At 60.9% G+C, this 57513-nt stretch carries 57 protein-coding genes, 1 tRNA gene and 1 pseudogene (1 of these 59 only partly in view); 35 read left to right on the forward strand and 24 right to left on the reverse strand.

Going from position 1 to position 57513, the window contains the following annotated elements:
• Positions 1 to 543 precede the first annotated feature (543 nt).
• On the forward strand, positions 544 to 1254 hold the full coding sequence (locus tag WD767_11235) for a haloacid dehalogenase type II (protein ID MEX2616661.1): 711 nt from the start codon (positions 544 to 546) through the stop codon (positions 1252 to 1254).
• Between the two features lie 79 nt (positions 1255 to 1333).
• Entirely contained in the window at positions 1334 to 2182 is an 849-nt protein-coding gene (locus WD767_11240) for a hypothetical protein (GenBank protein ID MEX2616662.1), read from the forward strand.
• Here WD767_11240 and WD767_11245 read toward each other — a convergent pair.
• Both WD767_11245 and WD767_11250 read right to left on the reverse strand, forming a co-directional pair.
• Entirely contained in the window at positions 2179 to 3402 is a 1224-nt protein-coding gene (locus WD767_11245) for a CoA transferase (GenBank protein MEX2616663.1), read from the reverse strand. The two genes, WD767_11240 and WD767_11245, sit on opposite strands and share 4 nt — an antisense overlap.
• Positions 3403 to 3450: 48 nt before the next feature.
• Positions 3451 to 3861, reverse strand: coding sequence for a hypothetical protein (locus WD767_11250; protein ID MEX2616664.1), 411 nt, complete (start codon positions 3859 to 3861; stop codon positions 3451 to 3453).
• A 282-nt stretch (positions 3862 to 4143) separates the two neighbouring features.
• Here WD767_11250 and WD767_11255 point away from each other — a divergent pair, with 282 nt between their 5' ends.
• From WD767_11255 to WD767_11275, 5 genes and pseudogenes are all read left to right on the forward strand, one after another.
• Positions 4144 to 4623, forward strand: a complete 480-nt coding sequence (locus WD767_11255; protein ID MEX2616665.1) for an RT0821/Lpp0805 family surface protein — start codon at positions 4144 to 4146, stop codon at positions 4621 to 4623.
• A 172-nt stretch (positions 4624 to 4795) separates the two neighbouring features.
• A pseudogene (locus WD767_11260) lies at positions 4796 to 4927 on the forward strand (hypothetical protein).
• A gap of 30 nt (positions 4928 to 4957) precedes the next feature.
• Positions 4958 to 6550 carry an amidohydrolase family protein gene (locus WD767_11265; GenBank protein ID MEX2616666.1) on the forward strand — a complete coding sequence of 531 codons (1593 nt, stop codon included), beginning with the start codon at positions 4958 to 4960 and terminating at the stop codon, positions 6548 to 6550.
• 210 nt (positions 6551 to 6760) lie between these two features.
• A complete protein-coding gene (locus WD767_11270) occupies positions 6761 to 8176 on the forward strand; it encodes a CoA transferase (protein MEX2616667.1) in 1416 nt (471 codons plus the stop codon).
• A gap of 426 nt (positions 8177 to 8602) precedes the next feature.
• Positions 8603 to 9919, forward strand: a complete 1317-nt coding sequence (locus tag WD767_11275; protein MEX2616668.1) for a hypothetical protein — start codon at positions 8603 to 8605, stop codon at positions 9917 to 9919.
• A gap of 10 nt (positions 9920 to 9929) precedes the next feature.
• Here WD767_11275 and WD767_11280 read toward each other — a convergent pair whose 3' ends face one another.
• Genes WD767_11280 through WD767_11290 form a run of 3 tightly spaced genes read right to left on the reverse strand, consistent with a single transcriptional unit; the run spans position 9930 to position 12671 of the window.
• Positions 9930 to 10247, reverse strand: coding sequence for a hypothetical protein (locus WD767_11280; protein MEX2616669.1), 318 nt, complete (start codon positions 10245 to 10247; stop codon positions 9930 to 9932).
• Between the two features lie 5 nt (positions 10248 to 10252).
• Positions 10253 to 11860, reverse strand: a complete 1608-nt coding sequence (locus WD767_11285) for a sulfatase-like hydrolase/transferase (GenBank protein MEX2616670.1) — start codon at positions 11858 to 11860, stop codon at positions 10253 to 10255.
• Entirely contained in the window at positions 11835 to 12671 is an 837-nt protein-coding gene (locus WD767_11290) for a VanZ family protein (protein MEX2616671.1), read from the reverse strand. Before WD767_11290 ends, WD767_11285 begins: the two co-directional genes overlap by 26 nt.
• A 174-nt stretch (positions 12672 to 12845) precedes the next feature.
• On the opposite strand from WD767_11290, the gene WD767_11295 reads away from it, so the two are divergent.
• Positions 12846 to 13823, forward strand: coding sequence for a hypothetical protein (locus tag WD767_11295; protein MEX2616672.1), 978 nt, complete (start codon positions 12846 to 12848; stop codon positions 13821 to 13823).
• On the opposite strand, the gene WD767_11300 is transcribed toward WD767_11295, so the two are convergent.
• The 3 genes from WD767_11300 to WD767_11310 all read right to left on the reverse strand — a co-directional run bounded on the left by WD767_11300 (position 13814) and on the right by WD767_11310 (position 18117).
• Positions 13814 to 14560, reverse strand: a complete 747-nt coding sequence (locus WD767_11300) for an alpha/beta hydrolase (protein ID MEX2616673.1) — start codon at positions 14558 to 14560, stop codon at positions 13814 to 13816. The genes WD767_11295 and WD767_11300 overlap by 10 nt on opposite strands.
• A 133-nt stretch (positions 14561 to 14693) precedes the next feature.
• A complete protein-coding gene (locus WD767_11305) occupies positions 14694 to 15758 on the reverse strand; it encodes an autotransporter outer membrane beta-barrel domain-containing protein (protein ID MEX2616674.1) in 1065 nt (354 codons plus the stop codon).
• Positions 15759 to 16074: 316 nt separating this feature from the next.
• Entirely contained in the window at positions 16075 to 18117 is a 2043-nt protein-coding gene (locus tag WD767_11310; protein ID MEX2616675.1) for a hypothetical protein, read from the reverse strand.
• Between the two features lie 181 nt (positions 18118 to 18298).
• Here WD767_11310 and WD767_11315 point away from each other — a divergent pair, with 181 nt between their 5' ends.
• Genes WD767_11315 through WD767_11330 form a run of 4 tightly spaced genes read left to right on the forward strand, consistent with a single transcriptional unit; the run spans position 18299 to position 23290 of the window.
• Positions 18299 to 19321 (forward strand): glycosyltransferase family 2 protein, encoded by a 1023-nt coding sequence (locus tag WD767_11315; protein ID MEX2616676.1) that lies wholly within the window; start codon positions 18299 to 18301, stop codon positions 19319 to 19321.
• 14 nt (positions 19322 to 19335) lie between these two features.
• Complete coding sequence (locus WD767_11320; protein MEX2616677.1) at positions 19336 to 21618, forward strand: NAD-dependent epimerase/dehydratase family protein; 2283 nt, start codon at positions 19336 to 19338, stop codon at positions 21616 to 21618.
• A gap of 23 nt (positions 21619 to 21641) precedes the next feature.
• Positions 21642 to 22709: a GDP-mannose 4,6-dehydratase gene (gmd, locus tag WD767_11325; protein MEX2616678.1), complete on the forward strand. Its 1068-nt coding sequence runs from the start codon at positions 21642 to 21644 to the stop codon at positions 22707 to 22709.
• Entirely contained in the window at positions 22709 to 23290 is a 582-nt protein-coding gene (locus tag WD767_11330) for an SIS domain-containing protein (protein ID MEX2616679.1), read from the forward strand. The genes gmd and WD767_11330 overlap by 1 nt, the downstream gene beginning before the upstream one ends.
• 22 nt (positions 23291 to 23312) lie before the next feature.
• Here the strand turns inward: WD767_11330 and map are convergent, their stop codons facing one another.
• Both map and sfsA read right to left on the reverse strand, forming a co-directional pair.
• Positions 23313 to 24140, reverse strand: coding sequence for a type I methionyl aminopeptidase (map, locus tag WD767_11335; GenBank protein ID MEX2616680.1), 828 nt, complete (start codon positions 24138 to 24140; stop codon positions 23313 to 23315).
• Between the two features lie 7 nt (positions 24141 to 24147).
• Positions 24148 to 24894 (reverse strand): DNA/RNA nuclease SfsA, encoded by a 747-nt coding sequence (gene sfsA, locus WD767_11340; GenBank protein MEX2616681.1) that lies wholly within the window; start codon positions 24892 to 24894, stop codon positions 24148 to 24150.
• Positions 24895 to 25033: 139 nt separating this feature from the next.
• Here sfsA and WD767_11345 point away from each other — a divergent pair, with 139 nt between their 5' ends.
• The 11 genes from WD767_11345 to WD767_11395 all read left to right on the forward strand — a co-directional run bounded on the left by WD767_11345 (position 25034) and on the right by WD767_11395 (position 34371).
• The gene (locus WD767_11345; GenBank protein MEX2616682.1) at positions 25034 to 25309 is read left to right on the forward strand and encodes a FliM/FliN family flagellar motor switch protein; all 276 of its coding nucleotides are present in this window, start codon (positions 25034 to 25036) and stop codon (positions 25307 to 25309) included.
• 76 nt (positions 25310 to 25385) lie between these two features.
• Positions 25386 to 26153 carry a molybdopterin-binding protein gene (locus WD767_11350; GenBank protein ID MEX2616683.1) on the forward strand — a complete coding sequence of 256 codons (768 nt, stop codon included), beginning with the start codon at positions 25386 to 25388 and terminating at the stop codon, positions 26151 to 26153.
• Between the two features lie 75 nt (positions 26154 to 26228).
• A tRNA-Leu gene (locus WD767_11355) sits at positions 26229 to 26315 on the forward strand.
• Positions 26316 to 26485: 170 nt separating this feature from the next.
• Positions 26486 to 27484: an ABC transporter ATP-binding protein gene (locus tag WD767_11360; GenBank protein MEX2616684.1), complete on the forward strand. Its 999-nt coding sequence runs from the start codon at positions 26486 to 26488 to the stop codon at positions 27482 to 27484.
• Positions 27478 to 28500 carry an ABC transporter ATP-binding protein gene (locus WD767_11365; protein MEX2616685.1) on the forward strand — a complete coding sequence of 341 codons (1023 nt, stop codon included), beginning with the start codon at positions 27478 to 27480 and terminating at the stop codon, positions 28498 to 28500. Before WD767_11360 ends, WD767_11365 begins: the two co-directional genes overlap by 7 nt.
• 86 nt (positions 28501 to 28586) lie before the next feature.
• Positions 28587 to 30194, forward strand: coding sequence for an ABC transporter substrate-binding protein (locus WD767_11370; GenBank protein MEX2616686.1), 1608 nt, complete (start codon positions 28587 to 28589; stop codon positions 30192 to 30194).
• 112 nt (positions 30195 to 30306) lie between these two features.
• On the forward strand, positions 30307 to 31278 hold the full coding sequence (locus WD767_11375) for an ABC transporter permease (GenBank protein ID MEX2616687.1): 972 nt from the start codon (positions 30307 to 30309) through the stop codon (positions 31276 to 31278).
• A gap of 9 nt (positions 31279 to 31287) precedes the next feature.
• Complete coding sequence (locus WD767_11380) at positions 31288 to 32181, forward strand: ABC transporter permease (GenBank protein MEX2616688.1); 894 nt, start codon at positions 31288 to 31290, stop codon at positions 32179 to 32181.
• 324 nt (positions 32182 to 32505) lie between these two features.
• Complete coding sequence (locus WD767_11385) at positions 32506 to 33237, forward strand: ParA family protein (protein ID MEX2616689.1); 732 nt, start codon at positions 32506 to 32508, stop codon at positions 33235 to 33237.
• Positions 33234 to 33722 carry a hypothetical protein gene (locus WD767_11390; GenBank protein MEX2616690.1) on the forward strand — a complete coding sequence of 163 codons (489 nt, stop codon included), beginning with the start codon at positions 33234 to 33236 and terminating at the stop codon, positions 33720 to 33722. Before WD767_11385 ends, WD767_11390 begins: the two co-directional genes overlap by 4 nt.
• Before the next feature lie 7 nt (positions 33723 to 33729).
• The gene (locus tag WD767_11395) at positions 33730 to 34371 is read left to right on the forward strand and encodes a hypothetical protein (GenBank protein ID MEX2616691.1); all 642 of its coding nucleotides are present in this window, start codon (positions 33730 to 33732) and stop codon (positions 34369 to 34371) included.
• A 1-nt stretch (position 34372) separates the two neighbouring features.
• Here the strand turns inward: WD767_11395 and msrP are convergent, their stop codons facing one another.
• From msrP to WD767_11430, 7 genes are all read right to left on the reverse strand, one after another.
• Positions 34373 to 35365, reverse strand: a complete 993-nt coding sequence (gene msrP / locus WD767_11400; protein MEX2616692.1) for a protein-methionine-sulfoxide reductase catalytic subunit MsrP — start codon at positions 35363 to 35365, stop codon at positions 34373 to 34375.
• Positions 35366 to 35402: 37 nt separating this feature from the next.
• Positions 35403 to 36035 carry an SCO family protein gene (locus WD767_11405; GenBank protein ID MEX2616693.1) on the reverse strand — a complete coding sequence of 211 codons (633 nt, stop codon included), beginning with the start codon at positions 36033 to 36035 and terminating at the stop codon, positions 35403 to 35405.
• A 3-nt stretch (positions 36036 to 36038) separates the two neighbouring features.
• Positions 36039 to 36584 carry a hypothetical protein gene (locus WD767_11410; protein MEX2616694.1) on the reverse strand — a complete coding sequence of 182 codons (546 nt, stop codon included), beginning with the start codon at positions 36582 to 36584 and terminating at the stop codon, positions 36039 to 36041.
• 4 nt (positions 36585 to 36588) lie between these two features.
• Complete coding sequence (locus tag WD767_11415) at positions 36589 to 37020, reverse strand: hypothetical protein (protein ID MEX2616695.1); 432 nt, start codon at positions 37018 to 37020, stop codon at positions 36589 to 36591.
• A gap of 77 nt (positions 37021 to 37097) precedes the next feature.
• Entirely contained in the window at positions 37098 to 37379 is a 282-nt protein-coding gene (locus WD767_11420; protein ID MEX2616696.1) for a hypothetical protein, read from the reverse strand.
• A gap of 124 nt (positions 37380 to 37503) precedes the next feature.
• Positions 37504 to 38607 carry an ATP-binding protein gene (locus tag WD767_11425; GenBank protein MEX2616697.1) on the reverse strand — a complete coding sequence of 368 codons (1104 nt, stop codon included), beginning with the start codon at positions 38605 to 38607 and terminating at the stop codon, positions 37504 to 37506.
• Positions 38604 to 39311 (reverse strand): response regulator transcription factor, encoded by a 708-nt coding sequence (locus WD767_11430; GenBank protein ID MEX2616698.1) that lies wholly within the window; start codon positions 39309 to 39311, stop codon positions 38604 to 38606. Before WD767_11430 ends, WD767_11425 begins: the two co-directional genes overlap by 4 nt.
• A 139-nt stretch (positions 39312 to 39450) precedes the next feature.
• On the opposite strand from WD767_11430, the gene WD767_11435 reads away from it, so the two are divergent.
• From WD767_11435 to WD767_11465, 7 genes are all read left to right on the forward strand, one after another.
• The gene (locus WD767_11435) at positions 39451 to 40287 is read left to right on the forward strand and encodes a hypothetical protein (protein ID MEX2616699.1); all 837 of its coding nucleotides are present in this window, start codon (positions 39451 to 39453) and stop codon (positions 40285 to 40287) included.
• A 718-nt stretch (positions 40288 to 41005) separates the two neighbouring features.
• The gene (locus WD767_11440; protein ID MEX2616700.1) at positions 41006 to 43084 is read left to right on the forward strand and encodes an EAL domain-containing protein; all 2079 of its coding nucleotides are present in this window, start codon (positions 41006 to 41008) and stop codon (positions 43082 to 43084) included.
• 97 nt (positions 43085 to 43181) lie between these two features.
• Positions 43182 to 43865: a class I SAM-dependent methyltransferase gene (locus WD767_11445; protein ID MEX2616701.1), complete on the forward strand. Its 684-nt coding sequence runs from the start codon at positions 43182 to 43184 to the stop codon at positions 43863 to 43865.
• Positions 43866 to 43869: 4 nt separating this feature from the next.
• On the forward strand, positions 43870 to 45411 hold the full coding sequence (locus tag WD767_11450; protein ID MEX2616702.1) for a tetratricopeptide repeat protein: 1542 nt from the start codon (positions 43870 to 43872) through the stop codon (positions 45409 to 45411).
• A gap of 3 nt (positions 45412 to 45414) precedes the next feature.
• Positions 45415 to 46530 carry an alanine dehydrogenase gene (gene ald / locus WD767_11455; GenBank protein MEX2616703.1) on the forward strand — a complete coding sequence of 372 codons (1116 nt, stop codon included), beginning with the start codon at positions 45415 to 45417 and terminating at the stop codon, positions 46528 to 46530.
• Between the two features lie 82 nt (positions 46531 to 46612).
• The gene (locus WD767_11460; protein ID MEX2616704.1) at positions 46613 to 46909 is read left to right on the forward strand and encodes a putative quinol monooxygenase; all 297 of its coding nucleotides are present in this window, start codon (positions 46613 to 46615) and stop codon (positions 46907 to 46909) included.
• Entirely contained in the window at positions 46896 to 47156 is a 261-nt protein-coding gene (locus WD767_11465; protein MEX2616705.1) for a hypothetical protein, read from the forward strand. The genes WD767_11460 and WD767_11465 overlap by 14 nt, the downstream gene beginning before the upstream one ends.
• A gap of 7 nt (positions 47157 to 47163) precedes the next feature.
• Here WD767_11465 and WD767_11470 read toward each other — a convergent pair whose 3' ends face one another.
• Both WD767_11470 and WD767_11475 read right to left on the reverse strand, forming a co-directional pair.
• Positions 47164 to 47751, reverse strand: a complete 588-nt coding sequence (locus WD767_11470; GenBank protein MEX2616706.1) for a nitroreductase — start codon at positions 47749 to 47751, stop codon at positions 47164 to 47166.
• 56 nt (positions 47752 to 47807) lie between these two features.
• Positions 47808 to 48551, reverse strand: a complete 744-nt coding sequence (locus tag WD767_11475) for a rhomboid family intramembrane serine protease (protein ID MEX2616707.1) — start codon at positions 48549 to 48551, stop codon at positions 47808 to 47810.
• 51 nt (positions 48552 to 48602) lie between these two features.
• Between WD767_11475 and WD767_11480 the strand changes: the two genes are divergently transcribed.
• Complete coding sequence (locus WD767_11480) at positions 48603 to 50120, forward strand: AMP-binding protein (GenBank protein ID MEX2616708.1); 1518 nt, start codon at positions 48603 to 48605, stop codon at positions 50118 to 50120.
• On the opposite strand, the gene WD767_11485 is transcribed toward WD767_11480, so the two are convergent.
• A complete protein-coding gene (locus WD767_11485; GenBank protein MEX2616709.1) occupies positions 50117 to 51070 on the reverse strand; it encodes a M14 family metallopeptidase in 954 nt (317 codons plus the stop codon). The genes WD767_11480 and WD767_11485 overlap by 4 nt on opposite strands.
• Before the next feature lie 6 nt (positions 51071 to 51076).
• Positions 51077 to 52261 (reverse strand): acetylornithine deacetylase, encoded by a 1185-nt coding sequence (gene argE / locus WD767_11490; GenBank protein ID MEX2616710.1) that lies wholly within the window; start codon positions 52259 to 52261, stop codon positions 51077 to 51079.
• Between the two features lie 159 nt (positions 52262 to 52420).
• On the opposite strand from argE, the gene WD767_11495 reads away from it, so the two are divergent.
• A complete protein-coding gene (locus WD767_11495; GenBank protein MEX2616711.1) occupies positions 52421 to 53308 on the forward strand; it encodes an N-formylglutamate amidohydrolase in 888 nt (295 codons plus the stop codon).
• On the opposite strand, the gene WD767_11500 is transcribed toward WD767_11495, so the two are convergent.
• Complete coding sequence (locus WD767_11500; GenBank protein ID MEX2616712.1) at positions 53298 to 54065, reverse strand: NAD kinase; 768 nt, start codon at positions 54063 to 54065, stop codon at positions 53298 to 53300. The genes WD767_11495 and WD767_11500 overlap by 11 nt on opposite strands.
• A gap of 221 nt (positions 54066 to 54286) precedes the next feature.
• Here WD767_11500 and WD767_11505 point away from each other — a divergent pair, with 221 nt between their 5' ends.
• On the forward strand, positions 54287 to 54691 hold the full coding sequence (locus WD767_11505; protein MEX2616713.1) for a nuclear transport factor 2 family protein: 405 nt from the start codon (positions 54287 to 54289) through the stop codon (positions 54689 to 54691).
• Positions 54692 to 54709: 18 nt separating this feature from the next.
• Here the strand turns inward: WD767_11505 and WD767_11510 are convergent, their stop codons facing one another.
• On the reverse strand, positions 54710 to 55135 hold the full coding sequence (locus WD767_11510) for an ATP-binding protein (protein MEX2616714.1): 426 nt from the start codon (positions 55133 to 55135) through the stop codon (positions 54710 to 54712).
• 143 nt (positions 55136 to 55278) lie between these two features.
• Here WD767_11510 and WD767_11515 point away from each other — a divergent pair, with 143 nt between their 5' ends.
• Both WD767_11515 and WD767_11520 read left to right on the forward strand, forming a co-directional pair.
• Positions 55279 to 55734, forward strand: coding sequence for a FecR domain-containing protein (locus WD767_11515; protein MEX2616715.1), 456 nt, complete (start codon positions 55279 to 55281; stop codon positions 55732 to 55734).
• Between the two features lie 17 nt (positions 55735 to 55751).
• On the forward strand, positions 55752 to 56363 hold the full coding sequence (locus WD767_11520; GenBank protein MEX2616716.1) for an OmpA family protein: 612 nt from the start codon (positions 55752 to 55754) through the stop codon (positions 56361 to 56363).
• 30 nt (positions 56364 to 56393) lie between these two features.
• Here the strand turns inward: WD767_11520 and WD767_11525 are convergent, their stop codons facing one another.
• Positions 56394 to 57513, reverse strand: partial view of a CHASE2 domain-containing protein gene (locus WD767_11525; protein MEX2616717.1) — the 3' portion only. It continues 1001 nt past the right edge of the window; only the last 1120 of its 2121 coding nucleotides appear in the window; the start codon falls outside the window, past its right edge; its stop codon occupies positions 56394 to 56396.

Consider the following 57513-nt stretch of genomic DNA (forward strand, 5'->3'; position numbering starts at 1 on the left):
ACCCGGCATTCCGCGCCGAAATCCTCGCACGTTAACGATTCATGATTGTACCCTGACGGTCCGGCGCCTGCGGGATAAGCCGGGTAGTCATGACGCTTGCATATTTCCGGTAAAAAGTTTATATTCCTATACGGGTTTGAAATTGGCGTGCTCAACCGTCCACAGGGACAGGGGGGCGGCGCAGCCGGATCGTTGTTCCGGGCCGAAGCCTGCAGAAGCCGCCGATGCCAGCGACTCGATATTTTCCGGAGAGGCCGGTCCGTGGAAAAGCGGATTCTGCCAGGGTGGAAAGGTTTGCATCGCCATGGAGAACAGGCTGTCGACAGGAGAAAATGTTAACCGATGTTAAGCGATGTTAAGCGCAGGAAATTTTTTTGGCGTCCGGCATGGCGCTGGCCTACGCTCCCTCCCGGTGAGTGGCCGGAGGCCTGAAACGCCAAATACAAATAAATGCCAATAGAAAGCCGATCGAGACGATAGTTTTTGCCGGCGTGCCGTAATGCGCATCGCAGCGAAGACACGTTAACGGAGAAAGGGACAGTCATGGCCGCACCGGTAATCAGGGCGCTGATATTCGATGTATTCGGTTCAGTAGTAGACTGGCGCGCCAGCATCATTCGTGAAGGGCAGGCGGTCGGCAAACGCCATGGGGTCGATACGGACTGGGCGGCCTTTGCCGATGGCTGGCGCGGACTGTACCAGCCGGCGATGGCGCGCGTCCGCAATGGCGAGCGGGATTTCGTGAAACTGGACGTGCTGCATCGGGAAAATCTGGTCGACATGCTGGCGAAGACCGGCATTACCCAACTGGACGACGCCGCGATTGACGATTTCAATCACGCCTGGCACCGGCTCGACCCCTGGCCGGATTCGGTCGAGGGGCTGACGCGGTTGAAATCGAAGTACATCATCGCGACCCAGTCCAACGGGAATGTCGCGCTGATGGTCAATATGGCGAAACATGCGGGTCTGCCCTGGGACACGATCCTGGGCGCGGAGGTTGTCGGCTATTACAAACCGCAGCCCGAGGCCTATATCCGCGCCTGCGAAATGCTGGACCTGCCGCGCGACCAGGTGATGATGTCCGCGGCGCATAACGACGACCTGGCGGCGGCGAAGGCCTGCGGCTTGCGGACGGCGTTCTTCCCGCGCAAGGACCGGGGTCCGGACCAGACGGCGGGACTGACGCCGGAGCACGATTTCGACTATGTGGCCACCGACCTGATCGACCTGGCGCGGCAACTGGGCTGCTGAATACACGCTAATCGTGTTCGATGAACCGCATAATTGTGATATGCTGCCGGGGTAATACAGCCATTCTGGGAGAAAGCTCATGCGTCTCGGAGTATTTACTGCCGCGGCCGTTATCGGTATCGCGGGGCTGACCGGAACGCCACAGGCCGCGCCGCAGGTCCTGATGGTCGTGACACCCACCGAAGAACTGCCGCTGACCTGCGAGTCCGGACAATGTACGGCAGAGGTCGCGGCCATCTGCCTGCAGCCGGACCGGGCCAATCCGGAGCGCGGCAAGGGATACAGCGTCGCCGCCGGGCCCGATGGCCTGACGGGCGCCAAAAGCACCCGCAAGGACGACACAATGACCCTGATCGGCGAAACGGCCGGCGGGCGCCAAATCGTCCTGCCGGCCGACCGGTATCTGCGGGTGCTGGCGGAACGCGATCATTACGCGGTCACGCTGAGCGTCGATGAATCGGTCATGCGTCGCAACGGGCTGGCATCCCTGTCGGTTCGGATCACGGGCAATGTCCTGCTGTTTCCCGATGCGGAACCGCAGGACGACAACCCGCAGACCGAGGCGGACCGGAAGATCGCGCAGACGACCCAGCGCGGCGTCGCGGAAAAGATCCTCGGCCAGCGCGGCGATACGCTGGATGGCGCGAAAGTGGTGCGCACGGCGATCAACGCCCTGCCGCGCAACCGCCATACCACGGAAGGCGAACGCCGCGAGGCCCAGCGCCGCGCCCTGGAGGCCAGGGTATCGGCGGAGGCGAAAGCGCATGCGGAAAAAGCCTTCGACGCATGCGGCGGCGTAGCCGACAGCGCCGGCGGCGCCGGTTCAGATGCGCATTACGGCTACCGGCACTGTCTCGGCGTCATGCATGACGGGCTGATCGACGGGGTGAACCGCGAATACTGGGATGCGCTGAAGGCGGGCAGCTAACCCTTTTCCGGCCCGGCGACGATGCCGGCGTCGTGCAGCCGGCCGATCTGGCCGCTGTCGAGGCCGAGTTCGCCGGACAGGATCGCATCCGTATCCGCGCCCAGCCGCGGCGCGGGCTTCACCGGCGTCCGGGGCGCCGCGCCGAAATCCACCATCGGCCCGGCGGCGATATGCCGGCCGATGCCGGGCTGGTCGATTTCCTGGAACATCGGGTTTTCCGTCGACAGGCGCGGATCCTCGCCGACGGCCTGCGCGAAGCTTTGATAGGGCCCCCAGCAGGCGCCGACCGCGTTCATGGCCGTGCGGATCTGGTCCAGCGTCCGGGCGGCGAACCAGGGTTTGAGCAGGGCGGTGATGGTGTCGCGGGCCTCCCAGCGGGCTTCCTCGCGGTCCAGGTCCAGATCGAACAGTTCCGCGACCTTGGCCATGCGGGCCGCCAGCCCGGTGGCCTCCAGCAGGGCATGCCAGTGGCGGGTGGTGAAGGCGGTGATCATGACGCGGCGCCCGTCGGCCGTGGCGAAGTCGCAGCCATAGGTGCCGTAGACCTGGTTGCCGGTCGCGGGGCGGTCGTCGCCATTGATCTGCACCTCGGCGATATAGCCCAGATGGCTCAGCGTCGAGAAGGCGGCGTCGGACAGCGCATGGGCGATGTACTGGCCCTGTCCTGTATCCCGGCGCATCCGTTCGGCGGCGAGGATCGCGGTCACCGCGCTCAGCCCGGCGACGACGTCCCAGACCGGCATGACGTGGTTGACCGGGCCGGCATGGCCGGCGGGGCCGGTCACCAGCGGGAAGCCGGCGGCGGCGTTGACGGTATAGTCGAGCGCGACCGAGCCGTCCCGGTTGCCGGTGATGCCGAGCATGATGAGGTCCTCGCGCCGGGCTTTCAGCCCGTCAAAGGCGAGCCAGCCGCGCGCCGGCAGGTTGGTGAGGACGATGCCGGCGCCGGGGCCGGGACGGGTCATCAGCGCATGCGCCAGCTCCCGGCCTTCCGGATCGCGGGCGTTGAGCATGATCGAGCGTTTGCCCTTGTTCAGCCCGGCCCAGTACAGGCTGTTGCCGTCCCGTGTGATCGGCCAGCGCTTGTGGTCGAGCCCGCCGCCGACGGGGTCGATACGGATCACATCCGCGCCCAGCTGCGCAAGGGTCAGCCCCGCATAGGGGGCGGCGATGAAGGCGGATGCCTCGACAACCCGAAGGCCTTTGATGATGTCGGTCATGGCGTCACTTTTGATATGGAGGGAAGATTGCGGCGGGGTGAGCGTGAGTCACCGGTCTTCGGGCGGGGGACCGATTTCATCGATTGTCCGGGTTGTCCGGTGGATGCCGTCGACGGCCTGGTCAAAGAAACAGTCGAGCCGCTGGCGCATGGCGGCCGAAAGCGACAGCAGTTTGGAACGCGCGTCTTCCGGGTTGTCGGATTCGATGAGGAAGCCCCGTTTCAGGGAGGATTCGACGTATTTGCTGGCCGTGTGGGCGCTCTTGATCGCCTTCATATAGCGCAGCGCATCCGTTTTTCGGACCGGTTTGTCGGATCGCCAGATTTCTGTCAGCAGATCCCAGTACGCGGCGGAGTAGAAGTCGGTGTCGCCCTGGAATATCTCGACCCAGCATCGACCGATGCTGTCCGTCATTTCCAGATACTGCTTGTGTTGCGCGCGCGTGTATTTTGCCGTCATGCCGCCCCTGTCCCGCTACCCGTGTCGTAATAACACCGATTCCTGCCTGTTTTGCACCCTTTTCGAAGTACCTTGCATCAAAACCCTCTATCGGAATCCGCCAGTGCCACAAACCGACCGAATTGCGACAGGAATCAGGAAAAATAACCATCTGTTATCGTTTGAATAAATGATCAGGTCCACAAAAAACAACTCTTTATGCAAAAAAAATTGACGGTAATAATGCATTCAAATACAATTATCGGATTGCGGCGGACCCGTAACGGCCTTCAGGAGAAGGACATGTCAATCAATCGAATTTCGAAAGTGGCGCTGGCCTGTGCAATAGTCCTGTCTCTCGGGGCCTGCCAGACTGCCGGCGGACAGAAGCAGGCTGGCGGAACGCTTCTTGGCGCCGGCCTGGGCGCGCTTGCCGGATCGCAGATCGGTTCCGGGCGCGGGCAACTTGTTTCGGTTGCCCTCGGCACACTGGGTGGCGCATTCCTGGGAAATTCGGTCGGAAAGTCACTGGACCGGGCGGATCGGGCCTATGCCGGTCAGGCAGTGCAGTCGGCGCAGTCGGCGCCGATCGGCCAGCCCGTCGTCTGGCACAATCCGGACACCGGCAACCAGGGCAGCGTCGTGGCCGTGCGCGAAGGCACCCATACCGCAACCGGCGCCTATTGCCGCGAATACCAGCAGACCGTATCCGTCGGCGGACGGATGGAAGAGGCTTATGGCACGGCGTGCCGCCAACCCGATGGCAGCTGGAAAATCCTATAGATCAAACACGTGAATCCGGTTTATCTTATTGATAGATATGGCATATTTACAGGTTTGAATGGAACCGCAACCGGTTCCATTCAAACCTGATGTGCTATAAGCGCCAATCTGGCTGACAAGGCTGGTGACCTGTCCTCCGGAATGGGGTTAAGATCGATTCCGCCAAGGTGTCTTCGTGGCAGCCCGTCGGGAGGAAGCGATTATGAGTCTGGATTTGATTATCAGGAATGGCACGGTTATCGATGGCTCCGGCCAGTCGCGGTATCGGGCGGATATCGGTATCAGGGATGGAAAGATTGTCGAGATCGGTCGTATTCGCGCAGCCGCGGATCGTGTGATCGATGCGGACGGATTGATCGTCGCGCCGGGCTTCATCGACGGCCACACCCACATGGATGCGCAGGTCGCCTGGGATCCGCTGGGCAGTTGCTCGTGCTGGCACGGGGTGACCAGTGTGGTGATGGGCAATTGCGGCTTCGCGCTCGCGCCCTGCCGGGAAAAAGACCGCGAATGGTATGCGAAATGCCTTGAAGCGGTGGAGGATATCCCGGCGGAAGCGGTCATGGCCGGCATCAACTGGACCTGGGAGACCTATCCCGAATATCTGCAGATGGTGGACACGGTGCCGAAAGCGCTCAATTACGGCGCCTATATCGGTCATTCGGCGTTGCGCATGTATGTCATGGGCGAGCGCGCGATGCATGAAAAAGCGACCGAGGACGACCTGAAGCAGATGACGGCGCGGGTTTCCGAGGCAATCCGCGCCGGCGCGTTCGGGTTTTCGACATCGCGGGCATCGACCCATTTCGCGCCGGACGGTTCGCCGGTTGCCAGCCGCATCGGCGACTGGAACGAAATCCACCAGCTGACGACGGCGATGACGGATCTGAACGCCGGCATCTTCCAGATCGGCCCGGACGTTGCCTCCGGGGAGGCGCAGCGCGCCTGCCTCGACGAATTGCGGCGGGTCGCGTTGGCAAGCGGCCGGCCGGTCATGTTCGGAACGATATCGACCCGACAGGGCGTCGACCCGAACCCGTGGCAGTATCAGACCCGGTATATCGACGATACGGTTGCCGCTGGCGGCCGCATGTACGGGCAATCGACGACGCGGTCGATCAACGCGCTGTTCTCGCTGAAATCCTACCTGCCGTTCGATGTCCTGCCGAACTGGGCCGACGTCCGCTCGCGGCCGATCGACGAACAGAAACAGATGATGCGGGACCCGGAAATCAGGGCACGGCTGGTCGCCGACGAAGCCGGGATGAAGCCGCGCGACAGCGAGTTCCAGGGCGGCGGCATGGCGACGACGGATCCGAAGAAGCCGGATTACACCAATCTGTTCGCGATGAAGGATACACGGTGGGAGGATCCCACCATCGCCGAACTGTCGCAGGAAAGCGGGAAACATCCGGTCGAGGTTGTCCTGGACCTGATGCTGGCGAACGAGGACCAGATTTTCGTCCAGCCCATCGTGAACGAACGGCCCGAAGACGTGCTGGGTATGCTGAAACACCCGCGCACCTTGGCGACGTTCTCCGATTCCGGGGCCCATGTATGCCAGGAAATGGGATCGTCGCTGCAAACGCATATGCTGGCCTACTGGGTTCGGGACAAGCAGGCGTTTACGCTGGAGGAAGCCATCCGCATGATGACCTTCGAGAACGCCTCGGCCTGGGAAATGCCCAACCGGGGGCTGTTGCGCACGGGATATGCCGCCGATATCGTCATATTCGACGCAGACAACGTCCGGCCGCTCATGCCGACGGTGCAGCGGGACCTTCCCGGCGGTGCGCGCCGTTTCGTGCAGAAGGCGGACGGTATCGTGGCAACGATCGTTAACGGCGTGGTTGCATTCGAAAACGGCGTCTCCACGGGACAATTCGCCGGTCAGCTGATGCGCGGACCGCTTGCCGCGGCATCGTGACGTGAAATTATAGCAACATCAGGGTTAGATGGAACCGCAACAGGTTCCATCCAACCTTGTGAAGCTGGTCTAACAGGGCCGGTCCAGGCGGCATTTACCTCATGCAGGGGCGCGGAGACCGGAAGGCCGGCGGATCGCCGGCGCGGCGTGCTCTTGGCGGAAGGTCGCCGTTGGATTAGCCTTGCCTTTTCGGTGGACGGAGACTGGGCGATGAACGATATGAGCGGGTCCGAAGCCGGCATGGCCCGGCAGGCGCTTGGTCAGATACTTGATATTGTCGGCTGGAACCGCATACCGTCCGGACATCTGAAAATTTCCGGTAGCGATCCGATCCTGCCGTCCAATTTCCGGATTGGAGCGGCAGGGGCGGCGACGATCGGCGCGACGGGGCTGGCCGCGGCGGATCTGTGGGAAATGCGCACCGGGCGCCGGCAGGATGTTTCCATCGATGTCCGGACCGCCGCCATGGCGATGCGAAGCCAGTTATACGTGCACATCGTCAACACGCCGAAACCGCCCTCCTGGGATGCGCTCTCCGGCTATTACCGGACCCGCGACAGCCGCTGGGTTCAACTGCACTGCAATTTCCCGCACCACCGTGCCGGGGCGATCCGGGTTCTCGGTTGCGCCGACGAACGGGATTCCGCCGCCGCCGCTGTCGCGAAATGGGACGCGCAGGAACTCGAGGATACATTTGTCGCCGAAGGACTCTGCGCGGTCATGGCCCGCGATAATGCGGAATGGGCGCAGCATCCCCAGGGGGAGGTTGTGGCCGGGCTGCCGCTGCTTGAGGTAATCAGGATCGGCGACAGTGACCCGGAGCCATTGGGGCCGGGCGACCGCCCGCTTTCAGGTATCCGCGCGCTGGACCTGACCCGCGTTCTGGCGGGGCCAACCTGCGGACGCACGCTGGCGGAACATGGCGCCGATGTGATGCGGATCAGCGGCCCCCATTTGCCGTACCATGCCGGTTCCGTGCTCGATACCGGTCACGGAAAGCTGACGACGTTTCTGGACCTGCGCGATGCCGGCGACATGGCGACCCTGAAAAAACTTGTTGGCGAAAGTGATATCTTTACCCAGGCCTACCGTCCGGGTTCGCTGAACGCGCGCGGCCTGTCACCCGAGGAGCTTGCCGAATTGCGGCCGGGAATCATTTACGTGTCCCTGTGCGCCTATGGCCATGAGGGCCCCTGGCACGCGCGGCGCGGCTACGACACGCTGGTGCAAACCGCAACCGGCATCGCACTGGAAGAAGGCGACGGCGGGCCGCCGCGGCACACGCCGGTCTCGCTACTGGACTACGCGACCGGATATCTGGCTGCCTTCGGTGCCATGACGGCATTGTCGCGGCGCGCGCGCGAAGGAGGCAGTTATCTGGTGCGGTTGTCGCTGTGCCAGACGGCGCACTGGTTCAAGGAACTGGGCCGGATCCCGGCATCGGTAAACGCCCGGAATCTGCCGGACCCGGAACTGGCGGATGTTGCGGACCTTACGACCGAATCCGTCGGGCCGTTCGGCCGGGTCGTCCACCTCGCGCCGGCGATCAGGATGGCGGAAACGCCGGCGCGCTGGGCGCGTCCCGTGTCGCCCATAGGCTGCCACAGCCCGATCTGGCCCGAATGAGAATCGTCGCCCAGTGTGACACATGGTACTGCACCCGTATTTCGGATTGGCATATCGGGCTTGATTGCCGCATTGATAATGCCATCCACAGGGGAGTTACAGGTACTTGATTTGCAATCGCGCCGGTCACATTTCAACACGCAGATACGCCTGAATATTTGAAAGGATTGGTTAATGCGCATTATTTTCGCGATGTTCGCCGTTCTGATGCTTGCCGGCGCCTGTGCTTCGGACAATTCATCGAGTATGGCCAGGAACGATCCCGCGGGTCAAATCCATGGCCATGGGATGATAACGGGCGCCAATATTCTCGTCCCGGGGACCACGACGACGATTCATTAGTCCTGCGTCGATGCAATGGGCGCCAAGGCTGTTGACCGGGGGCCGGGCGCCGCTTAACCCGTTGTCATGGGAATAGTCTGGATCGTGGCGATAGCCGTTGCCGCCCTGCTTGCAGGGAACCCGGCCACATGGCATGAAGACCCGGACATCGGCGCGGTTCAGTCCATGTATCGGGACGGCGTACCGCATACCGACCGCCGCGGACGCCCGCTGAACGCTTTTGACCCGGACCGGTCGTTTTTTCCAATCGGTATTTACCACGGCGTCGCGGGGGATTTTCGCGGCCGACAATACGACCTGTCCGTGGCGCGCGAAGCCGGTTTCAACGCCGTGCATATGTGGGAGGGCCAGTCGCTGGAAACCGCCCTCGCTGCCGCGGCGGAGCACGGATTGCAGCTTGTCTATCACTACCCGAAGGATGCTGAAGTCCGGCGCTGGCGCGATCATCCGGGTCTGCTGGCCTGGTATCTGGACGAAGACCCGTCGATCCGCGTGTGGGATCCGGAATGGGACCGGCGGCTGGGGGCGTTTCAGACCCGCAAGGCAATGCTTCACGAGATGGACCCCGGCAGGCCTGTCCTGGCGCTGGATGGCCCGTTCATCGATCCGCCACACCGCGAGCGATGGTTGGCCTGGAACGCGGCGGGTGACATTTCCGCGCACTGGAATTATCCGATCCGGACCGGCGGCGTCACATCCCTGACCGGCCGGCGCGGGATTCCGGAAAGCGTAACCACGGCGGTCCGCCTGAACGGTGAGAAAAAGCCGGTCTGGCTGGTGATCCAGGCTTTTGGAAGCGAGCACCTGGGATGGCGGATGCCGTCCTCCAAGGAATTGCGTGCGATGGTGTTTGCCGGCCTCGTGCATGGGGCGACGGGCATCTTTTATTTTGCCCTCGACAGTTTCGTGACCCGGGATGGGCAGGTGGCCGGCGTCGCGCCCTGGGCCGAGGAAACCTATGGCCCCTCACCGGATTATGACGGGGACGGGCGATATCCGCTCGTGGTGTCTTCGGGCGACGCCGATGCCAGCCGCGCGTTATGGCGGACGATCGCCGCGCTGAATCGGGAAATCGCCGAACTGGCGCCAGCCCTGCTGTCGCCGACCGCGCGTCTGGATCATTCGGTTCGCGTGAATCGTGAAGGCGCGCCGGTGCGAACGCTGCTGAAACGGCGCGGCGATGAATTGACGCTGATCGCCGTGAATGTCGAACCGGCGCCCGTCGAGCTGGAAGTCGGCTTTGAAGCCGGCACCCTGCCGTCGGCGCTGTCTGCCGGCACCCTGCCGTCGGCGCTGTCTGCCGGCAGTCCGGGGCGGATGTCGGCAGACAGCGGGGTGCTGCGCGACCGTCTGGAAGGCTTTGACGCCAGGGTCTATCGGCTGCGGCTGCGCCGGCCTTAGTGCCCGCCACTCATTGTCCCCAGCGGCGCCCCTCTTTTCGTCCATGCCGGTCATAATGTTCCCGGGCGCCGAGAATGCCCATCTTCCCGTTCCGGCCAAAATAACTGTCCGCGGCGACATCGGGATTACGCAGCCAGTATGCCTCGGCGAGCATCCGGATCTCTTCTGAACTGTGCTGCGATGTCGCGTAATGGGCCAGCAGGTCCTGTTGCGCACGGAAATCCGGATTCATGACCGGCGAATGGTAAATTCCGTAGCCGTAAACCGCGAAGGCGACCGTCAGGCCGAGGATCGCCAGTGCATAGCGGCGGCTTTTGGAAAAGGTCACGATCGTTACTCCCGAACCCGGATTGTCAGCCACGGGGTCCAGACGTCGCCCTGGCCCGCGGGGCCGAGTCGCAGGCGGAATACGCCATACGGCACGATGTAGCGGTTCCAGTATTCCCGGCTGATCGGGCCGAAATCATGGGTCAGGCCGGTGACAGCGATTTCACCTTCGAGAGCCAGGGCGCCTTCACCTGCACGGTACTGCATACGGTAATCGGCATTTTCCGGTCCGCGCCAGCGAAGCTGCAGCGGCGAGGGCAGGTCGGTATAGGATACGGACGCGCTGGATGGCGGGAATATCCATTGGGGTGGTTCAATTGCCGTACCATCGGTCGTGTTCGACTTGTTTGTCCGGGCAATCCGCAGCGCGACGATATCCGGCATAAGCGATTGCATCATGTCCCGGACGCGGCCGGGTTCCGCCGCCGCCAGATCGTTGCGTTCGCCGGGGTCATTGGAGAGATCGTACAGCGACGTTCGGATAATCGTGGCGGGCGTTTCGAAGTCGACATGCAGTTTCCAGTCGCCCTCGACGCGCGCGGCGACAAAACGGGTGACACGATCCGGGTCCGGTTCAGCGAATCCGGCGCGGCTGGTAACTGCGTTCCATGCCCGTTTCTCCGGCAGGGAAAACATATCGCCTCCGTCGAGCGGCATCGGAGAGTCCCGCTGTAGCCGCGCCAGTATCGTCGGCATGATATCGAGATGGCTGGTTGGCGCGTCAATCACCCGGGGCGGGTCCGGCGAAACCGACGGCGGAAGCCAGACGAAAAGCGGTACATGGGTAATTTCGTCATGCAGATGCCCGGTCCGCGTGGTCGATGCGTGGCCGACCGATCCGCGTTCGAGGAGTTCCTCGCCGTGGTCGGTTGTGACAATCAGGATCGTCCGGTCGCGTAATCCGCTGGCGTTGAAGAAGGTCCAGAATTCGCCAAACCAGGTATCGAAGGTTTTGAACTGCGCGCGGTAAAGCGGCTCGATCCAGCGAATGTCTTCGGGGGAAAACGCCACGGAATCATGCGGTATGGCGGGACTTTCCTGCACGATGGTCATACGGGCGGCGGTCGCTGCATCACCGGGAGTCGCGACATCGGCGAAGGGCTCATAGGGCAGGTGGGTTTCCAGGTAATGATACCAGAGGAATAAGGGCCTGGACGTGCGGGCTTCCGCGGCGAGCCAGGGGATCATCGCCGTTCCGGGCTCGACCTCCAGGCCCAGGTTCCGGAAACCGTCGATCAGCATGAAGGGCTGGATGCCTGCCACGCGCCACCCGGCCTCGGCCAGCTGGTCGAGCGGGGTGTCCCAGGCAGCGGGAATCGACGAATCCCGGCTGTGTATGCCATGCCGAAACGCGGACAGGCCGGTCAGGATCGATACGATATTCGCGCCGGTCCATGCCGAAGCGGCGCGATGCCGGGTGAACCGGGTTCCCTGCTCCGCCGCCCGCCACAGGTTCGGGGTCGTTTCGGTGGAGAAAGCCGCGTAACGCGCACTTTCGACGGTCAGCACGACAACATGATAGCGCGCCGCCCTGTGCATTTCCCAAAGGGCCACGGCAAGCCCGGCCGAAAGCGCAATCAGTGCGAGGCTAATGAAAACGGAGCGTCGGTACATGGCTTGCGAGCGGATACAGCAATAGGGAGAAAGCGGCAAAGGCGAAGACGCGGAAGGAAAGCGATCCGGCGAAACTGGCCGGCGCCAGCAGGGCGGTGCACAGACCGGCGGCGAGCAGGGGAAGTGCTGTCCAGGCGGGAATGAACTGGTCGCGATACCCTTCGAGGGGCAGCACAAGGAGCCCGGCGCCAGCGACAATCGTCAGGATCGCGATGGTTCCCGACCGGTCCGGGTGCGCTGCCGAGGCGCCGGAAGGGTCCTTTCCCGGCGGCACAAAGGCGCCGGCAATCAGGGCGCCGGAAACGGCGCCAAGGATGTTGATGCCGATATCGCGAACGCCGAATGTCCGGTCCGGATGGAAGCCCTGCAGGAGTTCATCATGAATGCCGTAAAGCGTCCCCATGACAGCCGCGGCAAGGCACAGATAACGTCCGCGCGGAAGGTCGCGCGAAAGGGCACTATATAGGAGGAGAGCCAGAACCAGGTATTGCGCGACATGTATTCGCTTCGCCGGGAATTCGGGGTCGGTTGACAGCAGCGCCACAATTGCGACGGCCGCACCCAGGACAAAAAAGCGCCAATCGAAGACGGGTTTCCTGAATTTGGCGGCAAGGATGGATAGCAGGACAGCGGCGAGCGCCAGATAGGGCAGGTAGGCGGCCGTTTCGCGCCCGACCCACTGTCCAAGCCACGACCAGACGGCGAACGAACTCGCGTAGGCGGTAACCAGCGCCACGCATAATAAATGCCATGCCAGCGCGGCGCGGCGGTGCGAAAAAAGCCCTTCTTCGCCGAATGTGAATCGGTCCATGATGACGATATTCCTGAGCCGCCAACCGGCGCGACATGTCTTGCCGATGCGCGTCAGAATACAGGAAGGCGCCTGCATGGCGAAATGAAGTCGCGAGTGACCAGGATTACCGGAACCTTCTCCATATACAATGGCGGTTGGCCGGCGATTAACGGCAGGTGTGACTAAGGCGCAATGACAGCATCCAACAATCCGCCACGCTCCCGGCGCAATACGAAACTTCGGACCGGACTTACGATTGTTTCGATCATCGTTGTTGGCGCCGGCATTGGCTGGGCTGCGGCAAAGTACCTGACCTCCCCGGGACTTGAACCGGAATCCGCCGCGCTTGTGCTGCCCCGGCGTGAAGCCGTTGTTCCCGCGGTTCCGGCGGACATGGCGGCGAAAGAAGATGCGGGCGCCTCAAAGCAGCCGGAACAGGCCCCCGCTGTAATGCTCGTCGGCTCCTACGGACAGGAGCAATCCTACCCGATTGATGAATGGACGCTGGGGACGGCGCCGTCAGGATTTATTGACAGCGCCAGTGTGAACGGGCGAGCGCTTGGGCCGGAGGCGGGCATGCCGCCGCTGCGGGGCCGTGATGTTCTGGAACTCTCCGGATGGGCGGGCGATGTTTCGATCGGATTGCGGTATCCGTATGTTCTGATCAGCGCCTGTGGCCGGATCCTGGCGCATGCCGCCGTGAACCTGCAACGCCCGGACGTCGCGAACGCCGTGCATGAAAACCTCCGCCTCTCGGGCTGGCGGGTGACGATTGCCGCCGCGCATCTGCCGCAATGCAAGGGCGGGGCGCTGCGCGCCTGGGGTGTTGCTCCGGGAGATCGAAAGCTGCTTCTCCCGCTGAACCGGCATGTCGCCCTGAGTGACACGGCGATTGAGCTGGACAGGGACGCGCGATTCGCTGCGGCCGAACCGCCGCTGCACGCTGCCGATATGCCGCCGATTGCACCCGTTATCCTGAATGTCCGGGCAAAAGTCCTGAACATGCGGCGCTGCGCCAAGGCTGAATGCGCCGTTACCGGCCAGTTGGCCCAGGGAACGTGGAACGTTCTGGAACTCGGCGGGACCGTGGATTGGATGCTTGTCGCGCTGCCGGGGCGCGCGGGCTGGATTTCCAGGCAAGACGCGGAAATCACCCAAAATCAGCGATAGACGTAGCCGCGCAGCAGCGCCGCCCATTTTTCCGTCCAGCAGCAATCGTGGTCCGCACCCGGCACGTTTATGACAGTAATGCGGGAAGTGTCGCCCGACCGGTCGAGGAACGACCCGGAAATGGCGGCCGGCACCACATCGTCATCGCTACCGACGAAATGTACCTGGGGAATGGCAGATACTGCCTGCGCCACATCGACAGCATCCAGTGACCCGAATAGCGGCGTATCGCGATGCAGCCTTGTCCAGGCGCCGTGATCCAGGTTGCCGGCAACCGTGACGACGCGCGTGACATCACGGCGCTGCCCGGCGACAAGGACGGCCAGGTTGCCGCCGCCGGAGTAGCCGAAAAGGGAAATTTGCCGCGCGCCGGATTCACGCTTGGCCTGGTCAATCGCCGCATTGAGCGAGTCGACGACTTCCGGCGCATACCGGTGGGATGTCCAGTACGCAGGGTCGCAGCGCGTCAGTTCCGCCTGCGTCGCGTACTGGCAGGGACGCGCGAGATAGAGCCGGTTGGGGGTAGGGTCCTGAACGGCCAGTTGCAGGGTCAACGGTGTATCGGGGGTCGGGTCGCTGGACCGGATACTGCGGGAGACCCAGGCAACGCCATCTCCTTCGATATAAACGGCCAGGTCGGGCTGGTTTTTGTTATAGGCCGGATGGAAGGTCCTGAGCACAAACTGGCCGGCGACAATTTGTGCCGGTCGCCAGCCGTGATCATTCGCGACCGCCATGGCCCGTTCCTCGCGGCTTTGCAGAAGAGCAACCGAGTTGCAGGCGTTGAGGGAAAGCAGGAGCCCGACGCAAAGTAAAAGGGCTGCCGAATTCACGACAGCCCTAATCCTGTTACGCATCTTGCGAAGGTGACTAGAACTTTACGCGTACCCGGCCGCTGACGGAGTAGAGACTCAAGTCGTCGCGACCTTCGGTGGAGGTTGCGGTAAGCGTGCCGCTGACCGAGTCGGAGATGTCGAAATTCACGCCACCGCCGACCACGTAGCCGGTCGTATCTTCAGACGGGCTGGCTAGGCCGCCGCCGAGCACCGGCGTGCTGGGCGCCCAGAACTCGTGCTGGACCTGTGCCGTCAGGAAGGGCTGAACCTTGCCGAAGTCGTAACCGACAGTGCCGCCGAGCCGTCCCTGGCCGATCGAAATATCGTTTTCGCCAACGAAGGTCCCGTTGGATTCGGTGTAGGAATCCTGACTTTCATTGATGTAGAGGAAGCCGACCGAACCGTTCATGAACACCTTGTTAACCGAGTGGCCGATGTTCAGGTTACCGCCGGCGGTATAGCGCCGGGCGTCGAACTGGCCGGTCACCGTGCCGTTCGTGCGGGTCGTGTCCGTATCAAGCCGGGTGTAGCTGCCGTTGACGTCCGCGGAAATATTTTTGGTCAGCTTGAACACCGCGTACGGCGCCACGCCAACACCTGACGTTTCGATTGTACCTGTATTGAAGGTCGTGTCGATGTCGACATCTTCGTAGCTCAGCGCGACACCGGCAACGACCCGCTCCGTCAGGCGATAATCCACACCGCCGACAAATGCGGCAACGTCACCATCGAACGCGGTATTGATGAAATCGTTTTCGATATCGGAGTAACTGCCAAGCAGCCAGACGCCCATTTTCTTTTCGCCGGCGCCTGCGGACCGCCCGCGATTGCCGCCTTCGAAATAGCGCGTGACCGGCAGAGCGGATGTTGACGTGCCAGACGGGCCGAAAAGTCCGCCGCCGCCAGCATCACCTGTGAAGCCGCCGCCGCCGATGCCGGATGCCAGCGTCGACGCGACCTGCGACGTTACCTGCTGGCTGATCTGGGCGCCGACAACCTCGCCTGCCGGTTCGTCATACTGCGCGGATGCCGAAAAGGCTGACGCAGCCAGTATCGCAATGCCCAAAGCCGTTCTTTTGAAAAGCTGCGTAACCGTCATCGTGCTGCGTCCTTCAAATACCGATACTTCACAAATTGAGATGCTTCATTGATGTAACCTAAGGCGCGGGCGACGCATCTTATCCGGATATTTGACATCAACCGTTTAACAAGTCCCTAAAACACATCAATGACGAAGGCAGAAAATTGCCGAACGTAGGAATTTTTAACAAATGTCTCCGACCCTGAGAAGCGCTTTTCGCCTATTGAAGGGCGTTTTCGCTGCATGGAATACCCGTTTAATTGCCGGTGTGATAATTCTGCAACGTCACGGATTGTTTACATCGGACTATGGCATATCCAGACCTGGGTCTGACCTAGCGACGCCTGACCGACGCTGCCTCTGACAGAATTCTCGACTTGATTTCAGGCGGAATGCGGAACCATTTTTCAATGCCGTTTTTCAGGCCGGAATCAAGCAGTAACAATGACTTGATTCTATTTTCCGGATTCCCCTGCTGATGGAGGGCCAGTCCTTTGAACCACAAGGCGATGGCGTTTTCGGGGTCCCGCGCGAGGACCGTATCGGTTAATGCGAATATTGTAGAATACTGGTTTCGCGCGAGGCTCCATGACAAGTAGGGATAAAGTAGATCCGACCGTTCCGGTTCCAGCGGTAAAAAGATAGCGACCTGTTCTTCCCAGTCTTCCAGATAACCGGCGAATCGCTCGCGATACGGTGCAAATTTCTCGTTGAATGCCAGTTGCGAGCGGAACAGAAGGCCGGCGCGCAACAGGCCGCGGGATCCGTTCCGCGCGCCACGAATGGTTGCGGCGCATGTCAGGTGGTCTAACCGGTCAATATCAGACGGCTGGAGGTTCCGCGCCGCTGGCGGCGCGACAATCAGGTCGTACGACCGTAAAAACTGCAGTGTCAGACCGCTATCGCCGCGCCAGGCGTCGGAAGGGAATAAGTCGCAATCGCGCCGTTCCGTATCCCTGGCATCATGCGCCGCCTGGTATGGCATCGTTCTGTCGAATCGAAAGGATCGCCACGAAAAATCCGCCAGCAACACCGCGGCGCCTATCTGCGCGGACGCGATGGCCCCCAGACTGACGACAGTAATCGCAGGGAAAAGGCGACCGGCCATTTCCGGACGCGCGGGGCCTGTCAGCAACGCCACCGCCAGTACCGATACCGGAATGGTTCCGGGCATCTGGAACCAGAAGGAGACGATACAGACATATCCGATAGCGTAGGCGGTCGCCACGTGCAGGTGCTCCTTGCGGCAGACCAGCGGCAGCACGGCGCTATAGACCACGACGCCGACCGCACCCGGCAAGCCGGCGGATAACAGCGCTTCCAGCACCAGATTATGGCTGTGAAACGTGTCGCGCCAGACAGCATCCCAGCTTCTGTCCCAGAGGATGGCGCTGCTTGTCGCGAGGGATTCGCCGAAATACTGCTGCGAATGTCCCCATCCCTTTCCATGCAGGAGTACGGCAGGATTGCGCTCTATAAAGTTGTAGAAAACGTCATTGATCAGCGCCCGCGACCGGATGGATTGCATGAATCCAAGTGATCCGAGCCAGCTGATGCAGAACGGCGCGGCGCAGGCGACCGCGGCGGTGAACGCGGCGGCGAGACGTCGAACCGCGCCCGTCCGTACTGCGTTGCCGGGTCGTAATGTCAGATACACCAGGGCGCCGGCCGGGCCGCTTAACGCCAGGAGGACGAGGATTGCGGTATAATTCTGCGATACCGCAATGGCGGGCAGACCCGCGACCATTGCCAGCACGATCCGCGCCCGTGTTTTCGGAAACCGGTGCGCGAGGGCAACCGGTACGGCGACGGCGGCGGCGATTCCCAGGAACGCGAGATAATCGGTGAACCATATGGCGCGGGAAGCCGGAAACGCCGCGAGTCCGGGCAGGACCACCGCCGCTGCAAGTGTCGCCAGGCCGAGAATTTCGGTGATGCGGGCCGATTGCCTGACGAATCGGACCCCTGCGATAAAGACCGCTGTATCGAGCCATAACAGCGCGCCGTCCGCGAGCTGCGGCGAGCCGACAATCGACAGCAGAGGATACCGTGCCATGGGAGACACAGCGATGCTCCAGGCCGCGATCGCCAGCGCGATCAGGACAATCGGATGCCGGATGCTCGCCAGGGCGCGAGACGGCGTCCGCGCCGCCGCGGTTCCCAGCCCGATGGCGCAGAGAACCGCACCGCAATGAAGAAGAATGATGGTCGGTTCTACCCTGGGCCAAACGCCCAGTGACCAGGGCAGGTGCGCGGCAAAGGGCGATAACAGGGCAATCAGGATCCCGGCGGCCGTCATCCGGCACGCCATGGCGTGCGCCGGTTCGGCAGGAAATTCAGCGTCGCCCCGGGAATCCGCTCTGGTCAGTGTCGACATCCTGCGCGTTTCATTCAGTGCTCCTGTTGACGGCGCGCCGCATCGCTAATTCGCAAATCGGGCATCTGCAATTGTATTACCTTATTTTCCGGACGATTTCGTGCAGGTACTTTATGCTTCGTCCGATTCGTCTCTAAACGGGTCGCAGGAAGCGCCGAGACGGTTTGCCATGGGTAATGTTGTGAAACAAGGTTCGGGAAATCCAGCGGCGAAGTCCCGGCAAGGTGCATCCAGGGACGACGTAACGTCTGTCATCGTCGTGAATTTCAATGCCGGGCAATATCTCTGCGCTGCGGTGGAAAGCGTCCTCGCCCAGGAGACGCCGGTCGAAATCATTGTGGTCGATAATCGTTCGACCGATGGCAGTGTGGAAAACCTGACGGCGCAGATTGTCGACCGACGCCTGCATGTCATACGCCTGGAACGGAATTTCGGTTTCGCGCATGCGTGCAATGCCGGTATTGCGAAGGCAACGGGATCAACCTTTCTGATGTTCAATCCCGATTGCCGGATGGCGCATGGCGCCCTGCAGACCCTCAGGCTGGCGCTGTCCGCCGGCGACAAGCTGGGCATGGCCGGCCCCCTGCTGGTCAACCCGGATGGGACGGAGCAGCGCGGCGGCCGGCGCGACATACCCAATCCATGGCAGATTTTCTGCATGACGCTTCAGCTTCACCGGCTGATGCCGAATCATCCGCGCTTTCGCAGTATCAATCAGCATGACCAGCCGATTCCGGATCAGCCGGTGTCGGTGCAGGCGATTTCGGGCGCGTGTATGCTGGTAAAGCGTTCCGCCGTCGAAAAGGTCGGGACGCTGGACCGGGCATTCTTCATGCATTTCGAGGACCTCGACTGGTGCCTGCGGTTTTCGCAGGCGGGATTCGGTATCGTATTCGTGCCGCAGGCCGTGGTCGAACACACGCAGGGTGTCTGCAGCCGGGGACGGGTCCGGCGGGTTGCGTATCACAAGCACCGGTCGCTTCTGACTTTCCTCGACAAGCATTTTACGCAATTCTATCCGACGCTGTTCATGGCGCTGGTTTCCTGCGCGGTGACGATACGATTCTTTCTGGTCGCCCTGACGTCCCTGTTCAATACCCGGACGCTGACCCGCGATCCCTGGGACAGTCCGGTGCGATTGTCCGGCACGCCGGGTGAGAAACGGGACGGCAGGAAACCCGGGGAACGGGAATCGGTTCAGTGAATGCGACAGACGGAATGTCCGCGATCGTTCGTCGCCTTGCCCGCATCGCCACAGCTGCGATTATTGCCAAATACCGGTTGCGCAGCGGCCGCGGCTTGCTGTTCCTGATCGCCGCGATATTCGATCCCTATCTCTACGCCCTTACGGTTTACTTCGTGCTGGCCACCGTCTTCAAACTGGATTCAGTCGAACGCTTCCATATCCTTCTCATCGGATTCATGGCGTTTCGCTGGGGCATGTCGTCGCTCCTTGCCTCGGCGAACCTGATCGGGATATTGCGCCGGATGGTGGAGCATTCGACGACCCCGCTGGCCGCCGCCGTCGTCGCCGTCACGGCGCCGCCGGCTTTTGTCTTCTTTCTCGCCGTGACCAGCGCGTTTGTGTTTTCGCTGTTGATGGATTTGCCGCAGCAGTCGCTCGACGCGGCCGGCTGGCTGTTTTTCGTCGTTGCCATTCAGGCGGTATGGACTGTCGCGCTGATCCTGATTCTCGCCTTCCTCAGGGAACGGCGCGTTCTGTCCAGCGATATGCCGGTTGTCGCGGCGGCGAGCCTGCTGTGGATATTGTCGCCGGTCATGTATACCTTCCGCGATATTCCCGAAGGCGCCAGCAAACTGCTGACAAGTTACAATCCGGTATCGCACCTGCTGGCCGCCTACCAGAATGCCTATTGGTACGGCCAGAATATCAGCCTGGAGGTTCTGCCCGTACTGACGGCAGTTGGCGTTGGACTGATCTGGGTTCTGGGCCGGTTTGCGTTTGAGGGCGTGCGCGCTGTGCCGCGCCTGAACACCGCGTCGGCGCCGGCCGGCGGGGTTCACCTTGTTTACGTCGCCGGCGGACGGGGCCCGGCGCCGCCAGCACCGCCCTCCGGCGGGCACCCGTGCGTTTACACGCCGTGGCGGGCCCGTTTCACGGATTTGAAAGGCCGTGACATGGTGAGGTTGCTGGTCGCGAACTGGGACGGGACACGGGCAGAGCGTCGGCGGAGCATCGAACAAATTGCGGAAGTCAGCGCAACGGGACGGTTGTTCGACGACTTTCTGGCAATTTATCCCGATCAGGCGCTCGACCAGCTTGCCTTTGCCGTGGCGATACAGTCGCCGCGGCCCACCGTCGTGCTGGATGGTCTGTTCGATACCCTGCCGACATCGTTCCTCGCAACGGCCTGGCAGCAGGTCCGGCAGGCGGCGGACCGGGGCCGCGCCATGACGGTCATATGCTACCGGCGGCCTTCGGTCCCCGAAACCCTTGAAGGCACGTTCGAAGTACAGGCGACTGGCATGGACACGCAGCATGGCGATATCGGCCCGGCGCTGCCCCATGCGCTTGACCTTGCCGAAAGGGCGGAAAGCCGGGGGGACGCGATAGAACCCGTCGCGGCGACCGGCGATCCGCAAGTTCCTCTACCCTTTACCAGCGTGCTGGTTACGGGCGGGAGCAGCCAGATCGGCCGGTGCGTCTTGCGGCGTCTTGCCGTGGCGGGTGTTTCGGCCTTCGCCGTCGGCCGGAATATACCGCCGGGTCTCCCCGCCGACCGTTTTATCCGGGGCGATCTTACGGAGAAATCGCTGGCATTTCCCGACCGGCTGGATGCCGTGGTCCATATTGCCGGGCTCTGGTACCTGCCCGGGCATATCGACGCGCTGTATGACAGCGGCGTGCGGCGAATCGTTTGCTTCAGCACGACGTCGATTTTCGTCAAGCAGCATTCGTCCGATGCCGGCGAGCGCGACCTGGTCGTCCGCATGGTCAATGCGGAGGCAAGCGTTACGGCGCGTTGCGCCGAACTGGGAATCGCCTGCACGATATTGCGTCCGACCCTTGTCTACGGCTTGGGGATAGACCGCAATATCAGCCGGGCGGCCGCTTTTATCCGGCGATTCCGGTTCTATCCGTTGGCCGGCGAGGCGACGGGACTGCGCCAACCGGTACATGCGGACGATCTGGCTGCCGCCGCGCTGGCCGTGCTCAACGCCCCCGCGGCCGCCGGAAAATGCTATGAAGTCGGCGGCGGCGAGCGATTGGTCTACAGGGAAATGATCGGGCGATTGTTCGATGTCATGGGAATGCCGCGCCGTTTCGTGCCGATTCCGTTCCTGGGGCTTTTCGCGGCGCTGGCCGGATTTGTGCTGCGCCGTCCCGAGGTGACCGGTGAAATGGTGCAGCGCATGCGCCGGGATCTCGTGTGCGACAATGGCCCCGCGATCCGGGATTTCGGCTACGATCCCCGGCCGTTTCTGTCCGCGGGATCTGCCGACCTGCCGAATCTCGGAGACGCGCCGTTGACACCGTAACAAAGGCATAAGACAGTCGCGCCATGACGGATAAAGTAGCATTGATTACGGGCGTTACCGGTCAGGATGGCGCCAGTCTGGCGGAGTTGCTTCTCGCCAAGGGCTATACGGTACACGGCATCAAACGGCGCTCGTCGTCGTTCAATTCCGAACGGGTCGAACATTTGTATGAAGACCCGCATGAAGCGGATGTGCGGTTCTTCCTGCATTACGGCGACATGACGGATGCCACCAACCTGATCCGGATCGTGCAGCAGGTGCAGCCGGACGAAATCTATAACCTTGCCGCGCAGAGCCATGTGCAGGTCAGTTTCGAGACGCCCGAATACACAGCCAATGCGGACGGTTTGGGTCCCCTGCGGCTTCTGGAAGCCATCCGGATCCTGGATATGAAGGACAGGGTGCGGTTCTACCAGGCATCGACTTCGGAACTCTTCGGCAACGCACCGGCGCCGCAGAATGAGGCGACGCCGTTCCACCCGCGCAGCCCCTACGGCGCCGCCAAGCTCTACGCCTACTGGATTACGGTCAATTACCGTGAAGCCTACGGTTTCCATGCATCCAACGGAATCCTGTTCAATCATGAAGGGCCGGTGCGGGGCGAAACATTCGTGACCCGGAAAATCACCCGGGCCGTGGCGGCCATGGAGGCCGGTGTCCAGGAAAAGCTGTTTCTGGGCAATCTGGATGCACGGCGCGACTGGGGCCATGCGCGTGACTATGTCGAAGGGATGTGGCGCATGCTGCAACAGGAAGTCGCGGACGATTACGTTATCGCGACCGGCGAATCCCACACGGTCCGGGAATTCGTGGAAGCGGCATTCCGGATGACCGGCGTGGAAATTGAGTGGCGCGGCACGGGCGTGGACGAAACCGGCGTCGATGCGGCGACAGGGACCGTCCGGGTGCAGATCGATCCCCGCTATTTCCGGCCGACGGAAGTGGATTGCCTGATCGGCGACGCCAGCAAGGCGGAACGGATCCTGGGGTGGCGCGCAACGACCGGGTTCGATGAACTGGTCGCCGATATGGTCCGCGCCGACCGCGCGATATTCGCTTCCGGACAGATGCAGATACGGTATTCCGCATGATCGATTCCGCCGCCTATTTCGATGCGGAGTTCGATGAACATGCCGCGGTCGCCGCCGCGACCCGGCGCACTCTGTCGGCGCCGTTTGCCCGGATGCTCGACATCTGGGTTGCGTCGATTGAAACCGGCAACAAGATCGTTTTCTTCGGCAATGGCGGCAGTGCCGGCGATGCGCAGCACCTCGCGACCGAACTGACGGTCCGCTACAGGAAGGACCGGCCGCCGATTGCCGCAATTGCGTTGACGACCGACACGTCGGCATTGACCGCAATCGGCAACGATCTTGGTTTCGAACAATTGTTCGCGCGCCAGATCGCCGCTCTTTGCCGGCAGGGCGACGTTGCCGTTGCCATATCCACTTCCGGCGCCAGCCCGAACATCATTGCCGCTTTAAAGGAAGCGCGGCGGCTGGGCGTCGTGACAACGGCACTGGGCGGCAAGGGCGGCGGCGACATGGTCGGGCTGGCCGATCCGATACTCATCGTGCCGTCCGATAACACGGCGCGAATTCAGGAAATGCATATAACGCTGGGGCAGATGCTCTGCGGCGCGCTGGAACTGCGGCTCGGGCTTGTTACCTGACGGCGCCGCGGCTCGGAATAACTCAGATATAAGGCGGTGCTGTGTACCCGGCGGGCGACAGGGTGAAAATTTCGCACCCATCGGCGGTGACGCCGATTGTGTGTTCGAACTGGGCGGAGAGCGACCGGTCCTTGGTCACGGCGGTCCAGCCGTCCTGCAGGATTTTCACGTCGTAGCGGCCGGCATTGATCATCGGTTCAATGGTGAAGATCATGCCTTCCTTGAGTTCCATGCCGGTGCCGGGCCTGCCGTAATGCACGACGCTGGGCGGCGCGTGAAAAACGCGGCCCGTGCCATGACCGCAGAAATCGCGGACGATGGAGAAGCGGAAGGGCTCCGCGTAACTCTGGATCGCGTGACCGATATCGCCGAGCGTGGCGCCGGGCCGGACGGCCTCGATCCCGAGCATCAGCGCGTTATAGGTGACCTCGACGAGCTTGCGCGCCTTGACGCTGATCTTGTCGCCGACAAAAAACATCCGGCTGGTGTCGCCATGCCAGCCATCCAGCAGCACGGTAATGTCCAGGTTGACGATGTCGCCTTCTTGAAGCTTCTTGTTATCGTCGGGAATGCCGTGACAGACAACGTGGTTGATGCTGGTGCAGATCGATCTGGGAAAACCGCGATAGTTCAGCGGGGCGGACCGGGCGCCGCGTGCAATGGTGAATTCATGGCAAAGCCGGTCAAGCTCCCCTGTCGTCACGCCGGGGACGACGTAAGGGGTTATATAGTCGATGACTTCCGCCCCCAGCCTGCCCGCCTTCCGCATTGCCGCGAAATCCTCCGGTGTATGGATCACGACGTTTGAATAGTCCGGTTTCCGCACCACTTGCCCCAGTGTTTCGTTCATCGCCTGTCTATATCTCCTGGGGCGCAATTGCGCCCCGCTGTCGTGTCACCACGGGAAGAGGCGACGCCAGTTCAATTCCATCGACCGATACGCGGCAATCGTAACAGATCGCCTCGACACCCTGCGCCATCGCCGCTTCAAGGGCATTTGCATAGGCCGGGTCAATATCCGCCGCAACCCTGAAATGGTCGCAATCGTGCCGGAATACAATATACAGCATGACGGCCCGTCGTCCCGCCGCGATCGTATCGATCAGTTCGGCAAGGTGTTTTGCCCCGCGTTTCGTGACGGAATCGGGGAATTCGGCGGCGGTCGGATCTGCGCCAAGCGGGCGCCGCAGGGTTACGCATTTTATTTCGACGTAACAATCGGGGCGCAACCCGTCTTCGAGCAGAATGTCGATCCGGCTGTTGTTTCCGTAGCGGACCTCGCGCCGCAATGCCGCGTAACCCGAAAGGTCCGGAATTTGCCCGGCTGTGATCGCAGCCGCGGCGACGCCGTTCGGGCGGCCGGTATTGATGCAGACGAGGCCGCCGTCCGCCCGGACCAGTTCCCAGCGCCAGCCCAGCTTCGCCTTCGGATTGGTATTTTGCGACAGCCAGACTTCCGAACCCGGTTCCTGCAGCCCCAGCATTGAGCCGGGGTTCGCGCAATGGGCAACGATGATTTCACCGTTTGCGAGTTCGATATCGGACAGGAAGCGCTTGTAGCGCCGGACCAGCGTGCCGCGGATGAGGGGGGCAGGAAATCGCATTGGCGGCAATCTATGGGCTAAGCCCGCGGCGGGCAACCGGTGCAGTGCGTCGCGACGTATCGCGATGCGCATTGACCCCGGCATGAATCGTAGTAGGTTCACAGGTATTCTAACGCATGAGCCTCTATGGGGAACCGCAATGGCGGAAAAGCCTATGAACCTCAGGGTCGAGCCGGGCGACGGCGCAATCGGGGATGTCGATGTCGAAATTTACGCCGTCCTCGGCCAGTCGACGATGCTGGTCAGCCAGCTTCTGAAAATCGGCCGTGGCGCAATTATCGAACTGGATCAGCGAACCTCCGACCCGGTCGAAATACAGGTCAACCAGCAGGCCATCGCCTATGGCGAGATCATCACTCTGGACGACAAGCTTGGTGTCACGATAACCGAAATCATCAAGAAAAACATTTATTGACGGGTTGTTGCGATGGGATTGTCCCGCGCCGGGTCGCGCGCGCGGATCAAGGCGGCGTTTCGTGGAATGATACACCATGACCGATAAGAAAATTGTCCGTGCGGCGATGGTTGTCATCGGCAATGAGATACTCTCGGGACGGACCCAGGACATCAATCTGCAATACCTTGCGAAGGGTCTGAACGATGTCGGCATCCGCCTGTCCGAGGCGCGGGTGGTGCCGGACGCCGAAGATGCCATTGTCGGCGCCGTCAATGCATTGCGCGCGACCTACGACTACGTCTTCACGACTGGCGGAATCGGTCCGACGCATGACGACATCACGGCGGCCAGTATCGCAAAGGCGTTTGGCGTGGCGCTGATCTGCAATCCGGAGGCGCGGGCCCTGCTGCAGGCGCATTATGACAGGACCGGGCGGGACCTCAACGAAGCGCGGTTGCGGATGGCGAATACGCCGGAAGGGGCGACGCTGATCGCCAATCCGATATCGACCGCGCCGGGGTTCCAGATCGGTAACGTCTATGTAATGGCCGGTGTGCCGGTCGTGATGCAGGCGATGCTGGACGGGCTGAAAAAGCATCTCGTCGGCGGCGAAATGATGCGTTCCCGTACCGTCGGGGGCGAGGTTGGCGAGGGAATCGTCGCCCGTGCGCTGGGGGAATTGCAGGCGGCGTATCCGGCAATCGATATCGGCAGTTATCCCTTTTACCGGCCGGACGGTATCACCGGCACCAATATCGTCATGCGCCATACCGACCCGGCCCTGCTTGATGTGGCCATACAGCAGGCCGCAGAGCTGATCCGGGCGCATGGCGGCGACCCGGTATTTCCCGAAGAGAATTAGACGCCGGACACGGATGACTGCGCACCGCGATTGCTTGCGCTGGCGTCAAGCAATCGGTACCGTCCGCGCCATCGTGCGGGCGTGGCGGAATCGGTAGACGCAGCAGACTTAAAATCTGCTTTCCGAAAGGGAGTGTGGGTTCAAGTCCCGCCGCCCGCACCAATCGCACGTATCAGTTTCAGTCCTGGCGCCCCTGCGTTCGCCGCAGGTGATCAGAACGCAACCCTGAATTCAGACCTTTGCTGATTGACAACGCGGGTGAGGGTATCTAGCGTTCCTGCAAGTACCGCTCGTTAAATGAAGTGGACTTAATATTTGAACAGGGAGTTGTCGTGGCTGCGCTACTAGAGATTCTCGACCTGAAAACCGAATTTGCCACCTCTGCGGGAACCGTAAAGGCCGTAGACGGGATCACGTATAACGTCGAGGAAGGCGAGACGGTTGCCATCGTCGGCGAGTCCGGATGCGGAAAATCGGTCAGCGCGCTGTCCATTCTGCGCCTGATTCCGGATCCGCCGGGCAAGATCGTCGGCGGCAGCATCAAATTCATGGGCAACGAGCTTTTGACCATGAGCGATGTGGAAATCCGCAAGATACGCGGCAACCAGATCGGGATGGTTTTCCAGGAACCGATGACGTCGCTCAACCCGGTACTGACGATCGGCCGTCAGTTGACCGAAACGGTTGAGCACCACATCGGCGTCGATCATGAAAAAGCCATGGACCGGGCGCGCGAACTGCTGCGCCTGGTTGGAATTTCCGATGCGGACCGGCGGCTGGAACAGTATCCGCACCATCTTTCGGGCGGCATGCGTCAGCGGGTCATGATCGCCATGGCCCTGGCGTGCGAGCCGAAGCTGATCATCGCCGATGAACCGACTACGGCGCTGGATGTCACGATCCAGGCGCAGATTCTGGAGCTGATGAAAAGCCTGACGGAGCGTCTCGGCGTTGCCCTCGTCATCATCACGCACAACCTCGGTGTGGTCGCGCGATACGCCAACCGGGTGAATGTGATGTATGCGGGAAAAATCATCGAGCGCGGCGCCGCCACCGAAATCTACCACGCCCCCCGGCATCCCTATACGCTCGGCCTGTTACGGTCCGTGCCGCGCCTGGACCAGGCTCGGGGCTCGCGACTGATCCCCATCGACGGGCAGCCGCCGGATCTGACGCGCCTGGATGGCGGTTGCGCCTTCCGGCCGCGCTGTGTTTTTGCCATTGACCGTTGCGCCGGGGAAATTCCGCCGCTGGAGGATGTCGGCGACGGTCATCTCGTCGCCTGCTGGCAGCAGGGAGTTGTTGGGCAATCCATGAGGAAGGCATCGTGAGCATAGCCGAATCAGACGCCCCGGCGGCATCGGCGGAACTGGGCGAAACGCTGCTTCAGGTCAGGGACCTGAAGAAATACTTCCCTATCAACGAGGGAATTCTCATCAAGCGCACCGTCGCCAATGTAAAGGCGGTCGACGGAATCAGTTTCGACGTGCGAAGAGGCGAGACACTGGGCCTGGTCGGCGAATCCGGCTGCGGCAAATCCACGACCGGGCGCTGTATCCTGCAGCTGGAACGGCCGACCGCCGGCCATATCCTGTATGACGGTGTCGATCTCGCGACGATCAGCGGCGCCGCGTTGAGCAAGATGCGCGAACGCATCCAGGTCATCTTCCAGGACCCCTTTTCCTCGCTCAATCCGCGGATGAAAATCGGGCAGATCATCGCCGAGCCCATGCATGTGCACGGAATTGAACCGGATGAGGGCAAGCGCAACGCGCGCGTGGCGGAACTGCTCAGCGTCTGCGGCCTCAATCCGCGCATGGCGGATCGTTATCCCCATGAAATGAGCGGCGGACAGCGCCAGCGGGTTGGTATCGCCCGCGCTCTTTCGATGCGACCGGAATTCATCGTCTGCGACGAAGCGGTTTCCGCCCTCGATGTTTCGATCCAGGCGCAGGTGATCAACCTGCTGGAGGATCTGCGTGAACAGTTCAATCTGACTTATCTGTTCATTGCCCATGACCTGAGTGTGGTTCGGCACCTGTGTCACCGCGTGGCCGTCATGTATCTCGGCCGGATTGTCGAATTGGCCGATGCCGATGAATTGTTTGACAATCCATTGCATCCTTACACTCAGGCGCTGCTCTCCGCTGTACCTGTGCCTGACCCGACCGTAGAAGCCGGGCGTGTGCACAAGGTGGTGAAGGGGGAGGTGCCGAGCCCGATCAATCCACCGTCAGGGTGCGTTTTTCACCCGCGTTGTGAAATGGCTGTGGACAGATGCAGCGTCAAAATACCGGAACTACGTGAACTGAAACCCGGGCACTGGGTGGCCTGTACGGAGGTTTGACGGTTACGCGACACGATAAACAAGAAACATAATATCCGTTCAGGGAAGGCTTATGGTCCATATTTTTGGGAGAAGGAGATGGAACAGTGAAACGCGTTACAAGAAGTATCATGGCGCTTGGAACAGGCGCGGCGATGGGACTGGCGGCGCTTGGCGCCTCGGCAGCCGACACACCAAAATCCGGCGGTATCCTCAATATTGTCGTACCGAGTAATCCGCCATCCTATGACGCCCATCAGGAAACGACCTTCGGCGTCATCCATCCGCTCGCGCCGGTCTACAGTCTGCTGATCCGGGTTGATCCGGATAACCCGCAGTCGTCGGATTTCGTCTGCGACCTTTGCGTTGGCGGCGTACCGGCGCCGACAGAAGACGGCACGCTTTATACCTTCAAAATTCGTCAGGGCGTAAAATTTCATGATGGTACGCCGCTGACGTCCGCGGACGTCAAGGCAAGCTGGGACAAGATCATTTTCCCGCCGGAAGGCGTGCCGAGCTCCCGCAAGGCGTTTTACGCCATGGTGGATTCCATTAACGCGCCGGATGCGGAAACGGTGACCTTCAAATTGAAATACCCGTCACCGGCCTTCCTGCCGGCTCTTGGCGATCCTTTTGCCTGGATTTATTCCAAGAAGGACCTCGATGAACACGGCTATTCCTGGCACAAGACAAACGTCAACGGTTCCGGTCCGTTCATCTTCGTTTCACACGAAGCCGGTTCTTCAATCGAAGGCAAGAAAAACCCGAATTATTATGTTGAAGGACGGCCTTATCTGGACGGGTATAGAGCCATCATTGCACCGAAGATGGCGCTTCGCCTGCAGGCCATCCGTGCCGACCAGGCCGCGATCGAGTTTCGCGGATTTCCGCCGAAAGCCCGCGATGATCTTGTGAAAGCCCTTGGCGACAAGATCACGGTGCAGGAAAGCGACTGGAACTGCGGCAACATGGTGGTGTTCAACACCAAGATGCCGCCGTTCGACGATGCCCGTGTCCGCCGCGCGCTGACGCTGGCCATCGACCGTTGGGGCGGTTCGGAGTACCTGTCGCAAATTGCGATCGTGAAGACGGTCGGCGGAATCGTGTTCCCGGGACACGAACTGGCGGCGACGAAGGAAGAACTTCAGCAAATCGCCGGTTTCTGGCCGGATATCAAGGAATCGCGGGCGGAAGCCAGGCGCCTCCTGAAGGAAGCCGGACACGAGAACCTGAAATTCGACCTGCACAACCGTGCCGTCGACCAGCCTTACAAGATCGTTGGAACCTGGCTGATCGATCAGTGGAAGCAGATCGGGGTCGATGTGACGCAAAAGGCGGTGCCGACGGCGCAGTGGTATGACAAATACCGCAAGACGAGAGACTTCCAGGTCGGTCTGGACGCAAACTGCCAGTCTGTCGTCAATCCGACGGCGGATATCGCGAAGGTCCTTTGCGGGTCCACGAACAATTACTCTCAGTGTGAAGACGAGGAGGTCGTGGATCTCTTCAACAAGATGAGCAAAGAGGGTGACATGGCAAAAGTGCGCACAATGATGCGTCGCTATGAAAAGATTGTCATGGATGAGCAGGCCTATATGGGCCACGCGCTGTGGTGGTACAAGATCAACCCGCACCAGTCCTACGTCAAGGGCTGGAAGATCGCGCCGAGCCACTACCTGAACCAGCAACTCGATAACGTCTGGCTGGACAGGTAGAGGCCGCGTTCACCGTAATCCGAAGCCCCCGTCATGCGCCCGATGGTGCATGACGGGCGGCTGAGGCTTTCGGAAAATTTTGCCGCGCAATCCGACAGGGCATGGCTGGAAGATGTACAAATATATCATAAATCGCGTTCTTTTGATGATTCCGACGCTTCTTGGCGCAGCGGTGCTCGTGTTCTTCGTGCTGCGACTGGCGCCGGGCGATGTCTGCGAGATGCGCATGGCCGGGACAGGGCTTTTTGCCGATCCGGAGGCCATTGCCATTTGCCAGGAAAACCTTGGCCTGAATGACTCCAAACTTGTGCAGTTCGGCCGTTTTGTCGGCGGGTATTTCACTTTCGACCTTGGTATCTCCATGTGGACAGCCAGGCCGATAACGGAAGAGATCGGCCTTCGGTTCCAACTGTCGCTGCAACTGGCGATCATGGCGACAATATTATCCATAATCATCGCCATCCCGCTGGGGACTCTATCCGCGGTCAAACAGAATACCTGGATTGACTATGTGGTCCGGAGTTTTTCCATTGCCGGGATTGCGATGCCGTCGTTCTGGCTGGGCATCCTGATTATCCTGGGCCTCCTGATTACGACACAGGTCTGGTTCGGCGCGCCCTGGATGCCGCCGATCACCTATGTTTCGCCGCTCGAAGACCCGTTGGGGAACCTCGCGCAGTTGATCTGGCCGGCAATGGCGACCGGGTACCGGTATGCGGCGGTGTCCACCCGCATGACCCGTTCGGCCCTGCTAGAGGTGCTGCGTGAAGATTACGTTCGGACGGCGCGCGCCAAGGGCCTTCTGGAAAAAGTGATCATCAACCGCCACGCGCTCAAGAACGCGCTGCTGCCGGTTGTCACCATCATCGGCATCGAATTTGCCTTCCTGATGGGCGGGCTCGTGGTGACGGAGCAGGTCTTCAATCTCAACGGCCTCGGTAAGCTGTTCGTCGAGTCGGTGCTGAACCATGACTACAACATGACGCAGCAACTGGTCATGCTGGTCGCGCTGATCTTCATTCTCACCAATTTTTTCGTGGATCTCCTGTATGCCTGGCTCGATCCGCGAATTCGCTACGCTTGAGGTGCGCCCATGACCGTAACTACCGGTGACGACAGTGGTCTTGAAGACGTCGGGCGCAGTGCGACGCTCAAGTCTCTTGCAGGGTTCTGCCGCAATCATCCCTTGGGCGCCGCAGGAGCGTTCATCGTATTGCTGATCATCCTTTCCGCGATTTTTGCGGAGGCCATCACCGTTTACGATCCGGAAGAAATCAGCTTTGAAGCGATGCTGGAGGCGCCGTCCCTGGCCCATCCATTGGGTACGGATAACTACGGTCGCGACATCCTGACCCGGATCATCTATGGCGCACGGACGGCGCTGGTGGTCGGTTTCGTCGCCGCCTTTGTCGGCTCTTTCATCGGGCTCGTGCTGGGTGTCGCCAGCGCCTATTTCGGCGGATATTTCGACCTTATTTTCCAGCGTGTCATGGATGTCTTCCTGGCGTTTCCGCTGATCATCCTGGCCCTCGCCGTGGTCGCGGTGCTGGGAACGGGGACCGAAAATGTAATTGTCGCCATTACCATTCCGTTTATCCCGCAATGCGCCCGCGTTGTGCGCTCGAATGCGCTGGCGATCCGGGAAATTCCCTATGTGGACGCGGCGCGCGCCTGCGGCTTTTCGGATACCCGGATCATCCTGCGGCACATGGTGCCGAACGTCATGGCGCCCTTTCTGATCATGATCACCGCCTTTGTCGGCCAGGCGATCCTGCTGGAAGCCTCGCTGTCCTATCTCGGTCTCGGCGTACAGGAACCCGAGGCGGCCTGGGGACTCATGCTTCAGGGCGGTGCGGAAGAATATGCCGAAAGTGCGCCCTGGGTTGCGATTTTCCCGGGCCTGGCCATCACTCTGGCGGTTTTTGCCTTCAACCTCTACGGCGACGCCCTGCGCGACGTGCTGGATCCGAAGATGCGCGCCCGATAACATACCCGATCCCGTCGGAAAGGCCGCCGCACCGGATATGTGCGGCGGCCTTTTTTCGTTTCCTGTCCGGAATTCGTATGGGGTGTGGATTTCATAAAGTAATTAAAATTTTAAATAAAGTAAAATAAAATAATATGACAAAAAATATCAATTAATATTAAATAAAAAATTATTGATTATCAATAAAGATAAACGATACTCCAAGTTTATTGGCCGGGGCCGGATCATTCGTGGTTTGGTTCGCGCCGTGACTTGTCGGTTGATTGTGCGCCGACCGGTTTGACGCGTTTTGCGGCAAGCTGTGACGACGAGGAGACACAGACAATGTTGGTGATGGCAGTAGCATCCCGTAAGGGAGGGTCCGGCAAGACAACCCTGGCAGGGCATCTTGCGGTGCAGGCGGAACGCGCCGGATTCGGCCCGATTGCATTGGTCGATACGGATCCCCAGGGCAGCCTTTCGGACTGGTGGAACGAACGCAAGGCGGAAACCCCGGTTTTCGCGCGGACAATCATTGCGCAACTGCCGCGCGATATCGAACGCATGAAACGTCTGGGCATACGCCTGCTGATCGTCGATACGCCGCCGGCGATCACCCTGACGATTGCCCATGTGATCAAGGTATCCGATCTGGTCGTGATCCCGACCCGGCCAAGCCCCCATGACCTGCGGGCCGCGGGCGCCACAATCGAACTGGCGGAACGCATGGGCAAGCCGATGATTTTTGTGATCAATGGCGCGACGCCGCGGGCGCGCATTACCTCCCAGGCCGTCATCGCACTGTCACAGCATGGCACGCTGGCGCCGTCGATCATCCATCAGCGCACGGATTTTGCGTCAAGCATGATCGACGGACGGACGGTAATGGAGCTTCCCCGCAAATCCCGGTCGGCGGCGGAAATCGAAAACCTCTGGATGTATATGGAAAGCCGGCTGATCCGCGACGATATGACGATGCGCCAGAATATCCTGCAACGGGTTGCGTCGCCGCCGGCTTCCTATGGGATTCGGTCCGTTACCGGGGACCGCCATCTTGAAGGGGAGACGGTTCGATGAGCGGATATGAAGCCATTGCCCCGCTGACGGGCACCCTGCTGTCCAGCAAGGGCGCCGCCGCGCCCAGCAATTCCGTTGCCTCCCTGATGGACGACTTTGCCGTAGAGGCGCTCGCCACCGCGCGGCCGTCGATGCGCCCGGCGTTGTCGCCGCGTGGCGAATCGGCGAAACCGCAGCAGGCTGGTACGGGTGCATACAGAAACGGGTCCAGAGTCACACCCCAACCGGTCCCCAAGGCAGTTAAGGGGGCGGCGCAGGAGCGTATCAAGCTGTCGCTGCGACTGGACGCAGAGCAGCACCTTCGCCTGAAGCTGGCGGCGGCGCATCTTCGGCTTAGCAGCCAGGCCCTGCTCATGACGGCGCTTGACGATTATCTGGCCAATGCCGCCGTCGATATCCGCGATGGCCAATGCGCTTGCCTGATGTCCGGCGCACTGGATCCTACGGCGCCATGTCGCGGAAAACGGTGCGGCAATGCCGGGTGAGCCGGAGATGAAACCGGACACCGCCTGCGGTCAGGAAGCCGCGTCGCTTTCCGATATGGGGTTGCGACGGCCATCCCTTTCGTCTCGTGGGAAAGATGGGGATATCACGGCGATGCTTGCGGCGATGCCGGCGGCGCCGGAGGTCCTGTCGGATTTCGATGGAATCGAACCGGTAACCGGGCTGGAAATGCGCGATGTCACGCCCCGGCCATCGGGACCGGCGGATGTCGTGAAGTGGTGGAACGGGCTTCGGCAATCCTGCCCGATGCCATCGCGCTCGCAGTTGACGGCGTCTGAACTGGCGTCGCGCTGGCCAAATCTTGTGCTGTTCCGCTGTGGAAATCTGCCCGGCCGGTTTCAGCCGGACTCAACTTTTGCAACCGCGTTACGCGCCAACAGGGACGGGCGCGATACCGGCCTGTCGGGCAGCCCGGAATTTACGGCAATGCTGTCACGATGGATGATCCGCCTGGCCAACAAGGCCCTGGCGGCCGGCGCGCCGGTACAGGAGGATTCCCATTTCGATACCGCCGACGGCAGAATCGGATTTACGCTGGTTGCCCTGCCATTCGGCGAGGACAGCCAGCCGGACCACATTCTCTGTCACGTACAGCAGGACACATCGGCGGAACGACCCGGACGGCGGTAAACTACATAAAAAGTTTTTCGTTTGTCATGCCGCTGTAAAGGCCGGCAACGAATTCCTCATAGCCGTTATAAAGCCGGGTCGGAACGCGGTCATCGAGGCCGAGGACGCGCTCCGTTGCCTGGCTCCAGCGCGGATGCGATACCTGCGGGTTCACATTGGCCCAGAATCCGTATTCGCGCGACTGTATCCCCTGCCAGAAGGTTACGGGCCGCTTGTCGGTAAATTCGATGCGGACAATGCCCTTGGCTGATTTGAAGCCGTATTTCCAGGGCAGGGTCAGGCGGAACGGCGTGCCGTTCTGTTTCAGCATTGGCTTGCCATAGGCGCCGGTCGCCATATAGGCCAGTTCGTTGGTCGCTTCCTCAATGGTCAATCCCTCGGTATAGGGCCAGGGATACCAGGAGGACTTCTGTCCCGGCGCCACCTTGGGATTTTCGAAACTGGTGAATTTCAGATATTTGGCGGAGGAGAGCGGCTGCGCCATGTCGACCAGCGCCTTCAGGGGAAAGCCGCTCCACGGTACGTCCATCGACCAGGCCTCGACGCAACGATGCCGGTACAGCCTTTCGTCCAGCGGCATCTTCGCCAGCAGTTCGTCGACGCCGATGGTTACGGGCTTTTCGACCATCCCGTCGAGCGTCAGCGTCCAAGGCCGCAGGGGAAGCGCCTGCGCCTTGTCCCACACCGATTTGGACGAGCCGAATTCGTAATAATTGTTGTAGGTCGTGACCAGCCGTTCTTCGGTGATCGGACGGTCCAGCGTATAGGCCGGATTGCGCGCAACAGGGTATAGCGGTGCGCTGGGATCCGGTTCCGGCGGCTTGCGCGTCACGATCGACGGCGTCTCGTCACATCCGGCTATCAGCGGCGAAATCGCCGCCATGATCGAACCGGCGGCAATGCCTTTAGCCAGGTTGCGCCGGCCCTGGAACAGGTCTTCAGGCGTCGCGGTCGATTCAGGTTTCGTCCAGCCGCGCGGTATCTTGATCAGCATCATGTGCCTCCTGTGTTGCGGCGCCCGGGAAGCCGGTTCAGTTAATATGGCGCCGCAGTATTTCGGCCATCTGGTCCGCGCCCAGAACGGGCGGTATCAGGGTCGCAAATTTTCCGTCCGGTCGCATCAGGTAAATGAAAGAGCCATGCGCGTAGATCGGGTTGCCGTCGCCGTCCCGGGAAACCTGAGAGGATTCGACCTGATAGGCCTGCATCGTTTTTTGAACCTGCTTCGGCGTTCCCGTCAGGCCGAGCAGTCTTGGATGCACCTTTGGCATCTGTTGGGCCAATGCTCCAGGCGTGTCGTTTTCCGGATCCACCGTGATCAGGACGGGTTGCACCCTGCCAGCGGACGCGCCCAGCGCATCCAGCGCGGCCGTCATGTGTTGCAGGCCAACCGGGCAGATTGACTGGCAATCGGCATAACCGAAAAAGACCAGCAGGAAAGAGCCATGAAAATCCGCATCGGTTCGCTGCGTGCCGTGATGGTCCGTCAGAGTGAACGGGCCGCCGATGTTGTCGAATGGCATGGCGCCCGGAGGTTTCGCTGCGAGGCCGGTCTGTGCCGTTACCTTGGCGGTCGCCGGAGCATGCAGCGAAGGATCATGCGTTGCCGCCGGTTCGGCGGAAAGCAGAAAGCCGGCTGCAAGGAGGGCATGTCGAAGTTTCATGGCCTATTGTTTCGCCTCATACGCCTTGTCCGCCGCCAGGCCGAGGCCCAGCTTGCCGTTCGCCGCAAGTTCCGCTTTGATTCTCGGGTCGTGCAGATACCATTCCTCGACCATATCGCTTTTGGGACCGATGCCATTCTCAGCGGCCCATTTTGGCAGAAACCGGTTCGCGCGGCGCCAGGGGCCGTCCGGCGCCTTGCGCACGAACTGCAGTGCAAAAATCGTATGGCCCCTATTGGTGGTCAGCAGTCCATCCGCGATGACCGTTGCATTGCAGAAATCGATCAGTTCCGCGGCGGCGCCGGCAAAGATTACCGAGTTTTTCGACGGCAGAACCAACTTGCCGGTGCTGTCCAGCAGGCCAAGCTGGCGCTTGCCTTCGCCGCAGGCTTTCGGGCAGTCGCCGGTCAATTCGCACAGGATGTCGACCACCTTGGCCTCGAAGCGCGTGATTTTTTCGTTAGGCAGTCCCCATTCCTCGGCGGCCTGTACCTGTCCGTTCAGTACGAAGGCGACCGCAAGAGCCGTCAGCAATGTTCTGTATGTCATGGCGTCAGTTCCCGAAAGGCTGGATGCCGTATTCTTCATGGGTCTCTTTTACGATGCCGGAATCGTCCACAACCTTGTTGACGACCAGATAGCGGATCCCGTCGCGTTCGTAGACATCGCCATCAACCGTCACCTTGTGGGTCTGGATTTTCAGGATTGCCGGATTGGCGACGCTCGTCGCGTTCCCTTCGAGCTTCAGCACCATATAGACTTGGCCGTCCTCCCCCAGGACTCCGACCGGTATGCCGCCGGCCGCACACCACAGCGCGCATTGATGATGCGCCGTGCCTTCCGCGAACATGATTTCCGTAATGTAACACCAGCTGTCGATGACCTCGCCGGTGATCGATACACGCTTCCCCGTGGCCGCATTTGCCGGGGCGGCCATCGCAGCGGCGAGAAGCGCTGCGATGGCGAATAATACGCCCTTTTTCATGTCAGGTTCTCCCTGTTGGGTTCCCGATTATGGTGCGCCAATTCGAGTCCCGGAAAAAAGACGCTCCCCGAAAATGGTTACTTCCTGGCCGCGCAGGGATTGCAGCCTTTTTTTGCGGCGCAGGGATTGCAGCCCTTTGCGGCGCAGGGGTTCTTCGCGCTACAGGGATTGCAGCCCTTCTTCGCGGCGCAGGGATTGCATCCCTTTTTGGCGGAACAGGGATTGCAGGCGGCGAGTTGCACCGGGGCGGTACCGGGCTGGGCTGCCGCTGCGGGAAGCGCCGCTGCACTGGCCAGAACCGCCGCCGCGCCGACCGCCGCCATGGAACGTTTGAAACGAAGATTTGTCTTGGTGGACATGTGCCTCTCCTTAACATTGACCTGCCGGCGGAATGCCGTACCGGTTGACGTCGGGCCGCAACTGTTTCAAGGCGGCCGCAAGGTTAAAGATGGCGCAGGGATGTAAGGCGCAAATAAAGAAACATTAAAGATTTTGTAAAGATTTGGGTCCGGTTGAGGGACCGTTGTCCGGAATAGCGACTGTGAAGGTAATTTCCGTTTCGTTCACGGCCACCGAGGCCTTTCCGCCATGGGCTTCGGTGAGTTGCCTGACGATGGACAGGCCGATGCCGGCGCCGCCGGTATCGCGGGACCGGGAGGGATCAAGCCGGTGGAAGCGTTCGAAGATCGCCGGCAGGTCGGCTTCGGAAATGCCGTTGCAGGTATTGGTGAAGCGCAGCTGTACCGACCCGTTTTCGTGCGTTGTTCCAACATGGAAATGGCCGCCGTCGGGCGTGTATTGCGAGGCGTTCTGCACCAGGTTGCTAAGCACCTGAAGAACCTTATCCCGGTCACCGTTCATGTGTCGCGCATCCCTGTCCAGATCGACGTCGACGGTAATATTCCGGGCGCTGAATTCGTGCCGGTTGAGCGTCAGGACACGGTCAATGAATTCCGCCAGGTCTATGGGTTCACGACGAATATAGGCGCGCGCCGCATCGGCGTGGGTCAACTGGTTCAGGTCCTGCACCAGACGGACCAGCCGCATGATCTCGTCCTGCAGAATATCGTAGGTTTCCTTTGACGGCGTCACGACGCCATCGGCGAGCGCCTCCAGATAGCCCCGGATATTGGTCAGTGGCGTGCGCAGTTCATGGGCGAAGTCGGCAACCATCGTGCGCCGCAGTCCTTCGAGCTTTTCCAGGCTGTCGGCCATCTGGTTGAATGCGGCGGCCAGTTCGCCGATTTCGTCGGACGGGCCAATCGGCGTGCGTGCGGTGTAGTCGCCGGCGGCAAGACGCCGGGTTGCCTCGGCCATTTCGGAGAACGGCTTCAGCACCCGCCGGGTCAGCAGCGCACTGAGAATAAAGGCAAGCACAAGGCCGATCACCGCCGCCTTGATGAAGTAGCGATGGACCGCGTCGAGGAACATCTGATGCGTGTCCTCGGGTTCGATATTGTACTGCTTCATCAGCATGGTGAAATAGTCGGCGGCGAGCAGGTCGATTGCCATCCACAGCACCGCGATCACGACACAGATGATCGGCAGGTTTATGGCGAGCAGTTTCCATAACAGGCGCTGCTTCATCGGCCGATTTTCCGGTCGGCGAAGCGGTAACCGATGCCATGGACGGTTTCCACATAACGCGGTTGCGATGCATCGGGCTCGATCTTGCGGCGCAACTTGCCGATATGGACGTCGACAACCCGGTCAACGACGGATTCACCGTGCTCGTAGAGACTGCCGAGCAGGTCGCTGCGCGAATAGGCCCGGCCCGGCGACTTCATCAGCGTGAACAACAGGGTATATTCCGACGGCGTCAGCGCCACCGCCGTGCCGTCCATGGCGACGGTCCGTTTTTCCGGATCGAGCGTCAGCGCGCCATGCCGCAATATTTTCGATCCGGCCGGGACGGTCTGTTCACCCGTCCGGCGCAGGATAGCCTTGACCCGTTCGGTCAGTTCGCGGGGACTGAACGGCTTCACGACATAGTCGTCGGCCCCCATCGACAGCCCGACAACCCGGTCCATTTCCTCCGCCCGCGCCGTCAGCATCAGGATCGGAACATTCGATTCCCGGCGCAGCGCCCGACAGATCTCCCAGCCGTCGATCCCCGGCAGCATCACGTCGAGGATGACGAGACGCGGACCTCGGCTGGTGGCGAGCCAAAGACCTTCATTGCCGTCATGGGCGACAAGCGTATCGTAGCCGGAACGGTTGAGATAGCGCCGGACAAGGTCCGCGATATTGCGGTCGTCTTCGATTATGAGGATCGGCGCGGCGTCTGCCATATCCGGTACTTTCACTCCATGCATGGCGGGAGGCGGTCACTCCTTTAACACGGGGGCGTGGGGACCGAAAGCGCTTGTCGCATCGCCTCGCGGCAAGCAGTATCGACCCGAACACGGAAACGACGGAAGGAATCGGGGCATGGCTGGTAGTTCGGGCGATCCTGTTGCAACAATCTCCGAGGCCGGGGCGACGGGCGATATTGCGGCGCTGTATGCGGATATCCGGGCCACCCAGGGGGTCCCTGTCGTGAACCTGATATGGCGCCATATCGCGGTGCTGCCAGGCGCGTTGGGCTGGGCATGGGAAGCGCTTAAACCGCTTTACGAGTCGGGTTTGATCGACGCCGAAGCGGACAGACTGCGCAATGATCTGACCCTGCCGGCGCTGCCCGGCATGTCGCGTTCCGTACTTCTTTGCGCTGGCCTGCGCGACAGCGACATCGCGCAGATCATGATGGTGCTGCAATCCTATGAGCGCAGCAATGCAATGAACATGGTGGCTCTCAGTGCCCTGCTTGCCCGGATAGAAGGCGCCGCCTCGGCGTCCCGTCCGGCGGTTGTGACCGGGACCGTCCGTGCGGCAATCGACGGCGCCATGCCGCCGTTGCCGGGGCTCGACGACATGCGGCCTCATGTCCGCGATGTGGTGCTTGCCCTGAATTCGGTTGGCGGGCGGACGGAAATTCTGGCGAGCATGTATCGGCATCTGGCGAACTGGCCGCCCTGTCTTGGCCTGATCCGGACACTTATTGCGCCGGTCGAAGCCGACGGCCGGATTGAACCGGTAATTCAGTGTGTCATTGCCGAAGGGATCCGGCGCGGCGCGATACTTGCGGGCGGACTCGCCAGTCCGGCCAGCGTTCCCGATGCGACAACGCAGCAGGCCATCGCGCAGGCGCTTCGAACCTTCATCGAGGGGCCGATCGGCAAGATGATCGCCATTGTCCCGATAATCCGGCGCGCCATGCCGGCATGACGGTCAGGCTGGCGCGCTGCCGTGTCTACAAGGTGAAGTCGGCAACCCCGGTTCGGCGCCGGCGTGAGCGTTCCGGATGGCGATATCGACACAACTGGCGACCGGTATTTTCGCGATTTCGGGTATCGGGGTATGTCTGAACCACGACGTCACAACGGGCGACGGCAGGGCTACGAGGACGCCAGAATTCGCCGAAAGACGAACGTTATCGGTACATAATCATAAGGTTAGCAGAAGCCGCCGGCAGCTGCCATGCCGTCCTCGGCAGGCCTGCATTCATAGTTCATTAAGAGTTCGCGGCTAACGTCGCAGGAATTTGCAGGCAGCGACCGTGCGTAAGGGCGATAAAGTTTCGCTTCAGGACGAGAACCGAGTGACTGAATTGGCATGGCAAGATAAGCAGGTGCGGCAGGTAATTCAGCAATTGCCGTCACCGGAAGTAATTCTCTCGGCCGTGACGGATGCTGCGCCGGTGGCCTTTCTGGTACTTGACAAGAATCGTATTGTCAGACGGTTCGGGGGCGGCGCCATTGCAAGGATTGGCGCCAATCCGGCGACTATAACCGGGATGTCCTTCGATCATCTGTTTGTTGCCCACGCCAATCTGCGCCGGGCCCTGACACGCGCCTGTTCAGGGGGCGCTGTAAATGAAACCGCGGAAATTAACGGCAATACACTCGGGTTTCAGTTCCTGCCGGCACCGGATGCAGTCCCAAGTGTGACAGTCGTGGCCTTCGATGTTTCCCGCCGTCATATTCTGGAAGAACAGGAACGCCTGTTGAGCGGGATACTCGACTCTATTTCCGATGGCGTCGTTACGGTCAATACCAAGGGGCAAATCGAAAGTATCAATCGGGCGGGCCTCGAACTATTCGGATTTTCCGGCGACCAGATCGTCGACCGGAACATCGAAACGCTGATTCCGGAACTCGGGATTGTCCGGATGGCGTCGCTGAAAAAGACCGAAGCAGTCGGCCGACGTAAGGATGGCAGCAATTTTGATGTCCGGCTGATGATGACCTCCTTCAAACAGGGTGGCGAACAGAAATATTTTGCGACGATCGTCGATACTTCATCCGGGCAGGGCTCGAAAACCGACATCCGGGAAAGCGAGGAACGTTACGCCCTGGCGGCGCTCGGCGCGAATGACGGCTTGTGGGACTGGAATCTGGATGATGGAACGATCTACCTGTCGCCCCGCTGGCGCTCGATGCTCGGACTTGAGGAAAACGACTTGAAAAACAGTCCGGAAGAATGGCTGAGCCGTATTCATCCCGACGATGTCGTGGCGTTCTGCGAAGGTTTCGACGCCCATCTTGACGGTACGAGCAGCCAGTTCGAGCACGAGTTTCGTATGCGCCATGCAAATGGCGAATATCGCTGGATGCAGGCGCGGGGGCTTGCCGTGCGACAGGCGGACGGCAAGGTATACAGGATGGCCGGCTCTCAGTCGGACATTACCGACCGCAAGCTTGCCGAAGAGCGTTTGATGCACGGGGCATTGCATGACCCGTTGACCAGTCTGCCGAACCGCGCCCTGATGCTGGACCGGCTGGGCCAGGCCCTGTCGCGAATGGAACGCAATGACGACCTGAATTTCGCGCTTGCGATCCTGGATATCGACCGGTTCATGCTTGTGAATGAAAGCCTCGGCCATGTCGTGGGCGACGAATTGCTGGTGTCCCTGTCGCGGCGCATGGAGGCTGAAATCGGCACCGGTAATACGCTTGCGCGGCTGGGTGGCGATGAGTTCGCGATCCTGATGGAAAATCCCGATACGCTCGTGGACATCAAGGGCTATGTCAAACGGCTGCAGGAAGTCATTGCCAAGCCGTTCGAACTTCTCGGCAAGGACGTATATGTTTCGGCCAGCTTCGGCATCGTACCCGGCGACTCCAGTTACACGCGCGCCAGCGACATGCTGCGCGATGCCGATCTGGCGATGTACCGGGCCAAGAAGGAGGGCAAGACCGGGTTCGAGGTATTCGAGGAGTCTCGCCACCGCCGCGAATTCGACCAGTTGCAGGTCGAAACCAGCCTTCGTCAGGGGCTGGAGGAAGGCTGGATACATGTGTACTACCAGCCGATCGTCGACTTGAAGACACGAAAGATCAAGGGATTTGAAGCGCTCAGCCGACTGATCCACCCGACCCACGGCGTCATTCCGCCGGCGGAGTTCATTGGCGTGGCCGAAGAAACCGGCCTGATCGTACCCTTGGGCGAACAGATGCTCCTGATGGCCTGCGCGCAGACCGTGGAATGGCAGCAGCAATTCGGCATTTCCGACGCCCTTGATATCAGCGTCAACCTTTCGGCGCGGCATCTGGCCGAGGATAATATCGTCGAGTTGCTGGGCGACGTCCTGGAAAAGACCAAAATACCGCCGGCCAGTCTCAAGGTTGAAATCACCGAATCCCTGATCATGTCGAATCCGGAACTGGCCGCGCAGACCCTCGACAGAATCAAGAAGCTCGGCATCACGCTGTCGCTCGACGATTTCGGGACGGGTTACTCCTCGCTCAGCTATTTGCGCCGGTTCCCGATCGATACGCTGAAGATGGACCGTTCCTTTGTCGCGCCCATCGATACGGACAAGCGCGACCTGGAACTGGTGCGCATGATCATTCTGCTGGCGCATACGCTGGGCATGGACGTCGTCGGCGAAGGCATCGAAACCGAAAGCCATCTCGACCTGTTGCGCGATCTCGATTGCGAATACGGCCAGGGCTATTTCTTCTCCCGGCCATTGCCGGCGGCCGACGTCGCTGCGCTGCTTCGACAGCAAACCGACCTATAGCCGGTTTGAACGGCGACGTAGCGCCGCCTGTTTCGTTCCTGACGAGGCACATCTTGTGCTATGTTCTGCCGCATATTGTAAATGCGGGGCTGATAGCATGAAGGAATGCAGCAAATCGATCATGCGGCGGCTGGCCGAACCCAATTTCATCAACCGGTATTTCCGGGGTGACGGTATAGATATCGGCGGCGGGCCGGACCCTCTGGCCTTGTATGTCGAACTGTTTCCGTTGATGCGCGGCGTGCGCGTGTGGGACCTGAAGGACGGCGACGGCCAGGCGCTGGAAGGGGTGGCCGATGCGCAATATGATTTTGTACATTCAAGTCATTGTCTGGAACATCTGCGCGATCCCGAAGAAGGGTTGCGCAACTGGATGCGGGTGCTGAAGCCGGGCGGGCATCTGATCGGCACGGTACCGGATGAAGACCTGTATGAGCAGGGCCAGTTTCCCAGTACCTTCAATAGCGACCATAAATGGACGTTTACCATCCACAAGACCGAATCCTGGAGCAACCGGTCGCGGAACCTGTTCGAACTGATTGCCTCGCTGGGCGCACAAGCGGATGTCCAGAAGGTACAATTGCTCAATTCGACCTATCGCTACGGACTGCCCCGGTTTGATCAGACGCTGACGCCCATTGCCGAATCCGGCATAGAGTTCGTGATCCGCAAACGGACCGAGGAAGAGATTGCCTTCGGCGGCCGCAGACCGATCCCGGGGACGGTGCCGGATGGCGCCTTTTACGTCCTGACTGGCATTCGCCCGCCAACGCGCGGCTGAGTCCGTGACGGAATTCGACCGGGCGCTTGCGGAACACCGCGCCGGGCGGCTGGAGGCGGCGGCGGCCGGATACCGGCGTATCCTCGACCGAAATCCCGAACATCCCGACGCCTGCCACCTGCTGGGCCTTACCCTGCATCAGCGAGGCGAAAACGCGCTGGCGGCGGAATTGATAAAACAGGCATTGCGGCTGAACCCCGGAGTTGCGAATTACCACAACAGTCTGGGATTGGCGTTGCGCGGCCTTGGCGAACAGGAGGGTGCGTTGCGCGCGTTTGAGCGCGCCATCGCAATCGACCCCGACGACGCCGACGCACAGAATAATTACGGTCTGACACTGGGCGACAGGCGTTGCTACGCGGAAGCGGTCGGACCGTTGCGTCGGGCCCTGGCGATCAGGCCCGACTATCCTGCCGCGCAAAACAACCTGGGCCGTATCCTGGTGTGGCTGGGTGAATATGACGAGGCGATCAGGCTGCTCAGGGCCGCCTGCGCCACGGAAGGCGCCAACCCGAACTACTGGAACAGCCTGGGCGTGGCGCTGCGCGAATCCGGCGATCCGGAAGCCGCACTAACGGCGTTCGAAAAGGCGCTGGCGCGCGATCCTTCGCTGATCGACGCACATGTCAATCGCGCCCATATCTGGCTGGCCGCCGGTGATTTTGCGCGTGGCTGGCGCGAACATGAATGGCGCCTGCGGCATCCGCGATTCAGACAGCGCATGGCGGACCGTTACTGGACCGGCGGCGATATCGACGGCCGGACAATCCTGATTTGGGTCGAGCAGGGATTTGGCGATGCCATTCAGTTCATCCGCTACGCGCCGCAGGTGGCTGCGCGGGGCGCGCGGGTCATAGTCGAATGTCCGGACTCCCTGTCCGCGCTGTTTTCCGGCGTTGACGGCGTTTCGGCAACGGTTCGACCGGGCGACGCGGTAGCGTATGACGTTCACGCGCCGCTGATGAGCCTGCCGCTGTTGCTGGCGGAAGAACCGGAAGCAATGCCGTATCTCCGGGCGCCGTCGGTTTCGAAATCGGTCGACAGGGCCGTCCGCCGCATCGGCCTTGTCTGGGCGGGGAACCCCGATCACGCCAACGACCGGAACCGCAGCCATCCGCTGGCGGCCTTTGCGCCGCTGGTTCCGGCGGCCGGTTCGGATACGGAGTTCTTCGCCCTGCAGATGGGGGTCGCCGCGGATGACGACCCGCCGGACGGGATGATACTGCGGTGGCCGGACCGACCGTTCCGCAATTTCTCGGAAACGGCGGCGGCGGTTGCGGCGCTGGATCTGGTGATAAGTGTCGATACCTCCGTTGCACACCTGGCCGGCGCAATGGGGCGCGATGTATGGGTGGTCCTGCCGCCGAACCCGGACTGGCGCTGGGGTGGCGCGGGCGATACATCGCCATGGTATGGGAATATGCGCCTGTTGCGGCAGGAATGGGGCGAATCCCGTGATGCATTGTTCAGGCGGCTGGCGGAAGCGCTTGGAAATTGGCGGACTCCGGACCAAATTCAGGTGCACACGGCAAATGGGGAGGGGTAGATCATGCGCGTCGGCGTTCCGAAGGAAATCAAGAAGCAGGAAGCCCGGGTCGGGCTGGTGCCGGGCAGCGTCCGGGAATTCGTTCATCACGGGCATGACGTTATCGTGGAAACACAGGCTGGAAGCGGCATCGGTTTCAGCGATGAAATCTATCGGGCGGCCGGGGCTACGGTGGTGGATACGGCGGCGGAAGTGTTCGCGACCGTTGACATGCTGGTCAAGGTCAAGGAACCGCAGCCCGAAGAAATCGCCATGCTGCGGGACGGACAGGTGCTGTTCACCTACCTGCATCTTGCGGCGGACAAGGCTTTGACAGAAGGCATGTTGAATTCCGGCTGTATCGGCATCGCCTACGAAACGGTGACGAACCGGCATGGTCACCTGCCGTTGCTCGCGCCGATGAGCGAAGTCGCGGGCCGCATGTCGATCCAGGTGGGCGCCCATAATCTGGAGCGCCGGCAGGGCGGGGGCGGGATCCTGCTGGGCGGCGTGCCCGGTGTCGCGGCGGCCAAGGTACTGATTATCGGCGGCGGCGTATCCGGCATCAATGCCGCGCGCATGGCAATGGGCATGGAAGCGAAGGTCACGGTGCTGGACAAGTCGCTGGAACGGCTGGCGGAACTCGACATGCGCTTCGGCGGGCAGCTCAACACGCAGTATTCAACCGTGGACGCCATTGAATCCCATGTGATGGATGCGGACCTGGTTATCGGGGCGGTCCTTGTACCGGGCGCGGCGGCGCCGAAACTGGTGACCGAGGACATGGTGCGCGCTATGCGGCCCGGCTCGGTGATGGTCGATATCGCCATCGACCAGGGCGGCTGTTTCGCGACGTCGCGCCCGACGTCGCATGACGCGCCCACCTTTCTGGTGCATGACGTGGTGCATTACTGCGTCACCAACATGCCCGGTGCGGTGGCGCGTACCTCGACCTTTGCGCTCAATAACGCAACCCTGCCCTTTGCCCTGGAAATCGCGGAACGGGGATACCGGGACGCGATGCGGCGCGATCCCCATCTGCGCAACGGGTTGAACATTCACCGCGGGGCGGTCACCTATGAGGCTGTCGCCCGTGACCTTGGCCTGAAATATGTCGCTGCGGAGACGGCGCTGGGTTAAGCGGCGCATGTCAGGATACTTGCAAACCCGCTACCGGTCTGAATGATGGGCGGCAGACAGAACATCATAAGAGAGACACGGTATGAGCAGGGTAGCACTGGTTCCGAAATTTGAAATCAAGCCGGGCAGGATGGATGAATTCATGGCGATCATCCTGGAGCAGGCCAAAAACAGCCTGGAAAAAGAGCCGGGATGCCTGCATTTTGACGTGCTGCGCCGGGACGAGGAGCCCGGAAAGGTCCTGCTGTATGAAATCTACACGGATGCGGCGGCGGTGAAGGCGCACCGGGAGTACCCGCATTACCTTGAATTTCGCAAGGCGATTGCCGATCTGATTGTCGGTAGCGTCGTGGAGCTCTGGACCCTTGAAAACGAGTAGACTGATGGTTTTCCGGTTGTTATTGACGTTTCCGCTACTGGCTGTGCCCGCTGCCTGTTCGACGCAACAGGGCGACAAGACGGGCGTCGTCATTCAGCACAGCGCCGCGCATGCCGGTGGGGCGCAATGGCAGGCGGACCGGCATTGCGCCCAGTTCGGCAGGAAGGCTGTGCTGGCGCAGAAGGCGCCAAAACAGTCGGACTATCTGGTCGAAACCAATGTCAGCCTTTTCGACTGCGTGAACTGAACCCGGCCTATTCGGCTGCCGCGGGTAACCCTGTCCACTCGGAGGTGAATACCATCGGATCCGGGCGCGGTTTCACACTTTGCGGCGTGCGCGGCGTGCCGATATACAGGAATCCTATGATTTCGTCCCGGTCGCCCAGATTGAAGGCGCGCTTGACGATCGGATCCCGGGCGTTTTTGCCGGTCGCGAGGAACGCGCCGAATCCGCCGGCATGGGCGGCATTCAGGATATTCTGCGTGGCGGCGCCAGTCGCGACTATCTGTTCGACTGGAGGCACATTGGGGTTCGCATCGGAAATTTTGGCGCAGATCACGATGGCGACCGGCGCGTAACTCGGCCTCAGGCGTTCCTTTTCCACCGCATCCGCCGGTGCGGCGGGGTCGCGCGCCAGTAACGCCTGGACGAAAAGTTCCCCGAGACGCGCCCGTGCCGACCCGCGAACGATGTGGAAGCGCCAGGGCTGGATCGCGCCATGATCCGGCGCCCGCATGCCCGCAGCGAGGAATTCGTGCAGTTGCGCATCATCCGGTCCGGGCTCCGTCAGCAGTTTGGGCGGAATGGATGTCCGGGTCATCAGCGCTTCAATTGTGTTCATCGGCATGTCTCCTTCACGCGTCGCTCGCGTCTGGCCTCACTATATATGCCGAATGGTCAGGTGCGCCAATTCGCATGTGTTGGTCTGGCAAACAGTGTAATGAGCGCAAATCCGGCGACAAAGCCGCCGAGATGGGCCTCCCAGGCGATTTCCGCGTCGATTCCGAAAACAGCGCCGCCAATGATTCCAAAGACAAAATTCAGGACCAGCCACACAACCACGAAGGCAAGCGCCGTACCCCGGTTGCGGAAAGGCATGTCATACGTGTCGGACCGGTTCAGGCTGATCCGGCCGACGGCGCCGACCATTCCGGAAATGGCCCCTGACGCGCCGAGCAGCGGGTCCGTCGAGGCCGGATGCATGTACAGCCAGAATGCCGCCCCGGCGACGCCGCAAACGGCATACAGCAGCACGAATGACAGTGCGGTCATGCGGCGCGCAACAACGGTGCCGAATGCCAGCAGCATGGCCATGTTTATAAGCAGATGCGTCAGGCCGCCATGCAGGAACATATAGGTTATCGGCGCTGCGACATAGGCAAGCGGGTCAAGCCGCCAGACGCCGGGAAAGGTGTAACGCGCGGACAGAAAGGCGAACCGGTCGATCATCTCATAAAGCAGCATGTCGGGCAGGGCGACCATCAATACCTGCACGAGAACACAGGATGCGACGAGCCAGCGAACCACCGGGGCCGTATTCAGAATCGGCGCCTTCGGATTGAATACAGGTGGTTGCAGCGTGTGCCCTCCAGGCGTCATGAAAACCGGGCCCTTCAGGGTGGGCAAGGCGGACCTTGCCACGGCGGTTCCCTGTCGGCAAGATTCACATATCCGGATACATGGGGAGTATTGATGAATATTGCCAATCATCTGGTCCGCGCGGGCGCGGCGCGCGGCGAGCGGCCCGCCGTCGCGACTGGCGGAACGGTACTGCTGACCTATGCTCAGCTTGCGGACCGGGCGGCCCGCCTTGCCGGCGCCCTGCGCGGCGCTTATGGCCTGAAGGCGGGAGACCGGGTCGTGCTGGCCATGAAGAACTGCCCCGAATACATGGAAGTGATGTATGGCTGCTGGCATGCCGGCCTGATCGCCGTGCCGACCAACGCCAAGCTGCACAGCCGGGAATTCGCCTATATCATGGCCAATAGCGGGGCGCGCCTGTGCTTCGCGACGAGCGACCTGGTCGACGTGTTGGCGTCCGTCATGACGCCGCCGATGGAGCGGATCGTCGAAGTAGGCGGCGAGGAATTCAGGCGCATACAATCGTCGGCAGCGATCCCCTGTGTGACGCGTGCCCCGCGGGATGGCGCATGGCTGTTCTATACCAGTGGGACGACAGGGCGACCGAAAGGGGCGGAGTTGAGCCACCGCAACCTGCTGGCGGCGATATTCTGTTACTTTGCCGATATGGATCAGGGGGAGCCCTGGGACGCGATCCTGCATGCGGCGCCGATCAGTCACGGTTCGGGCCTGTATGGCCTGGCGCATGTGACCCAGGCCTCCTGTCATGTCCTGCCCGAAAGCGGCGGGTTCGACCCGGCGGAAATCTACCGGATCATCGGGCAGTGGCCGGGGCTGGTTTTCTTCGCGGCGCCAACGATGCTGAAGCGGCTGGTCGATCATTCCGAGGATTTGGATACGGCGAACCTGAAACAGATCCATTATGGCGGCGGACCGATGTATGTCGCCGACTGCCGCGCCGGGCTGGAGCGGTTCGGCCCCAGGCTGGCGCAGCTGTACGGGCAGGGGGAAAGCCCGATGACCATCACGGCGCTGACCCGCCAGATGCATGCGGACAATACCCATCCGCGCTGGCTGGAGCGCCTGGGCTCCGTCGGCACGGCGCAGAGTATCGTGGAGGTGCGTGTCGCGGATGATGACGACAATTTTCTTCCCGCTGGCGAAACCGGCGAAATCCTCGTGCGTGGCGATGCGGTCATGAACGGCTACTGGGACAACCCCGAAGCGACGGCGGCGGCGCTGAAGGGCGGCTGGCTGCATACCGGGGACATGGGCGCCTTTGACGCGGACGGGTTTTTGACCCTGAAGGACCGGTCGAAGGATATGATCATATCCGGCGGCACCAATATCTACCCCCGGGAAATCGAGGAAGTGCTGCTGCGCCATCCGGATGTAACGGAAGTATCCGTTATCGGCCGCGACGACCCCGATTGGGGCGAAATCGTGGTCGCTTATGTGGTCGCGGCGGAACAGGGTGTGGCGCCTGCCGCGCTGGATGCCTTCTGCCTGGAAAATATCGCCCGTTTCAAGCGGCCGAAGGACTACCGCTTCGTAACGGAACTGCCGAAGAACAATTACGGCAAGGTCCTGAAAACGGCGCTGCGTGAAATGGACGGTGCGGAAATCTAATTCGGCGCGGAAACAAGGCGGCCTAATCTGACGGCGGTCTGTCCGGGGTAGAGTCGCAGCGAGGGCATGATCAGAACGCACTGGTCATAGGGCGTGCGGATGGCCGTTTCGCCGTCATACGCGATGACCGATCCTGCCTGTGCTATGACCTCCGCGCCCGTATAGGGGCGGACAAACCGGAAGTCATTCGATTTCGCCGTCACCGCATCGGTGACCTCGATGAATTTCTGCGCCGGCGGGGTAACGGAAACGCCGTGTTCTTCGGCGAATTGCGGGTCGATGACCTCAAGGTAACGCAGGAAGCGCAACGTCGTTTCCAGCGATACCGCCGCGCTGGCGGCTTCCCAGTGCTGGCCGCATTCGACCAGCAGGGCGCTGCGGGGGCTGGTCGGGTCGCCGAAATTGCCGTAGTCGCGCAACCGGCGGCCAGCGGCATGGCCGCTATCGGCAACGACATACGTCGGTACGCCGACGCCGGCGGCGAGCAACCTGCCTTTTTCCAGGGGTCCCGCCAGCATCAGCGGCGGGCTTGGCTGCTGCATCGAGTGGAGGTCGAGGAGGAAATCGACCGTGTCGATAAACGGCCGGTAAATACGGGCGCGGGAAAGTTCGGAGGAATGGCGGGGGCCGTCCAGGACTTCCGGCGACCAGAGTCGGTTGAAATCCTCGTTCACGTAACGCGAGGCGGTCGGCCGCGCCGGGTTGAACCGCAGATACGCGTCGACATTGGCGAATCCGAGGGTCAGCCTGCCGCGTATCGGCCGCAGGTCTTGCCGGAACAGACGATCCAGGGTAATCGCGCCGCAAATTTCATTGCCATGGGTTACGGCGTTGACCATGACATGCGGGCCGGGCGCGCCGCTGTCAAAGGTGGTGACATAGGGTATGCCGGTATTGCCCTTGGCGTAGGCGCTGATATCCGGCGCTTCCAGTTCGATACGAAACGTCATTGTTCTTTACGCTACCTTCGAATCCAGCCGGTCGATGAGCCGCTTCATGAATGTCTCGCAAAGGACCACCTGTTCGTGCTCGATATATTCGTCCGGCCGGTGGGCCTGGCTGATGCTGCCGGGCCCGCAGATCACGGTCGGTATTCCGGCATGTCTGCTGAAAAGCCCGGCTTCGGTGCCGAAGGCGACCTTGCCGTGATCGTTTCGCTCGGCAATCGATTTCACAAAGGTGACGACATCTTCGTCCTCGCGGGCATCGAGCGACGGGATCGTGCTCAATGCCTCGAAACTGAAGCCGGTCCCCGGATCGATCGCCTGCATCTCGGGTTCCAGGGTTTCCGAGATATAGGTTTTCAGTTCGGCGAACAGGGCATCCGGATCGTCGGCGGGGAGATGGCGGAATTCGAAATCGAAACTGCATTCCTTCGGTACGATGTTCAGCGCCGTGCCGCCGTTCATGACGCCTGTATGGACGGTTGTGTGCCGGATATCGAAATCATCGTCGAAGGGGCCTTTCGACGCGATCCGCCGCGCCATGCCTTTCAGGTAGGCAACCGCCTCGGCCGCATATTCGACGGCGTTCACGGCGTTCGGCGCCAGCGAGGAATGGCTTTCCACGCCGCGGACATGGGCGCGAAACGCCTTTTTGCCCTTGTGCGCGATGACAACCTTCATCTCGGTCGGTTCGCCGACGATGCACATCGCCGGCTTGACAGGCATGTCGCGCAGCATTTCAACGAGGCGGCGGACGCCAACGCAGCCGATTTCCTCATCGTAGGAGAATGCCAGATGAATCGGTGTTTCCAGCTTGCGGGCGATGATTTCCGGCGCGAAGGCGAGGACCACGGCAATGAAGCTTTTCATGTCGCTGGTCCCGCGGCCGAACAGTTTTCCCGCATGACTTAGAACGGTAAAAGGATCGGTGGTCCAGGCCTGGCCATCGACCGGCACGACATCGGTATGGCCGGACAGCATGATGCCGGACCGGTCCTGGGGCCCGAGCGTCGCGTAGAGGTTCGCCTTGCGGTTTTCCGCGTCAAAGACGAGCAGGCTCTCGACCCCAAGGTCCTTAAGGTAGCCTTTGACAAAATCGATCAGTTCAAGATTGGACTCTCGGCTGGTGGTATCGAAACTGACGAGCTTTTCGATCAGTGCGAGGCTGGCCGGTGAGGCGACCGTCTGCTGCGCCATATGTGCGTATCCCTTTAATGCTCCGATGATCAGTATAGCCGCCTGATGCCGGATCGCCAGCACCGGAGAACATGGAAACAGCCAATTGCAGTGGTTGCACGTCCCGCGGCCATCATACATTCTGATGGCCTGCGATTCGGACAACAGCGAAGGCCGCGTTTGTTGCATACCAGAATTCCCGGCGTACTGCAGGTGATAAAGCCGAATGGAAACGCGGCGCCGGTCGTTCTCGATTCGCCGCATAGCGGGACGGAGTATCCCGCCGATTTCAGCTGTGTCACGCCGATGAATATCATGCGCAAGGCGGAAGACAGTTTCGTCGATGAATTGTTCATGGCAGCGCCGGATTGCGGGGCCAGCCTGCAGACGGCGCTGTTTCCACGTTCCTATATCGATCCGAACCGCTCATTGCAGGATATCGATGCGGCGTTGCTGGCCGGCCCCTGGCCGGAATCGGTCTGCCCCAGCGAAAAGACCCGGCTGGGTCATGGCCTTGTTTGGCGTATCTGCCCCCCCGGGCATCCGATCTACGACCGGAAGCTCGAAGTGTCGGAAATGCGGAACCGGATCGAAATATACTGGCGCCCCTATCATGAAACGCTTCGGCGGACACTGGACGAAACCCATGAACGGTTCGGCGAAGTCTGGCATATCAATTGCCACTCGATGCCTACCTCCGTGATGCCATACGCCCAGGGCGGGATTTCCGGCTGGGGGGATTTCGTGCTGGGAGATCGCGACGGGTCCACCTGTTCGACCGATTTTACGCAATTCGTGGCCGAAACATTGCGGGGGTACGGTTACGATGTCCGGATAAACGACCCCTATAAAGGCGTGGAACTAATCCGGGCGCATTCTGATCCGGCAAACGGACGGCACGGCCTGCAGATTGAAATCAACCGCGCGATTTATATGGATGAATGTCGTCTGGAGCGGAATGGCGGCTTCGCGGTGCTTCAGAACGACATGACCCGGCTCGTCAAAGCGATTTGCCGCCATACCCGCGACCAGCTTACGCGACCCGGTTCCCGAAACGTCAGCTCGTGAACTGTTCCTTGAGGATACGCTCCTCCAGGCCGTGTTCCTTGTCGAACAGGATCGAAACGGCCAGTTCCGCCGCTTCGCGGACTTCGACCGAAGCAACGTCCCGGATTTCGGTGCCGTCCGCCACGGCGCTGACCGGCCTTTTCTTCGGTTCCAGCACATCGAAGCGAATTATGGCATTGTGCGGCAGCAGAGCGCCGCGCCACCGGCGAGGCCGAAAGGCGCTGATCGGTGTGAGTGCGAGTACGCCCGAACCGATCGGCACGATCGGCCCGTGGGCCGACAGGTTGTATGCCGTGCTACCCGCCGGGGTCGCGACCAGGACGCCGTCACAGATCATTTCCGCCATCCGTTCGATCCCGTCGATCAGGATGCGGATTTTCGCCGCCTGACGCGTTTCGCGCAGCAGGGAGACTTCGTTGATGGCAAGCGCCTCGTTTTCAGATCCGTCGATGCCAAGGCTTTTCAATCGCAATGGCACAAATTTTTCCGCTTCCGCGTCCGCCAGGCGCTCGAACAGCGAATCTTCCTGGTACTTGTTCATCAGGAAACCAACCGACCCGCGGTTCATGCCATATATCGGGACGTCGCGGCCCATCGATTCATGCAGGCATTGCAGAATGAATCCGTCGCCGCCCAGCGCGACGATAATATCCGCTTCGGCAACAGGAACATGCGGATATCGCTTGCATAGGACCTTCATGGCTTCCTTGGCGCGGGGCGACCCGGATCCGACGAACGCAATTTTCTTGTTTTGCATGGGTGGTTCCCGTGAGAATAGCGCTGAATTCAGGCAAAACCGCGACTGAACGGCCCGGTTTTCGAACAATACCGGCCCGCTATACCGATGGGAAGTCAGATGTTGAAATTAGGGCAGGCGGCGATCTTCGACCTTGCGAAAATGATGGGTTTCGAACTGATTACGGTAAGCGACGGACGCGAATTCGCCCATCAGGTCATAGTCGAATAGCGGGGAGGCCGATGTTGGAACAGGATGCCGTTCTATTCGCCAACGAAGCGTTTTACCGCGCTTTTGCCGATTGCGATGTGGCGGCGATGGAGGCGCTATGGGCGCAATCGGCGCCGGTCTGCTGCATCCATCCTGGCTGGGAGGCGATTCATGGACGTGAAGACGTGCTGAACAGCTGGCGGGCGATCCTGACCGGGGCCGCTCCGCCACGGATCGTCTGTCTTGCGCCGCAGGTATATTTTTTCGGCAATGCGGCGTTTGTCGTCTGTTTCGAAGGAATAGATGGAAATTATCTGATTGCGACAAATTACTTCGTGCGGGAAGGCGGGCGCTGGCGGATGGTTCACCATCAGGCTGGGCCGACCCGGTTCACACCGGGCGACATACCGACCGAGGAAGCGCCCTCGATCAACTGATCCAGCCGCCGGCCCGGCTCAATCCGACAGGGCCAGGCGCATATCCACCCTGTTGCGGTCGCCGGTCCTCTGATAGGTCACCGAATCCATTATCGTCATGATCAGGTGGATGCCGAGACCGCCGATCGGCCTGTCCTCCACGTCGCCGGACATATCCGCCTCTGACTGTCGGGTCAGGTCAAAAGGCGCGCCGTCGTCTTCACAGGTCACGTGGAGCCATCCGTCAGCCAGTGACAGCCGTACTTCGATGACATGGGGCATCGTATCCGCTGCATCGTATCCATAACTGATCGTGTTGGTCAGCAATTCCTCCAGGACGAGCGTCAACCGGTGTTCCAGCGGAAGCAATTCACTGTGTTCGCTGCAGAACGCGGAAACCGCAGATGTGGCACGGTTCAGTTCTTCCAGATTATTGGTCACCGTGACGGCTGTTTCCGCGGCCATGTCATTTTTCCTGAACGTACGACCATGCAACGCTAACGTATATTCGGGTCAATTGCATACCGGACTTCCGATTAAACTGTGGCAATAGCGGCCATTCTGAACGATAGTCTGTTAATCATTCGCTGTTATCGACGGAGATTTCCATGCGCCTTGGAGGGAAATTATTTATTGCGGCAATTGTATCGGGGCTGCTGCCAACCTTCGTCGCCGCGGCGCAGCCGGAGCGGATAGGGCAGTTGCGCAGTGTGTCGGGGGAAGCATTTGTGGTGCGTGGCGATGCGCGCCAGCCGGCAATTGTCGGCAATACCGTACAACAGAAAGATATCATCGAAACAGGCCAGGACGGCGCCGTCGGCATCACCTTCGATGACAATTCGGTTTTTTCGACCGGACCGAACAGCAATGTCAGCCTGGAAGAGTTCAAATACAACCCGTCGACGCTGAAGGGATCGTTCCTGGCCAAGCTGGGCAAGGGAACGCTATCAGTAATTTCCGGCGATATCGCGCGCGGCTCGCCGGAAGCGATGAAGATCCGCACACCATCGGCGATACTAGGCGTCCGGGGCACGCGTTTCCTCGTCCGGGTTGACGAGCAATAGGCGAAGGGACGCGGCGAATGTTTCAAGGTCGATTGTTCAAGGGACTGGCAATTCTGGCGGTGTTGCTGGCATCGGCCTGCGCGGAACCGCGCCTTGGCAAGAACCTGGTAATCGTATTACCGGATGAGAACGGCAACGTCGGCGCAGTCACCGTGACGGACGGCAAGAACGAGGTCCTTCTGGACAGCGCGCTGGCGGCGGCAAAGATCACGTCCGGTAACAGGGTCGAACCGGTGGCTGTGACCAATGAGGATGTCGATGGTATCTTTGCCCGCGCCCTGGCGGCGCAACCGAGACCGCCGAAACGATTCCGGCTGTATTTTATTCGCGACAGCGATGACCTTACCGAGGAATCGGAGAAAGAATTCGAACTCGTTTTCGCCGATGTCAAGAAACGCAGCGCCTATGAAGTTCAGGTGACAGGCCATACCGATACGACAGGCGATGAATCCTATAATGCACAGCTGTCCATCAAACGGGCGGCGGCGATCCGGGACAGGCTGGTATCGCGCGGGATCGATTCCGCGCTGATTGAGGTTTACGGTCGCGGCGAATGGGATTTGTATATCAGGACAAAGGACGAATTCACCGAACCGCGGAACCGCCGCGTAGAGGTGATGATCCGCTAAAATCATAATTGACGATTTGAATGTTTTTCGTCAGTCCCCGGATGCCGGACCGAGGTAGCGCAGGACGAGGATGGTGACATCGTCGGATGCTTCCGCGCCATCGACGAACCGTTCGATATCCGAATTGATCGCCTTGACGATTGAGGCGCAATCCGCGCCATCCGCCACATGGGTCAGCGTGTCGATCAGGCGCGTTGCGGTATAGAGGTCGCTGTAGCCGTTCATCGCTTCGGATACCCCATCCGTATACAGGATGATCGCCTCACCCGGGTTCAGGCGGTAATTGTCGCGCGGATACTCAAAATCGTCGAGGACGCATAGTGGCGGGCCGCCGCCCATTTCCAGCGGCCTGGGGCGCTGACCGGCCGCCAGCAGGACCGGCGCGTCATGACCTGCGTTACAGAATTCGACGTTGCCGGTATGGATGTCCAGTATGCCCGCCAGCGCAGTCACGAACATCATCGCGGGGTTTTCCCTGGAAATTTCCGCATTCGCTTCGGTCATGATTTCGTCTATCGCGACCTTGCGACGCATGGCGCTGCTTTTGTAAAGCGCCTTCGATAATGCCATGAACAGCGACGCCGGTATGCCCTTGCCGGACACATCGCCGACGATGAAGAAAAGATGATTCTCGTCCACCATGGCGAAATCGTAGAGGTCGCCACCGACTGCTTTCGCCGGTTCCAGCATTGCGTAGAGGTCGAATTCCTGGTGTTCCGGAAAGGCGGGGAAGGTGCTGGGCAGAATGCCCAGCTGGATGCTTCGTGCGGCTTCCAGTTCGCCTTCCAGCTTCGCTGCTTCGGCGCGTTCGTTTTCCAGATCGGTTTGCAGTAGCCGGCGTTTCCGCTCGGTATCGACCAGCGTCGCGCCCAGCAGCAGGGCGAAGACCGTGACGTCTGAAAGCCCTGCGAAAGATGTGTCGATCCGCATCCCGAAATAATGATGGGCGCCCCATGCGGTGCCGGCCAGCAGGGCGATCATGACGCCAAGCGGTATTACGGCCCATTTAGGTTTCAGAAAAGGTGTCAGCACAATCAGGACTATCCCGGACAACAGAAGCAACCCGAGTTCCAGCCAATCCGCGTAGTGCGGTCGGTCGAGCAACTGGCCGGTTATAAGGGATTCCAACAGCATGGCGTGAATTTCGATG

This window comes from Alphaproteobacteria bacterium, assembly GCA_040905865.1.
GTDB lineage: Bacteria > Pseudomonadota > Alphaproteobacteria > UBA8366.

What these genes read in the sequence shown, in the direction of transcription:
- WD767_11235 (MEX2616661.1), top strand. Translation starts at nt 544, where the DNA reads ATGGCCGCACCGGTAATCAGGGCGCTGATATTCGATGTATTCGGTTCA.
- WD767_11240 (MEX2616662.1), top strand. Translation starts at nt 1,334, where the DNA reads ATGCGTCTCGGAGTATTTACTGCCGCGGCCGTTATCGGTATCGCGGGG.
- WD767_11245 (MEX2616663.1), bottom strand. Translation starts at nt 3,402, where the DNA reads ATGACCGACATCATCAAAGGCCTTCGGGTTGTCGAGGCATCCGCCTTC.
- WD767_11250 (MEX2616664.1), bottom strand. Translation starts at nt 3,861, where the DNA reads ATGACGGCAAAATACACGCGCGCGCAACACAAGCAGTATCTGGAAATG.
- WD767_11255 (MEX2616665.1), top strand. Translation starts at nt 4,144, where the DNA reads ATGTCAATCAATCGAATTTCGAAAGTGGCGCTGGCCTGTGCAATAGTC.
- WD767_11270 (MEX2616667.1), top strand. Translation starts at nt 6,761, where the DNA reads ATGAACGATATGAGCGGGTCCGAAGCCGGCATGGCCCGGCAGGCGCTT.
- WD767_11285 (MEX2616670.1), bottom strand. Translation starts at nt 11,860, where the DNA reads ATGTACCGACGCTCCGTTTTCATTAGCCTCGCACTGATTGCGCTTTCG.
- WD767_11290 (MEX2616671.1), bottom strand. Translation starts at nt 12,671, where the DNA reads ATGGACCGATTCACATTCGGCGAAGAAGGGCTTTTTTCGCACCGCCGC.
- WD767_11295 (MEX2616672.1), top strand. Translation starts at nt 12,846, where the DNA reads ATGACAGCATCCAACAATCCGCCACGCTCCCGGCGCAATACGAAACTT.
- WD767_11300 (MEX2616673.1), bottom strand. Translation starts at nt 14,560, where the DNA reads ATGGCGGTCGCGAATGATCACGGCTGGCGACCGGCACAAATTGTCGCC.
- WD767_11305 (MEX2616674.1), bottom strand. Translation starts at nt 15,758, where the DNA reads ATGACGGTTACGCAGCTTTTCAAAAGAACGGCTTTGGGCATTGCGATA.
- WD767_11310 (MEX2616675.1), bottom strand. Translation starts at nt 18,117, where the DNA reads ATGTCGACACTGACCAGAGCGGATTCCCGGGGCGACGCTGAATTTCCT.
- WD767_11320 (MEX2616677.1), top strand. Translation starts at nt 19,336, where the DNA reads ATGTCCGCGATCGTTCGTCGCCTTGCCCGCATCGCCACAGCTGCGATT.
- gmd (MEX2616678.1), top strand. Translation starts at nt 21,642, where the DNA reads ATGACGGATAAAGTAGCATTGATTACGGGCGTTACCGGTCAGGATGGC.
- map (MEX2616680.1), bottom strand. Translation starts at nt 24,140, where the DNA reads ATGAACGAAACACTGGGGCAAGTGGTGCGGAAACCGGACTATTCAAAC.
- sfsA (MEX2616681.1), bottom strand. Translation starts at nt 24,894, where the DNA reads ATGCGATTTCCTGCCCCCCTCATCCGCGGCACGCTGGTCCGGCGCTAC.
- WD767_11345 (MEX2616682.1), top strand. Translation starts at nt 25,034, where the DNA reads ATGGCGGAAAAGCCTATGAACCTCAGGGTCGAGCCGGGCGACGGCGCA.
- WD767_11350 (MEX2616683.1), top strand. Translation starts at nt 25,386, where the DNA reads ATGACCGATAAGAAAATTGTCCGTGCGGCGATGGTTGTCATCGGCAAT.
- WD767_11375 (MEX2616687.1), top strand. Translation starts at nt 30,307, where the DNA reads ATGTACAAATATATCATAAATCGCGTTCTTTTGATGATTCCGACGCTT.
- WD767_11380 (MEX2616688.1), top strand. Translation starts at nt 31,288, where the DNA reads ATGACCGTAACTACCGGTGACGACAGTGGTCTTGAAGACGTCGGGCGC.
- WD767_11385 (MEX2616689.1), top strand. Translation starts at nt 32,506, where the DNA reads ATGTTGGTGATGGCAGTAGCATCCCGTAAGGGAGGGTCCGGCAAGACA.
- WD767_11390 (MEX2616690.1), top strand. Translation starts at nt 33,234, where the DNA reads ATGAGCGGATATGAAGCCATTGCCCCGCTGACGGGCACCCTGCTGTCC.
- WD767_11395 (MEX2616691.1), top strand. Translation starts at nt 33,730, where the DNA reads ATGAAACCGGACACCGCCTGCGGTCAGGAAGCCGCGTCGCTTTCCGAT.
- msrP (MEX2616692.1), bottom strand. Translation starts at nt 35,365, where the DNA reads ATGCTGATCAAGATACCGCGCGGCTGGACGAAACCTGAATCGACCGCG.
- WD767_11405 (MEX2616693.1), bottom strand. Translation starts at nt 36,035, where the DNA reads ATGAAACTTCGACATGCCCTCCTTGCAGCCGGCTTTCTGCTTTCCGCC.
- WD767_11410 (MEX2616694.1), bottom strand. Translation starts at nt 36,584, where the DNA reads ATGACATACAGAACATTGCTGACGGCTCTTGCGGTCGCCTTCGTACTG.
- WD767_11415 (MEX2616695.1), bottom strand. Translation starts at nt 37,020, where the DNA reads ATGAAAAAGGGCGTATTATTCGCCATCGCAGCGCTTCTCGCCGCTGCG.
- WD767_11420 (MEX2616696.1), bottom strand. Translation starts at nt 37,379, where the DNA reads ATGTCCACCAAGACAAATCTTCGTTTCAAACGTTCCATGGCGGCGGTC.
- WD767_11425 (MEX2616697.1), bottom strand. Translation starts at nt 38,607, where the DNA reads ATGAAGCAGCGCCTGTTATGGAAACTGCTCGCCATAAACCTGCCGATC.
- WD767_11430 (MEX2616698.1), bottom strand. Translation starts at nt 39,311, where the DNA reads ATGGCAGACGCCGCGCCGATCCTCATAATCGAAGACGACCGCAATATC.
- WD767_11435 (MEX2616699.1), top strand. Translation starts at nt 39,451, where the DNA reads ATGGCTGGTAGTTCGGGCGATCCTGTTGCAACAATCTCCGAGGCCGGG.
- WD767_11445 (MEX2616701.1), top strand. Translation starts at nt 43,182, where the DNA reads ATGAAGGAATGCAGCAAATCGATCATGCGGCGGCTGGCCGAACCCAAT.
- ald (MEX2616703.1), top strand. Translation starts at nt 45,415, where the DNA reads ATGCGCGTCGGCGTTCCGAAGGAAATCAAGAAGCAGGAAGCCCGGGTC.
- WD767_11460 (MEX2616704.1), top strand. Translation starts at nt 46,613, where the DNA reads ATGAGCAGGGTAGCACTGGTTCCGAAATTTGAAATCAAGCCGGGCAGG.
- WD767_11470 (MEX2616706.1), bottom strand. Translation starts at nt 47,751, where the DNA reads ATGAACACAATTGAAGCGCTGATGACCCGGACATCCATTCCGCCCAAA.
- WD767_11480 (MEX2616708.1), top strand. Translation starts at nt 48,603, where the DNA reads ATGAATATTGCCAATCATCTGGTCCGCGCGGGCGCGGCGCGCGGCGAG.
- WD767_11485 (MEX2616709.1), bottom strand. Translation starts at nt 51,070, where the DNA reads ATGACGTTTCGTATCGAACTGGAAGCGCCGGATATCAGCGCCTACGCC.
- argE (MEX2616710.1), bottom strand. Translation starts at nt 52,261, where the DNA reads ATGGCGCAGCAGACGGTCGCCTCACCGGCCAGCCTCGCACTGATCGAA.
- WD767_11500 (MEX2616712.1), bottom strand. Translation starts at nt 54,065, where the DNA reads ATGCAAAACAAGAAAATTGCGTTCGTCGGATCCGGGTCGCCCCGCGCC.
- WD767_11505 (MEX2616713.1), top strand. Translation starts at nt 54,287, where the DNA reads ATGTTGGAACAGGATGCCGTTCTATTCGCCAACGAAGCGTTTTACCGC.
- WD767_11510 (MEX2616714.1), bottom strand. Translation starts at nt 55,135, where the DNA reads ATGGCCGCGGAAACAGCCGTCACGGTGACCAATAATCTGGAAGAACTG.
- WD767_11515 (MEX2616715.1), top strand. Translation starts at nt 55,279, where the DNA reads ATGCGCCTTGGAGGGAAATTATTTATTGCGGCAATTGTATCGGGGCTG.
- WD767_11520 (MEX2616716.1), top strand. Translation starts at nt 55,752, where the DNA reads ATGTTTCAAGGTCGATTGTTCAAGGGACTGGCAATTCTGGCGGTGTTG.